This is a genomic window from Bacteroides sp. 1001136B_160425_E2 (assembly GCF_015559655.1).
Classification (GTDB): Bacteria; Bacteroidota; Bacteroidia; order Bacteroidales; family Bacteroidaceae; genus Bacteroides; species Bacteroides luhongzhouii.
Genome location: NZ_JADMQH010000004.1, coordinates 288,358 through 346,028, shown reverse-complemented (window position 1 = coordinate 346,028; position 57,671 = coordinate 288,358). Strand labels below are relative to the sequence as shown.

The 57,671-nt window shown below is 43.1% G+C and carries 42 protein-coding genes and 2 tRNA genes (2 of these 44 only partly in view); 39 read left to right on the top strand and 5 right to left on the bottom strand.

The window, feature by feature from the left end:
- The 7 genes from I2I04_RS05900 to I2I04_RS05870 form a co-directional block, all read left to right on the top strand.
- A protein-coding gene (locus I2I04_RS05900; RefSeq protein ID WP_195654590.1) for a peptidylprolyl isomerase crosses the window boundary here: on the top strand, nucleotides 1–1,133 show its 3' portion. It extends 412 nt beyond the left edge of the window; the window shows 1,133 of its 1,545 coding nt (coding positions 413–1,545); its start codon lies off the left edge, out of view; it ends in the stop codon at nucleotides 1,131–1,133.
- A gap of 54 nt (nucleotides 1,134–1,187) precedes the next feature.
- The gene (locus I2I04_RS05895) at nucleotides 1,188–2,033 is read left to right on the top strand and encodes a peptidyl-prolyl cis-trans isomerase (RefSeq protein WP_143258985.1); all 846 of its coding nucleotides are present in this window, start codon (nucleotides 1,188–1,190) and stop codon (nucleotides 2,031–2,033) included.
- A gap of 9 nt (nucleotides 2,034–2,042) precedes the next feature.
- Nucleotides 2,043–3,425 carry a peptidylprolyl isomerase gene (locus I2I04_RS05890; protein WP_143258986.1) on the top strand — a complete coding sequence of 461 codons (1,383 nt, stop codon included), beginning with the start codon at nucleotides 2,043–2,045 and terminating at the stop codon, nucleotides 3,423–3,425.
- Between the two features lie 22 nt (nucleotides 3,426–3,447).
- The gene (locus I2I04_RS05885) at nucleotides 3,448–5,103 is read left to right on the top strand and encodes an OstA-like protein (RefSeq protein ID WP_143258987.1); all 1,656 of its coding nucleotides are present in this window, start codon (nucleotides 3,448–3,450) and stop codon (nucleotides 5,101–5,103) included.
- Nucleotide 5,104: 1 nt separating this feature from the next.
- Nucleotides 5,105–5,404, top strand: a complete 300-nt coding sequence (locus I2I04_RS05880) for a hypothetical protein (protein ID WP_195654584.1) — start codon at nucleotides 5,105–5,107, stop codon at nucleotides 5,402–5,404.
- A gap of 17 nt (nucleotides 5,405–5,421) precedes the next feature.
- Nucleotides 5,422–7,314 carry a DNA mismatch repair endonuclease MutL gene (gene mutL / locus I2I04_RS05875; protein WP_195470297.1) on the top strand — a complete coding sequence of 631 codons (1,893 nt, stop codon included), beginning with the start codon at nucleotides 5,422–5,424 and terminating at the stop codon, nucleotides 7,312–7,314.
- A gap of 103 nt (nucleotides 7,315–7,417) precedes the next feature.
- Nucleotides 7,418–8,605 carry an OmpA family protein gene (locus tag I2I04_RS05870; protein ID WP_195654583.1) on the top strand — a complete coding sequence of 396 codons (1,188 nt, stop codon included), beginning with the start codon at nucleotides 7,418–7,420 and terminating at the stop codon, nucleotides 8,603–8,605.
- 166 nt (nucleotides 8,606–8,771) lie between these two features.
- On the opposite strand, the gene I2I04_RS05865 is transcribed toward I2I04_RS05870, so the two are convergent.
- Nucleotides 8,772–9,410 carry an HU family DNA-binding protein gene (locus I2I04_RS05865; protein WP_195654582.1) on the bottom strand — a complete coding sequence of 213 codons (639 nt, stop codon included), beginning with the start codon at nucleotides 9,408–9,410 and terminating at the stop codon, nucleotides 8,772–8,774.
- Between the two features lie 330 nt (nucleotides 9,411–9,740).
- On the opposite strand from I2I04_RS05865, the gene I2I04_RS05860 reads away from it, so the two are divergent.
- Together I2I04_RS05860 and I2I04_RS05855 are read left to right on the top strand one after the other, a co-directional pair.
- On the top strand, nucleotides 9,741–11,063 hold the full coding sequence (locus I2I04_RS05860) for a VapE domain-containing protein (protein WP_195654581.1): 1,323 nt from the start codon (nucleotides 9,741–9,743) through the stop codon (nucleotides 11,061–11,063).
- Nucleotides 11,064–11,320: 257 nt separating this feature from the next.
- Nucleotides 11,321–13,675, top strand: a complete 2,355-nt coding sequence (locus I2I04_RS05855) for a DUF2339 domain-containing protein (protein ID WP_195654580.1) — start codon at nucleotides 11,321–11,323, stop codon at nucleotides 13,673–13,675.
- 86 nt (nucleotides 13,676–13,761) lie between these two features.
- Here I2I04_RS05855 and trpS read toward each other — a convergent pair whose 3' ends face one another.
- Nucleotides 13,762–14,856: a tryptophan--tRNA ligase gene (gene trpS, locus I2I04_RS05850; RefSeq protein ID WP_195654579.1), complete on the bottom strand. Its 1,095-nt coding sequence runs from the start codon at nucleotides 14,854–14,856 to the stop codon at nucleotides 13,762–13,764.
- 245 nt (nucleotides 14,857–15,101) lie between these two features.
- On the opposite strand from trpS, the gene I2I04_RS05845 reads away from it, so the two are divergent.
- From I2I04_RS05845 to tsf, 23 genes are all read left to right on the top strand, one after another.
- Entirely contained in the window at nucleotides 15,102–15,935 is an 834-nt protein-coding gene (locus I2I04_RS05845) for an alpha/beta hydrolase (protein ID WP_229126934.1), read from the top strand.
- Nucleotides 15,936–16,189: 254 nt separating this feature from the next.
- Nucleotides 16,190–19,411 (top strand): carbamoyl-phosphate synthase (glutamine-hydrolyzing) large subunit, encoded by a 3,222-nt coding sequence (gene carB, locus I2I04_RS05840; RefSeq protein ID WP_143259006.1) that lies wholly within the window; start codon nucleotides 16,190–16,192, stop codon nucleotides 19,409–19,411.
- Between the two features lie 242 nt (nucleotides 19,412–19,653).
- Nucleotides 19,654–20,427 carry a peroxide stress protein YaaA gene (yaaA, locus tag I2I04_RS05835; RefSeq protein WP_195654578.1) on the top strand — a complete coding sequence of 258 codons (774 nt, stop codon included), beginning with the start codon at nucleotides 19,654–19,656 and terminating at the stop codon, nucleotides 20,425–20,427.
- A gap of 3 nt (nucleotides 20,428–20,430) precedes the next feature.
- Nucleotides 20,431–20,985: a sugar O-acetyltransferase gene (locus I2I04_RS05830; protein WP_143259008.1), complete on the top strand. Its 555-nt coding sequence runs from the start codon at nucleotides 20,431–20,433 to the stop codon at nucleotides 20,983–20,985.
- Nucleotides 20,986–21,296: 311 nt separating this feature from the next.
- Nucleotides 21,297–21,371: transfer RNA gene (locus I2I04_RS05825), tRNA-Val, on the top strand.
- A gap of 34 nt (nucleotides 21,372–21,405) precedes the next feature.
- Nucleotides 21,406–21,480: transfer RNA gene (locus I2I04_RS05820), tRNA-Val, on the top strand.
- Nucleotides 21,481–21,620: 140 nt separating this feature from the next.
- Nucleotides 21,621–22,967, top strand: coding sequence for an adenylosuccinate lyase (gene purB / locus I2I04_RS05815; protein ID WP_195470281.1), 1,347 nt, complete (start codon nucleotides 21,621–21,623; stop codon nucleotides 22,965–22,967).
- 74 nt (nucleotides 22,968–23,041) lie between these two features.
- Complete coding sequence (locus I2I04_RS05810; protein ID WP_195654577.1) at nucleotides 23,042–24,544, top strand: pseudouridine synthase; 1,503 nt, start codon at nucleotides 23,042–23,044, stop codon at nucleotides 24,542–24,544.
- Nucleotides 24,545–24,649: 105 nt separating this feature from the next.
- Nucleotides 24,650–26,053, top strand: coding sequence for an asparagine--tRNA ligase (gene asnS / locus I2I04_RS05805; RefSeq protein WP_195654576.1), 1,404 nt, complete (start codon nucleotides 24,650–24,652; stop codon nucleotides 26,051–26,053).
- A gap of 139 nt (nucleotides 26,054–26,192) precedes the next feature.
- On the top strand, nucleotides 26,193–26,684 hold the full coding sequence (locus tag I2I04_RS05800) for a DUF4488 domain-containing protein (RefSeq protein WP_143259012.1): 492 nt from the start codon (nucleotides 26,193–26,195) through the stop codon (nucleotides 26,682–26,684).
- 256 nt (nucleotides 26,685–26,940) lie between these two features.
- Entirely contained in the window at nucleotides 26,941–28,149 is a 1,209-nt protein-coding gene (locus I2I04_RS05795) for a glycoside hydrolase family 88 protein (RefSeq protein WP_195654575.1), read from the top strand.
- Between the two features lie 198 nt (nucleotides 28,150–28,347).
- Nucleotides 28,348–32,445: a hybrid sensor histidine kinase/response regulator transcription factor gene (locus I2I04_RS05790; protein WP_195654574.1), complete on the top strand. Its 4,098-nt coding sequence runs from the start codon at nucleotides 28,348–28,350 to the stop codon at nucleotides 32,443–32,445.
- 470 nt (nucleotides 32,446–32,915) lie between these two features.
- Nucleotides 32,916–35,519 carry a DUF4962 domain-containing protein gene (locus I2I04_RS05785; RefSeq protein WP_195654573.1) on the top strand — a complete coding sequence of 868 codons (2,604 nt, stop codon included), beginning with the start codon at nucleotides 32,916–32,918 and terminating at the stop codon, nucleotides 35,517–35,519.
- A 26-nt stretch (nucleotides 35,520–35,545) separates the two neighbouring features.
- Nucleotides 35,546–36,283 (top strand): DUF3575 domain-containing protein, encoded by a 738-nt coding sequence (locus tag I2I04_RS05780; protein ID WP_195654572.1) that lies wholly within the window; start codon nucleotides 35,546–35,548, stop codon nucleotides 36,281–36,283.
- 37 nt (nucleotides 36,284–36,320) lie between these two features.
- A complete protein-coding gene (locus I2I04_RS05775) occupies nucleotides 36,321–37,331 on the top strand; it encodes a DUF6562 domain-containing protein (RefSeq protein ID WP_195654571.1) in 1,011 nt (336 codons plus the stop codon).
- Nucleotides 37,332–37,379: 48 nt separating this feature from the next.
- Nucleotides 37,380–38,933, top strand: a complete 1,554-nt coding sequence (locus I2I04_RS05770) for a hypothetical protein (protein WP_195654570.1) — start codon at nucleotides 37,380–37,382, stop codon at nucleotides 38,931–38,933.
- Nucleotides 38,934–39,067: 134 nt separating this feature from the next.
- Nucleotides 39,068–41,614: a DUF4962 domain-containing protein gene (locus tag I2I04_RS05765; protein WP_195654569.1), complete on the top strand. Its 2,547-nt coding sequence runs from the start codon at nucleotides 39,068–39,070 to the stop codon at nucleotides 41,612–41,614.
- A gap of 40 nt (nucleotides 41,615–41,654) precedes the next feature.
- The gene (locus I2I04_RS05760) at nucleotides 41,655–44,870 is read left to right on the top strand and encodes a SusC/RagA family TonB-linked outer membrane protein (protein ID WP_195654568.1); all 3,216 of its coding nucleotides are present in this window, start codon (nucleotides 41,655–41,657) and stop codon (nucleotides 44,868–44,870) included.
- Nucleotides 44,871–44,891: 21 nt separating this feature from the next.
- On the top strand, nucleotides 44,892–46,586 hold the full coding sequence (locus tag I2I04_RS05755; protein ID WP_195654567.1) for a RagB/SusD family nutrient uptake outer membrane protein: 1,695 nt from the start codon (nucleotides 44,892–44,894) through the stop codon (nucleotides 46,584–46,586).
- Between the two features lie 203 nt (nucleotides 46,587–46,789).
- Nucleotides 46,790–47,251 carry a 50S ribosomal protein L13 gene (gene rplM / locus I2I04_RS05750; protein WP_004314716.1) on the top strand — a complete coding sequence of 154 codons (462 nt, stop codon included), beginning with the start codon at nucleotides 46,790–46,792 and terminating at the stop codon, nucleotides 47,249–47,251.
- Nucleotides 47,252–47,257: 6 nt separating this feature from the next.
- Nucleotides 47,258–47,644, top strand: a complete 387-nt coding sequence (gene rpsI / locus I2I04_RS05745; protein WP_004297203.1) for a 30S ribosomal protein S9 — start codon at nucleotides 47,258–47,260, stop codon at nucleotides 47,642–47,644.
- A 120-nt stretch (nucleotides 47,645–47,764) separates the two neighbouring features.
- On the top strand, nucleotides 47,765–48,601 hold the full coding sequence (gene rpsB, locus I2I04_RS05740; protein WP_004297204.1) for a 30S ribosomal protein S2: 837 nt from the start codon (nucleotides 47,765–47,767) through the stop codon (nucleotides 48,599–48,601).
- Nucleotides 48,602–48,723: 122 nt separating this feature from the next.
- On the top strand, nucleotides 48,724–49,716 hold the full coding sequence (tsf, locus tag I2I04_RS05735; protein WP_008020446.1) for a translation elongation factor Ts: 993 nt from the start codon (nucleotides 48,724–48,726) through the stop codon (nucleotides 49,714–49,716).
- Nucleotides 49,717–49,927: 211 nt separating this feature from the next.
- Here tsf and I2I04_RS05730 read toward each other — a convergent pair whose 3' ends face one another.
- Complete coding sequence (locus tag I2I04_RS05730; protein WP_087318600.1) at nucleotides 49,928–50,437, bottom strand: TlpA family protein disulfide reductase; 510 nt, start codon at nucleotides 50,435–50,437, stop codon at nucleotides 49,928–49,930.
- A 36-nt stretch (nucleotides 50,438–50,473) separates the two neighbouring features.
- Complete coding sequence (locus I2I04_RS05725) at nucleotides 50,474–50,824, bottom strand: translation initiation factor (RefSeq protein WP_087318601.1); 351 nt, start codon at nucleotides 50,822–50,824, stop codon at nucleotides 50,474–50,476.
- A 165-nt stretch (nucleotides 50,825–50,989) separates the two neighbouring features.
- On the opposite strand from I2I04_RS05725, the gene I2I04_RS05720 reads away from it, so the two are divergent.
- The 4 genes from I2I04_RS05720 to I2I04_RS05705 are packed head-to-tail and all read left to right on the top strand — an operon-like array spanning nucleotide 50,990 to nucleotide 53,801.
- Nucleotides 50,990–51,640: a redox-sensing transcriptional repressor Rex gene (locus I2I04_RS05720; RefSeq protein ID WP_008650453.1), complete on the top strand. Its 651-nt coding sequence runs from the start codon at nucleotides 50,990–50,992 to the stop codon at nucleotides 51,638–51,640.
- Nucleotides 51,640–52,254, top strand: coding sequence for a fumarylacetoacetate hydrolase family protein (locus I2I04_RS05715; protein WP_195654566.1), 615 nt, complete (start codon nucleotides 51,640–51,642; stop codon nucleotides 52,252–52,254). The genes I2I04_RS05720 and I2I04_RS05715 overlap by 1 nt, the downstream gene beginning before the upstream one ends.
- 38 nt (nucleotides 52,255–52,292) lie before the next feature.
- Nucleotides 52,293–52,775, top strand: coding sequence for a 2-C-methyl-D-erythritol 2,4-cyclodiphosphate synthase (ispF, locus tag I2I04_RS05710; RefSeq protein ID WP_143259016.1), 483 nt, complete (start codon nucleotides 52,293–52,295; stop codon nucleotides 52,773–52,775).
- 18 nt (nucleotides 52,776–52,793) lie between these two features.
- Nucleotides 52,794–53,801 (top strand): metallophosphoesterase family protein, encoded by a 1,008-nt coding sequence (locus tag I2I04_RS05705; protein WP_195654565.1) that lies wholly within the window; start codon nucleotides 52,794–52,796, stop codon nucleotides 53,799–53,801.
- On the opposite strand, the gene I2I04_RS05700 is transcribed toward I2I04_RS05705, so the two are convergent.
- Complete coding sequence (locus I2I04_RS05700; protein WP_143259018.1) at nucleotides 53,791–54,654, bottom strand: hypothetical protein; 864 nt, start codon at nucleotides 54,652–54,654, stop codon at nucleotides 53,791–53,793. The genes I2I04_RS05705 and I2I04_RS05700 overlap by 11 nt on opposite strands.
- A 110-nt stretch (nucleotides 54,655–54,764) precedes the next feature.
- Here I2I04_RS05700 and mnmA point away from each other — a divergent pair, with 110 nt between their 5' ends.
- The 3 genes in view from mnmA to xseA are tightly spaced (at most 24 nt apart) and all read left to right on the top strand, a layout consistent with a single transcriptional unit that may run on beyond the window.
- Entirely contained in the window at nucleotides 54,765–55,850 is a 1,086-nt protein-coding gene (mnmA, locus tag I2I04_RS05695) for a tRNA 2-thiouridine(34) synthase MnmA (protein ID WP_195470266.1), read from the top strand.
- A gap of 24 nt (nucleotides 55,851–55,874) precedes the next feature.
- On the top strand, nucleotides 55,875–57,242 hold the full coding sequence (locus I2I04_RS05690; protein ID WP_143259020.1) for a S8 family peptidase: 1,368 nt from the start codon (nucleotides 55,875–55,877) through the stop codon (nucleotides 57,240–57,242).
- Nucleotides 57,243–57,247: 5 nt separating this feature from the next.
- Nucleotides 57,248–57,671: the 5' end (the start) of an exodeoxyribonuclease VII large subunit gene (gene xseA, locus I2I04_RS05685; protein ID WP_410489762.1), read on the top strand. 866 nt of this gene lie beyond the right edge of the window; only the first 424 of its 1,290 coding nucleotides appear in the window; it begins with the start codon at nucleotides 57,248–57,250; its stop codon lies beyond the right edge, outside the window.

Sequence of the window (57,671 nt, the reverse complement as noted above, 5' to 3'; positions counted from 1 at the left end):
TTACTTCCCGTCATTTGGAAGAAGAAAAAGCCCGGATGGACTCTATATACCGGATGATACAGAATCAGCCGGATTTGAATTTTAACCGTTTGGTGGAAAACTGTTCGGATGATAAGCGGAGTAGATGGATAGAAGGTCTGGAGACAACGAGTGAATTCGAGGATGTTGCTTTCTCTTTGGCGAAAGATGCGGTATCACAGCCTTTCTTCACTCCTGAAGGAATTCATATCTTGAAAGTGATTGACCGGGAGGAAACATCGGCTTATGAAAATGTCAGTGGCAGGTTGATAGAGCGGTTACGGCGTAAGGAGATTTTAGACAAAGGTACGGCAGAGATGCTCGACCGATTGAAAAAGGCATGGCAGTATACCCCGAATCAGGCAGCAATAGAAGAACTGTTGACGAAAGGCCGGACAGAACAAAATCTGTTTACGATTGATGGACAGGCATATACCGGAGCTATGTTTACGCGTTTTGCGTCTTCTCATCCTCAAGCTGTCAAACGGCAGTTGGAAGGGTTTATAGCTAAATCATTATTGGATTATGAAAGCTGGAATATAGATAAAAAGCATCCGGAAATTCGTTATGCCTTGCGGGAATCTGACGAAAACTATCTGGTGGAAGAAATCACACGGCAGAAAATAGAGTTGCCTGCCACTAATGATCGGGCCGGATTGGTTACCTACTTCAAATTTCATTCGTCGGATTATCGGTGGGAGAGTCCCCGATATAGGGGAGTCGTGCTCCATTGTGTTGATAAAAAGACGGCAAAGCAAGCTAAAAAAATGCTGAAGAAAGTGCCGGAAAAAGAGTGGGCGGACAAGCTTCGGCAAACTTTTAATACATCCGGGACGGAAAAGATACAGATTGAACAAGGAATTTTTGCCGACGGAGACAATAAATATATAGATAAACTGGTTTTTAAGAAGGGTGATTTTGAGCCTGTAATGTCTTATCCTTTTACCATTGTGGTAGGCGAAAAAATGAAAGGTCCGGATGATTATCGGGAAGTGATTGATCAGGTGCGGAAGGATTATCGAAGCTATCTTGACACGTGCTGGGCACGGGAATTGAGGGAGTCTGGTAAGGTTGAAATAAACCAAGAGGTTTTAAAAACAGTTAATAATAACTGATGTAACCGATTATTCACTATCTTCGTACCTTAAATAAGTAGATTTTAGTTGCCAATGCGAATATTAGTCCTCTTACTGATTACCCTTCTTGGTTGTGGAGCGTGCAAAGAACAGCGCGACCACAAAGGAAAGACTCCTTTGGTAGAGGTGGACGGTAACTTTTTATATAAAGAAGATTTGATGTCCGTGCTTCCGGTCGGATTGTCAAAAGATGATAGTATTCTCTTCACCGAACACTATATTCGTAGTTGGGCGGAAGAGATTTTATTATATGAGAAAGCTGCGAACAATATTCCCGATAATGTGGATGTAGACAAACTGGTGGAGAATTATCGGAAAGCGCTGATTATGCATACTTATCAGCAGGAGTTGATAAACCAGAAGTTGTCGAATGATATTTCCGAACACGAGATTGCAGAATATTACGGGAAAAACAAAGAACTGTTTAAACTGGAAACCCCGTTGATAAAGGGATTGTTTATCAAAGTGCCGTTGACGGCCCCCCAGCTGAACAATGTGCGCAGGTGGTATAAGTCGGAAAAACAGGATGCTGTCGAGAGCCTGGAAAAATATAGTTTGCAGAATGCGGTGAAATACGAATACTTCTATGACAAATGGGTGTCTGTGACTGATATATTGGATATGATTCCATTGAAAGTAGAGGCACCGGAAGAGTATGTAGACAAACACCGTCAGGTAGAATTGAAAGATACGGCATATTATTATTTCCTGAATGTGAGTGATTATCGCGGAATTGGTGAAGAGAAACCGTATGAATTTGCCCGTTCGGAAGTGAAAGACTTACTGATTAATCAGAAACGGGTGAGCTTTATGGAACAGGTAAAGAACGACTTGTATCAGCAGGCAGTAAGTAAGAAGAAGATTATATATAATTATTAAATACAAAGAATGAAGAAGTTTGTGAACTTTAGATTTGTTGTTACCCTTGTCCTGGCAATATTTGCTAATGTGGCAACCTATGCACAAGATAATGTGGTTGATGAAGTAGTTTGGGTAGTAGGTGACGAAGCTATTTTGAAATCAGATGTAGAAGAGGCCCGTATGGATGCCTTGTATAATGGACGCAGATTTGATGGCGATCCTTATTGTGTAATTCCTGAAGAGATTGCCGTGCAGAAGTTGTTCCTGCATCAGGCAAAGTTAGACAGTATCGAGGTTTCCGAAGCGGAAATCATCCAGCGTGTGGATATGATGACCAACATGTACATCCAGCAGATCGGTTCCAGAGAGAAGATGGAGGAGTATTTCAATAAAACTTCCACCCAGATTCGTGAGACTTTGCGTGATAATGCACGTGACGGATTGACCGTTCAGAAGATGCAGCAGAAACTGGTGGGAGAAATTAAAGTGACTCCGGCAGAAGTACGCCGTTACTTCAAAGATCTTCCACAGGATAGTATTCCCTATATTCCGACACAAGTGGAAGTGCAGATCATTACTTTACAACCGAAAATTCCTATCTCGGAGATTGAGGATGTAAAAAAGACGTTGCGTGATTATACTGAGCGTGTGACCAAAGGTGAGATTGATTTTTCTACATTGGCGCGTTTGTATTCGGAAGACAAGGCATCTGCCATTAAAGGTGGCGAATGTGGATTCATGGGGCGTGGTATGATGGACCCCGCTTATGCGAATGTGGCATTCAGCTTGCAAGATCCGAAGAAAGTTTCCAAGATTGTAGAGTCGGAATTTGGTTACCACATTATCCAGTTGATTGAAAAGCGTGGTGACCGTGTCAATACTCGCCATATCTTATTGCGCCCGAAAGTATCGGAAAAAGAATTGACCGAGGCTTGTGCTCGTCTGGATTCTATTGCCGATGATATTCGTGCCAACAAATTTACATTTGATGATGCGGCTGCCGTTATCTCACAGGATAAGGATACTCGTAACAACCATGGTATTATGGTGAATATCAATGAAAATTCAGGTGTGACTACTTCTAAGTTCCAGATGCAGGATCTTCCTCAAGACGTTGCTAAGGTAATAGATAAGATGAATGTAGGTGAAATTTCCAAAGCCTTTACAATGATTAATGAGAAAGATGGAAAAGAAGTATGTGCTATCGTGAAGTTGAAAGCAAAAATCAATGGTCATAAAGCAACCATTGCGGAAGACTATCAGGACCTGAAAGAAATTGTGATGGAGAAACGCCGTGAAGAGGTGTTGCAGAAATGGATTCTGGACAAGCAGAAGCATACTTATGTGCGTATCAACGAAAACTGGCAGAAGTGTGACTTCAAGTATCCGGGTTGGGTTAAGAAGGACTGATGTAACCTTGCTTTGATTTTATATGCTGAAAACAAATAAGAAAAATAGACAACAAGACAGGCATAGATGGCTCCTTATAGGCTTTCTGTGCCTGTTTGGTGTATGTCTTGTAGCACAAAACAACAAGAAGCAACCGGAGAATAAAAAGACCAAAGTTTATCTGCTTCATGCGGATGAAGGGCAGGCAGATAAGTTGGCGCGTCCGGATGTGCAGGTATTGATTGGTAATGTGAAATTGCGGCATGACAGTATGTATATGTACTGTGACAGTGCACTGATTTTTGAGAAAACCAACTCGGTAGAGGCCTTCAGTAATGTGCGTATGGAACAGGGAGACACTTTGTTCATTTACGGTGATTATCTTTATTATGACGGAATGACGCAAATTGCGCAGCTTCGTGAAAATGTGAAGATGATTAATCGGAACACCACTCTGTTGACAGATAGTTTGAACTACGACCGTCTCTACGACCTCGGATATTATTTCGAGGGAGGAACCTTGATGGATGAAGAGAATGTATTGACTTCCGATTGGGGGGAATACAGTCCTGCAACGAAACAATCGGTATTCAACCATGATGTGAGGTTGGTAAACCCTAAGTTTGTATTGACTTCCGATACGTTAAGGTATAATACGGAAAACAAAATCGCAGTTATTCTCGGCCCCTCCAATATTGTCAGTGATAATAATCATATTTATTCGGAACGGGGATTTTATAACACATTGACCGAACAAGCCGAACTGTTGGACCGCTCAATCCTGACCAATCAGGGAAAGAAACTGGTAGGCGACAGTCTGTTCTATGACCGTATAATCGGTTATGGAGAGGCGTTTGATAATGTGAAGATGACAGATTCTATTAATAAGAATATGCTAACGGGTGATTATTGCTTCTATAACGAATTGACAGACTCCGCGTTTGCGACGAAACGTGCTGTGGCAATCGACTACTCGCAAGGACCTGACAGTCTTTATATGCATGGCGATACATTGCAGTTAGTGTCTTACAACCTGAATACGGATTCCGTTTTCCGGTTGATGAAGGCTTACCATAAGGTGCGTATGTATCGTACGGATGTTCAGGGAGTATGTGACTCACTGGTCTATAATTCGAAGGATTCTTGTATGACCATGTATACCGATCCTATTCTTTGGAATGAAGGGCAGCAACTACTTGGCGAGCAGATCAAGATTTATATGAATGACAGTACGATTGACTGGGCACATATTATCAACCAGGCGTTGACGGTGGAAATGAAAGATTCTATTCATTATAACCAAGTGTCCGGCAAAGAAATGAAAGCCTATTTCGTCAATGGAGATATGCGTCATATTGAAGTGGTTGGTAATGTGTTGACCGCTTTCTATCCGGAAGAAAAAGACAGTACGATGACCGGTTTTAATTGTTTGGAAGGTAGTGTACTTCATCTTTATATGAAGGATAAGAAGATGGAAAAAGGACTGTTTGTCGGTAAATCCAACGGAACGATGTATCCGATGGATCAGATACCGCCTGATAAATTGCGTCTTCCCACTTTTGCCTGGTTCGACTATGTCCGTCCGTTGAATAAGGATGATATATTTAACTGGCGGAGTAAGCGTGCGGGTGATACACTGAAACCGACCACTGACCGGCGACCCAAAACAGAAAAGCGAAACTTAATTAATATGAAGTAGTATGGGAATGTTTAACTCAATGAGAAAGCCCCGCGGCTTTAATCATCAATACATTTATGTAGACGAGCGGAAAGAAAAGCTCGCAAAGATGGAGGAGAACGCCAAACGTGACTTGGGGATGCTTCCGGAAAAGGAATTTAATCCGGAGGATATTCGCGGCAAGTTCATCGAAGGTACTACGCATTTGAAAAGAAGAAAAGCGAGTGGCCACAAACCGGTCTCTTTCGGAATCATACTGATAATCATTGCTTTCCTTGTCTATCTGTGGCATTATCTGGCGACAGGAAGCTGGAATTTTTAATTATTAATTAACGAAGTATGAGCGATATAATTCATTTGTTACCTGATTCGGTAGCTAACCAGATTGCTGCCGGTGAAGTGATACAACGTCCCGCGTCTGTCATCAAGGAGCTAGTGGAGAATGCGATTGATGCAGATGCACAAAATATACATGTATTGGTGACTGATGCAGGTAAAACTAGCATTCAGGTGATTGATGATGGAAAAGGAATGTCCGAAACGGATGCTCGTCTTTCCTTTGAGCGGCATGCCACTTCCAAGATACGTCAAGCTGCAGATCTGTTTGCTTTGCGTACAATGGGATTTCGCGGAGAGGCATTGGCTTCCATTGCGGCAGTGGCACAGGTAGAGTTAAAGACACGTCCGGAATCGGAAGAGTTGGGAACGAAGCTGGTGATCGCAGGCTCTCAGGTGGAAAGCCAGGAGGCCGTGTCCTGTTCTAAAGGAAGTAACTTCTCTGTAAAGAACCTATTCTTTAATGTACCTGCCCGTCGTAAATTTCTAAAGGCTAATTCAACAGAATTGAGTAACATCCTTGCCGAATTTGAACGGATCGCTTTGGTGCATCCGGAGGTTGCCTTTTCGCTTTACAGTAATGATTCGGAGTTATTTAATCTTCCGGTATCACAATTACGTCAACGTATCCTTGCTATTTTCGGTAAGAAACTCAATCAGCAGTTACTGAATATAGAGGTAAATACTACCATGGTGAAAATCTCCGGATACGTAGCCAAGCCGGAGACTGCCCGTAAGAAAGGGGCACATCAGTATTTCTTTGTCAACGGGCGTTATATGCGTCATCCTTATTTTCATAAGGCAGTCATGGAGGCTTATGAACAGTTGATTCCCGTCGGCGAACAGATTTCTTATTTTATCTATTTCGATGTCGATCCGGCCAATATTGACGTGAATATCCACCCGACAAAGACCGAAATCAAGTTTGAGAATGAACAGGCCATCTGGCAGATACTTTCAGCATCCGTGAAAGAGTCGCTGGGTAAATTCAGTGCGATCCCTTCCATTGATTTTGATACAGAAGATATGCCTGACATCCCGGCATTTGAAGAAAAGATATCTTCCGAGCCTCCGAAGATACATTATAATACAGATTATAATCCGTTTAAAGTTTCTGCCGGTGGCGGATCGTACAGCCGTTCGAAAGTGGAATGGGAAGATTTGTACGGAGGGCTGACGAAAGCCAGTAAGATGAATAACCCGCAACCGGAACCCGAAATGGATTGGGAAGACTCTTCTATTGGCGGCCAACCTGCTTTCGTTGAAGAAAAGATGGAGACGGTCACCTCTGCCGCTTCTTCTACTTTGTATGCCAGTGAACCGGTTATGGAGAAAGGAAATCAGCATTTGCAGTTTAAAGGGCGGTTTATCCTGACTTCAGTTAAATCCGGTCTGATGTTAATCGATCAGCACCGGGCACACATACGGGTGCTTTTTGATCGTTATATGGTACAGATCCAACAGAAACAGGGGGTATCACAAGGCGTTTTGTTCCCGGAAATCTTACAATTGCCGGCTTCGGAAGCAGCTGTACTGCAAAGTATTATGGATGATTTGTCTGCAGTCGGTTTCGATTTGAGCAATCTGGGAGGCGGTAGCTATGCCATTAATGGTATTCCTTCGGGGATTGAAGGCCTGAATCCGGTGGAACTGGTGCGTAATATGCTGCATACGGCGATGGAAAAAGGAAGTGATGTCAAGGAAGAAATCCAAAGTATTCTGGCATTAACATTGGCTCGGGCAGCAGCTATTGTCTACGGGCAGGTGTTGAGTAATGAAGAAATGGTAAGCCTTGTAGACAACCTTTTTGCCTGTCCTTCACCGAATTACACACCCGATGGGAAAACTGTTTTGACAACAATCAAGGAGGAAGATATCGAAAGATTATTCAAATAAAACAAATAATTTCATCTTTTTCTAAAACCTTTTAGTTCAGTTCGTGTTATTTAAATAGTTCAACAAAGAAAAAGATTTAAATAACCACTTAACTATTAGGTATATGAAAAAGATTCTGATGTTGCTGGCATTTGCCGGCGTTGCGTCTGTCGCTTCTGCGCAGCAGACAATGACTGTAACTGAATACGAAGTGATTCAGGTACAAGATAAATATCAAGTAATAACTAATCCTTTCTGGAGTAACTGGTTCTTCTCTGTAGGAGGTGGTGCTCAGGTGCTATATGGAAACAATGACCATATCGGCAAATTCAGAGACCGTGTTGCTCCTACATTTAATGTGTCTGTCGGCAAATGGGTAACTCCAGGTTTCGGATTACGTTTGCAATACAGCGGATTGCAGGCAAAAGGATTCACTACCAGTGAAACTGCTAATTATGTAGTAGGTGGTCCGAGAGAAGACGGCTCTTACAAACAAAGATGGGACTACATGAACTTGCATGGTGATTTGATGATTAACCTGAACGCGCTTTTCGGTGGATACAATCCGAACCGCGTATATGAAATTATCCCTTATATAGGTGCCGGTTGGGCTCATGCTTATTCTCGTCCTCACACTAATTCCGCTACTTTCAATGCAGGTATTATCAACCGCTTCCGTTTGTCGAATGCTGTTGACTTGAATCTGGAGTTGAGCGCAACAGGTCTGGAAGGTAAGTTTGACGGAGAACATGGAGGTAAACCCGATTATGATGGTATCTTAGGTGCTACCCTCGGTGTGACTTATTACTTCCCGACTCGCGGATTCCAACGTCCTACTCCACAGATTATCTCTGAACTCGAATTGAACCAGATGCGTAATCAGATGAATGCAATGGCAGCAGCTAATATGCAATTGCAACAGCAGTTGGCAAATGCACAACAACCGGTAGAAGTAGAAGATACTGAAGAAATTGTTATCACAGATACTAACATTGCTCCGCGTACCGTATTCTTTAAGATTGGTTCTGATAAATTATCTCCGCAAGAAGAAATGAACTTGTCATATCTTGCCAGCAAGATAAAAGAATCTCCGAATGCTACATACACAATCAACGGATATGCTGACTCTGCAACTGGTACTCCTGCTTTCAATCAGAAGTTAAGTTTGGAACGTGCACAGGTTGTTAAAGACTTGTTGGTTAAGAAATATGGTATCTCTGGCGATAGACTGAAAGTTGCAGCCGGTGGTGGTGTTGACAAATTCGGTCAACCGATTCTGAACCGTGTAGTATTGGTAGAATCTGCACAGTAATAAAAAGTAAAAAAGCGATTTCAGCATTCAGCGATTCTCTGTAATCGTTTGCTGGAAAGGAAAAGCGGCTGAAAGCGAACCCTGAAAAGAGAGGTTCATGCTTTCAGCCGTCTTTTTTATATCTGTTATTTTGGTTGTCTCTTCTGATATTCTATTTCATTTTAGTTTATTTGACAGGCTGATAATCTCTGGATTTTCCATAAAAACCCGGGGCCGGCACATAAATCGGTTGACTGGGAATACCGATATTCTGCAGCTTGCCTTCCTTACGGAGTCGGCGAATATGAATCATGGCTGTGGAACGTACCATCCCCGTGATGCCTTGAAAGTCGGAACGTTGCATAATCTGATGATCGGTGAAATACTCTTTTAACCGCATGTCTATCTCTATTTCCGATAATTTGGCAGAGTGTTTGACCCGCTTCATCTGCTTTATTTTTATACATCCGACAGATTGTTTCAGCTTCTTGTCCGAACGAAACTGTATGGCTTTCAATTTTACTTTTGAATTTCTGCGGGGAGTATCTGCAGAGATCTCCTCGGTGGCAGTCAGCGTGGGGTAGAAATAGCCGATACCATCCAGGTGTACCTGCCTGCCTTCTCCCAATTCTTCTCCCATAACTTGCGAGAGAGCGTCCAATACAGCAGTCACATCTACTTCGTTCAGTGTGCACCGCGACTGGATTCTGCTTCTAAGTTCATTCGTATCTACCTGTCCGTTGGCAATGATACGCGGATGGAATCTTTTCTTTTGGGGTTTGTCCGGTGATACCGGATTCTCATACCAGTCAAATAATATGGCCATAGTTCCTTTTTTTTATAGATGTACTTTTGTTCCGTTTCTCCTATACTTCCTTTGCATTGTTCTTTCTTTAATTGTACCAGCTAATCAGAATCAGCTGATACGCTAACCTTAGCTAGCTTATAGGATAACCTCAACTAGCCTATTGGCTAACCTTAATTAGCTTATACAATTTCTTATTGCAAAGATACAATACAAAGGCTTGCTAACCTAATATTAAAGGCTTTATTTCATAAACGCAATTAGTTAAGAACAAATTTGCAATCGGCTTGCAAACCGCTATACCGAGACAGTATCTTTGACGTACGAAAACATTAAAAAAACTACAAAAATATGATGGAAAAAGTAACCAAATTGCTCTCTATGCTGGTGAAGGGATGGAGAACTGAAATGAAAAAAGAGACTGCTTTTACAGAAGCAAAACCGCCTGTCTCGGAAGATATACAGCCGGAAAGTTTGAAACTGTCGGAGTCGTCGAATTTGCCACCATTGAAATCGGATAATAAAAAAAACGACTCTACTTGTCTGACGGATCAGGTAAATGCTTTTTTACTTGCCCGGTATGATTTCCGCTATAATCTCCTGACGGAAGAAACGGAATTCCGTTTGTTGGATGATTCAGGTACAGCAATCGGTATTTTCCAACCGGTGAGCAAACGTGATTTGAATACCTTTTGTATGGAAGCCCACACAAAAGGTGTTAATTGTTGGGATAAGGACGTGAGTCGCTATATTTATTCCACCTGTATTGCCGAATACCATCCTTTCCGGCTTTATATGGACGAATTGCCCGTTTGGGATGGAATCGATCGTGTCACTCCGTTAGCATTACGTGTTTCCGACCTTTCTCTGTGGGTGCGTGGTTTTCATACTTGGCTTTTGGGAGTTGCCGCCCAATGGGCGGGAAAAACAGGAATTCATGCCAATAGCGTGGCTCCCATTCTCGTCAGTTCGGAACAGGGACGGCTGAAGTCCACCTTCTGCAAGTCATTGATGCCTGCGGCTTTGCAGCATTACTATATGGATAATCTGAAACTGACTTCGGAAGGGAAGGCAGAGCGTCTTATGTCGGAGATGGGATTGATTAATCTTGATGAATTTGATAAATACGCTATGGGTAAAATGCCATTATTGAAAAATCTGATGCAAATGTCGAGTCTGCATATTTGCAAGGCATATCAGAAAAACTATCGCGACTTGCCACGTATCGCTTCATTTATAGGCACTTCCAATCGATCTGATTTGTTGAATGATCCTACGGGTAGTCGCCGTTTTCTTTGTGTGGAAGTGAAGAAACCGATTGATTGTGAAGGTATCGAACACGATCAACTCTTTGCCCAGCTCAAAGCTGAATTGGAACAGGGAATTCCTTATTGGTTCAATAAAGAACAGGAACGGGAACTACAACGCCACAATACCTCTTTTTATCATGCTTGTCCGGCAGAAGAAGTTTTTAACTGCTGCTTTCGTGCGGCTTTGCCGGAAGAGGAGTGTTTACAGTTGTCCGCGGCGGAAATATATAAGGAACTGAAGAAGGTGAATGGAGCTGCATTGAGAGGTTTTAATCCGAATCAGTTTGCACAAGTGTTGATGAAAATAGGGGTGGGGCGGAAGCATACGGAGTATGGGAATGTGTATCTGGTGATACGCCGCTGATTGATGTGATTCATGAGGCAGCGTTTTCATGATGCTGAAATGGCTGGAAGCAATATTTTTTATTTATAAGGTTTGCTTTCAGCCGGAATACAGATGAATAGGAGGGCGCACTTTTGATGAATAAACTAAAAAAAGTTAACTTGGGATTAATAGTTGTTTCCCATAATAAATAGGAGAAATAAAACTTTTTATTGGAATTGTTCCATGGTGTTATTATATATTTTATATTTGTGATATTGAATCCAATACAAAATACTATGAGCGATTTGAATAGTGTATATTTGCTGCTTGGTATAGTGATACTTATTGTTTTGCTATGTCGGTTTGATGGTCGGTTTACGAAAGTGGAGAGAGAGCTTGACGCGATAAAAAAACAGATGGACGCTCTTTTGAAGGGACAGGCGGAAATGGTTGTTGGTGATACGAAGACAAGTGAAAAGGCGCCCGAAGAAGCAGTGGTGGAAGAAGTTTTACCAAAAGAAAAATTGGTTGAAAAAGAGTTGGTCGTTCAAAGACAAAGTACGGTTTTAGGGGCTGCGATCGCTGATCAGTTGAAAGATATTCAGGAAGAAACTATTGAAAATATTCCGGTTGAGGATGCTACTCAAAAAGAATCTATCATGTCTCCGGTTACTGGGCCTCTGATTGCTCCGAAACCTAAGAAGAAACAAGTGAACTATGAGAAATTCATCGGTGAGAACCTTTTCGGGAAGATTGGTATTCTTATATTTGTAATCGGTGTAGGCTTTTTTGTGAAGTATGCCATTGATAAGAACTGGATTAATGAAACCTTCCGTACCGTACTTGGTTTCTTGACGGGAGCTGTGTTGTTGGCTGTTGCTGAACGGTTGCAAAAGAAATACCGAACTTTCAGTTCGCTGCTTGCGGGTGGTGCTTTCGCTGTGTTCTATCTTACAGTTGCCATTGCTTTCCATTATTATCATATTTTCTCGCAGACTATGGCCTTTATCATTCTGATTGGCGTCACAGTGTTTATGTCTATCCTCTCTGTGGTGTATAACCGGCGTGAGCTGGCTATCATTTCTCTTGTAGGAGGCTTTCTTGCGCCATTCATTGTGAGTAGCGGGGAAGGAAGTTATTTGGTACTGTTCACTTACGTGAGCATATTAAATCTGGGTATGTTCGGACTTTCCATTTATAAAAAGTGGAGTGAACTTCCAATGATTTCATTTGTCTTTACTTGCCTGATAATGGGAATCTTTCTTTTGTTGAACTATACCTCCAGTTCTACGGTTGTTTCGAACCATCTGTTTTGGTTTGCTACTCTGTTCTATTTTATTTTTTTACTTCCGGTATTCTCTATCCTTCGTGGAGAGAATATGCGGACGATGAGTCGGGGATTAGTATTCGTTATTATAACGAATAATTTTATCTATTTGCTTTCAGGAGCCTTATTCTTGCGGAATATGGGCTTATCTTTCAAAGCAAGCGGTTTGTTGAGCCTGTTTATCGCTCTTGTTAATTTAGGACTGGTGCTTTGGCTCTGGAAGAACCGAAAAGATTATAAATTTCTGGTTCATACCACTCTGGGGCTTGTATTGACATTTGTCTCTATCACTGTTCCGATTCAACTGGACGGAAACTATATAACATTGCTTTGGGCATCAGAAATGGTATTGTTGTTATGGCTTTATGTCAAGTCGAAAATCAGAGTATATGAATATGTGGCAAAGATATTGGTGGGACTCACTTTTGTTTCCTATCTGATAGACGTGTATCATGTTGTTTGGGGAGACCATCATTCTATCGGCACAATTTTCTTGAATAGTTCGTTTGCGACTTCTCTGTTTGTGGGATTGGCTACGGGTGCGTTTGCCCTGTTAATGGAATATTACCACCAATTCTTCTCTACGGCACGCCGATTGAAATACAGTTTCTGGAATCCGTTCATGCTTTTTATTTCCGTAGGTATACTCTACTATACATTTATGACGGAATTCTATCTGCATTTTGAAGGAGCGACGAAGAGCGGAGCGATGTTCTTGTTTACTGTCATTTCCATTTCTACAGTTTGTTATGCTTTCAAGAAACGGTTCCCGATAACAAAATATCCAGCTTTCTATATCTTGTCTCTTGGAGCAAACGTACTTACATACATAATAAATATATGGGGAGATCAGTGGGCGAGCATGACTTTGGTCCCGATCATATTACGATGGCTGACTGCATCATTCGTGATAGCGAATTTATACTATGTGGCACGTCAATACTATGCGACCATTGGCATAAAGACCCGTTTCACCGTTTATCTCAACATTTTGATTACCCTCCTTTGGGTGACAATGGTACGTTCTTTCCTCTGGCAGGCGGGCGTAGACGATTTCAGTGCCGGTCTTTCGCTTTCATTAAGCATTGCCGGATTCGTCCAAATGGGTTTGGGGATGCGTTTGCATCAGAAAGTACTGCGCATGATAAGCCTTTCAACGTTCGGAATAGTTCTGCTCAAACTTGTATTGGATGATTTGTGGGCAATGCCTACCATCGGTAAGATTATCGTATTCATCATTTTGGGATTGATATTACTCATACTTTCATTCCTTTATCAGAAGCTGAAAGATGTGTTATTTAAGAATGATGATGAAATGAACTAAAATGACGAAAAGTCTACTATATAATTAAAGGCTGCCGTTCTAAAAAAGAAGGCAGCCTTTAATTATGTAGTATAAGTTTAGATTCTTTATTCCTGTGAGAAACGTTTCACTTGTTCCTCAATCAATTCCTTATCATCGAAATAATTGATCTTCATTGCTTTCTTCACATCAGCCAACGTTTCGGCAGCGGCAGTTCTGGCCACTTCGCATCCTTTCTGAAGCATGTCATATATAGCCGGAATGTCTTTGCTGAACTCTTTACGACGGTTGCGAATCGGTTCGAGAATTTCTTGCATGATAGAGTTCAGGAAACGTTTTACTTTTACGTCGCCCAGTCCGCCGCGTTGATAATGCGCTTTTAGTTCTGCCAGATTCGGATAATCCGGTAGGTAACGTTCAAAATGTTCGGGGAGGCAGAAAGCATCCAGGTAAGTAAATACCGTATTACCTTCAATCTTTCCCGGATCTTGTACGCGGAGATGTCCCGGGTCGGTATACATACTCATGATTTTCTTTTGGATTTCTTCCGGTTCTTCCGAGAGATAGATGCAGTTTCCGAGCGATTTACTCATTTTAGCTTTACCGTCAGTTCCCGGAAGACGCAAACAAGCCGCATTGTCCGGCAACAGGATTTCCGGTTCTACCAATGTTTCACCATATATATAGTTGAAACGGCGAACGATTTCACGAGCCTGTTCGAGCATCGGTTCCTGGTCTTCACCCACAGGGACAGTCGTTGCGCGGAACGCTGTAATGTCCGCTGCCTGGCTGATGGGATAAGTGAAGAAACCTACGGGAATACTTGCTTCAAAGTTACGCATCTGAATTTCCGATTTCACAGTCGGGTTACGTTGCAGGCGGGATACGCTGACAAGGTCCATATAATAGAAACTAAGTTCGCACAGTTCCGGAATTTGCGACTGGATGAAAATCGTAGCTTTAGTCGGATCAATACCACAAGCCAGATAATCAAGAGCAACTTCGATTACATTCTGACGCACCTTTTCCGGATTGTCTATATTGTCTGTCAATGCCTGTGAATCGGCAATGAAGATAAACATCTTACTATAATCACCTGCATTCTGCAAGTCAACTCTGCGTTTCAACGAACCTACATAGTGACCGATATGAAGTCTTCCGGTAGGGCGGTCGCCTGTCAATATGATTTTTTCTTTGCTCATAATGAATGTCTTATTTATAATCAATGGAACGCAAAGATAAGGATAAAAACTGAAAAATGAATAAAAACGGAGATACTTCATTTTCGAAATGCCCACTTCTGTCAATGCTTGTGAAAAGATTAATGAAGGTTGTCTTGATAAATAAAGAGTTGAAATCATGATTCTTATGTTTTTTATATATCTTTGTAGCATACTAACCATCGTTTTATAGCCTCATTAAAGAGTGGCTGGAAAATGAATGAAAAATGAAAAAGATTTTTTTAATATGTTTGTCATCTTTGTTAATAATGAGTGATTTGGCAGCACAACAACAGACTATGGTTGTATGGCCGGGAGAAGTGCCGGGTGCAACTAAGGAAAAACAAGCCATGGTGAAGGACTTAACTACCGAACCGGGTGTGATACGTATAACGGAAGTTACCAATCCGACACTGGAAATATACCAACCTGTAGGTGCGGGGAACGGAGCGGGAGTAATCGTATGTCCGGGAGGAGGATATGCACTTTTAGCTTATGATAAAGAGGGAACTGATATTGCAAAGTGGCTGGCGAAACAAGGCTTTACTGCCTATGTACTTGCCTATCGGGTACCCGGTAAGCAAGATGGGGCATTGCAGGACGTGCAGCGTTCCATCCGGCTGATGCGTCAGAAGAATAAGCAACTCGAAAAAGTGGGAGTAATCGGATTCTCTGCTGGCGGCAGTCTTTCTGCAAGAGCGGCCACACGCTTTAATGAGAATACTTATCCGAAAGTAGATGCAGCGGATGAACTTAGTTGTCGTCCGGATTTTGCATTGCTGATTTATCCGGCCTATTTAGATCAGGGAAATGAACGGACCTTGACCCCGGAACTGACTATCACCGAACAGACACCTCCCATGTTTTTGTTTGCCACCAGTGATGATTTCCATGCTAATAGCGCTTTAGTTATGGCACAAGCATTGCGCGATCATAAAATACCCGTAGAATTACACCTTACGGCAAAGGGAGGACATGGATATGGTATGCGTGGAGCTCCGGCAGGACTTTTATGGCCTTCGTGGGCCGAGCAGTGGTTGAAAGAATTTGTGAAAAAGTAGTAGTTTCTTTTTGCTATTTCCAAAATTAGTAGTTACTTTGCACAAATTTTGAAGAAAACAATGAATCAACAGGAAATTAGAAGTAAGTATTATCTACATTCGGATGTTTTGCACCCGGAAACGGCGGGCTTCTTCTCTTATTTCCAAAAACGATATTTTAGTTCTTTGGTAATGCGTTAGTCCTTTTTTGAGGGCAACGCATTTTTTTTTATAAGCAAACTTAGATATAACAACATATTATAACAACAAAAGAAATGGAAAAGGAAATCAAGAAAGTCCTCGTTTTGGGTTCAGGAGCACTCAAGATCGGACAGGCAGGAGAATTTGACTACTCTGGCTCACAAGCACTGAAAGCGTTGAAAGAAGAAGGTATCAGCTCGGTACTGGTTAATCCGAACATTGCAACCATTCAGACTTCTGAAGGTATTGCTGATAAGGTGTATTTCCTTCCTGTGAATACTTATTTCGTAGAAGAAATTATCAAGAAAGAAAAACCGGATGGTATTCTGCTGGCATTCGGCGGACAGACTGCATTGAACTGCGGTGCTGAACTTTATACACAAGGTGTTCTTGATAAATACGGAGTAAAGGTACTCGGAACTTCGGTAGAAGCTATCATGTATACAGAAGACCGTGACCTGTTCGTGAAGAAACTGAATGAAATTGACATGAAGACTCCGGTTAGCGAGGCAGTAGAAAACATGGAAGATGCCATTGCTGCTGCACGCAGAATTGGTTATCCTGTCATGGTGCGTTCTGCCTATGCATTGGGTGGTCTTGGTAGCGGTATCTGTGCCAATGAGGAAGAATTCCTGAAATTGGCAGAGAGCTCATTTGCTTTCTCAAAACAAATTCTGGTAGAAGAGTCTTTGAAAGGCTGGAAAGAGATCGAATTTGAAGTGATCCGTGACGCTAACGACCATTGCTTCACAGTAGCCAGCATGGAAAACTTCGATCCGTTGGGTATTCATACCGGTGAATCAATAGTAGTAGCTCCTACCTGCTCGCTGGATGATAAAGAATTGGCTCTGTTGAAGGAACTTTCTACCAAATGTATCCGTCACCTCGGTATCGTGGGTGAATGTAATATTCAGTATGCTTTCAACTCTGATACGGATGATTACCGTGTGATTGAAGTAAATGCCCGTTTGAGCCGTTCTTCTGCATTGGCTTCTAAGGCTACCGGTTATCCATTGGCATTCGTTGCTGCTAAAGTAGCGCTTGGTTACACACTCGACCAGATTGGTGAGATGGGAACCCCGAACTCTGCATACGTAGCTCCACAACTTGACTACTATATCTGTAAAATCCCTCGTTGGGACTTGACTAAGTTTGCCGGTGTATCTCGTGAAATCGGTTCAAGCATGAAATCAGTTGGTGAAATCATGTCTATCGGTCGCTCTTTCGAAGAAATCATCCAGAAAGGTCTTCGTATGATCGGTCAGGGAATGCACGGTTTCGTAGGAAACGACGATTCGCATTTCGACGACCTCGACAAAGAACTATCTTGCCCGACAGACTTGCGTGTCTTCGCTATCGCACAAGCAATGGAAGAAGGTTACACCATCGAACGTATCCATGACCTGACAAAGATTGACCCATGGTTCCTTGGCAAACTGAAAAATATCGTAGACTACAAAGCGAAACTGTCCACCTATAATAAGGTAGAAGATATACCTGCTGATGTAATGCGTGAAGCTAAAGTGTTAGGTTTCTCCGACTTCCAGATTGCCCGTTTCGTTCTGAATCCAACCGGAAACATGGAGAAAGAAAACCTGGCAGTGCGTGCTCATCGTAAATCGATGGGTATTCTTCCGGCTGTAAAACGTATTAATACGGTTGCTTCCGAACATCCGGAACTGACTAACTATCTGTATATGACTTATGCAGTGGAAGGTTATGATGTGAACTATTATAAGAATGAAAAATCAGTAGTCGTATTGGGCTCGGGTGCTTACCGTATCGGTAGCTCTGTGGAATTTGACTGGTGCTCGGTGAATGCGGTTCAGACTGCCCGCAAACTGGGTTACAAGTCTATCATGATTAATTACAATCCAGAAACGGTTTCTACTGACTATGATATGTGCGACCGTCTTTACTTCGATGAACTTTCGTTCGAACGTGTACTTGACGTAATCGACCTCGAACAACCTCGTGGTGTGATCGTCTCGGTAGGCGGACAAATCCCGAACAACCTGGCTATGAAACTTTACCGCCAGTCGGTTCCTGTATTGGGTACTTCTCCGATTTCTATCGACCGTGCTGAAAACCGTAACAAGTTCTCGGCTATGCTCGATCAACTGGGCATCGACCAGCCGGCTTGGATGGAGCTGACCAGTCTTGAAGAAGTGAAAGGATTTGTAGAAAAAGTAGGCTACCCGGTATTGGTTCGTCCTTCTTACGTCCTTTCAGGAGCAGCAATGAATGTTTGCTACGACGATGAAGAATTGGAGAACTTCCTGAAGATGGCTGCCGAAGTTTCTAAAGAATATCCGGTTGTTGTTTCTCAATTCCTTGAAAATACGAAAGAAATTGAATTTGATGCCGTTGCTCAGAATGGTGAAGTGGTAGAATATGCAATTTCCGAACACGTAGAGTTTGCCGGTGTTCACTCCGGTGATGCTACTTTGGTATTCCCGGCGCAAAAGATTTACTTTGCAACAGCTCGTCGCATCAAGAAGATCAGCCGTCAGATTGCTAAAGAACTCAATATCTCCGGTCCGTTCAATATCCAGTTCCTGGCTCGTAACAATGAAGTGAAAGTAATCGAATGTAACTTGCGTGCTTCTCGTAGCTTCCCGTTTGTTTCTAAAGTTCTGAAACGTAACTTTATCGAAACAGCTACCCGCATCATGTTGGATGCTCCATACTCACGTCCGGATAAGTCGGCGTTCGATATCGATTGGATCGGTGTAAAGGCTTCTCAATTCTCCTTCTCTCGTCTGCACAAAGCTGACCCGGTATTGGGCGTAGATATGTCTTCTACAGGTGAAGTGGGATGTATCGGTGATGATTTCTCTGAAGCATTGCTGAATGCAATGATTGCTACCGGATTCAAGATTCCTGAAAAAGCAGTGATGTTCTCTTCCGGTGCAATGAAATCGAAAGTAGATTTGCTGGATGCCAGTCGTATGCTGTTCGGTAAGGGTTATCAGATTTACGCAACTGCCGGAACGGCTGCTTTCCTGAATGCTCATGGAGTAGATGCAACACCAGTTTACTGGCCGGATGAAAAACCGGGTGCAGAGAACAATGTCATGAAGATGATTGCTGACCATAAGTTTGATTTGATCGTTAACATTCCGAAGAATCACAGCAAACGTGAATTAACGAATGGTTATCGTATCCGTCGCGGTGCAATCGATCATAACATTCCGTTGATTACAAATGCTCGTTTGGCAAGTGCCTTTATCGAAGCATTCTGCGAATTGAAACTGAATGATATTCAGATTAAGAGCTGGCAGGAATATAAATAAAAACAGCTTTAGCTGTCTGTTAGATAAAAAGAACTCCCTCTTTGGCTTGTCCAAAGAGGGAGTTCTTTTTTATTAGCAAATATAGCACATTAGAGTGTGTTCTATATAGGGAGTGTTTTGTTATTAATAAATGATTAAAGTTAATTATTGGTTGAAACTAAGTAGAATCTGCCTATCCATCAGCAAGAGAAGAGATTTATTTTTTATTTTTGTTTTTTGAAAAGATAAAATCAGATAAAACAATGTTAGTACTTCTATCTTGTGCCAAGACTATGAGTGAGACTTCAAAGGTGAAAATACCTTTGAAGACAGTTCCACGATTTCAAAAAGAAGCTTCCGGGATTGCTTTGCAGATGTCACAGTTTTCAGTGGATGAACTGGAACGCCTGTTGCATATAAATGCCAGGATGGCGGTAGAGAATTATAAGCGTTATCAGGCTTTTCATGCAGAAGATACGCCGGAATTGCCAGCTTTGCTGGCTTATACCGGAATTGTGTTCAAACGATTGAACGCAAAGGATTTCTCGAAAGAAGAATTTGAATATGCGCAGGGACATCTGCGGTTGACTTCTTTTTGTTATGGGTTGTTGAGGCCTTTAGATGTTATTCGTTCCTATCGCTTGGAAGGAGACGTAGTATTGCCGGAACCGGGCAATCAGACCATGTTCTCTTATTGGAAATCTCGTCTGACGGATGTTTTCATTGAAGATATAAAGAAAGCGGGAGGCATACTCTGCAATTTGGCCAGCGATGAAATGAAAAGTTTGTTTGATTGGAAGCGTGTGGAGAGGGAAGTACGTGTCATTACTCCCGAATTTCAGGTATGGAAGAACGGGAAATTAGCTTCGATAGTGATCTATATCAAAATGTCCCGTGGCGAAATGACGCGGTTCATTCTGAAGAATAGAATAGAAGATCCGGAGGATTTGAAAAGCTTCTCCTGGGAAGGATTCGAATTTAACGAATCTCTTTCGGGTGAAAAGAAGTTTGTATTTACTAACGGTAAAGAAATATAAAGTATGACGGAAGTAGAAAAGATGCGTAGCAGCCGGTTGGCTGATATGGCTGCGCCGGAATTGCAGGTGCGTTTTGAACATGCCAAGAAGCTGCTGGCACGTATGCGGGGAATGAGTACGTATGATGAGGGGTATCGGGAATTATTGGAAAAACTGGTACCGGGGATTCCTGAAACTTCAATTATCTGTCCGCCTTTCCATTGCGATCATGGAGACGGAATCAAATTGGGTGAACATGTATTTGTGAATGCCAATTGCACTTTCCTGGATGGAGGATATATCACGATAGGCGCCCATACGCTGGTTGGGCCTTGTGTACAGATTTATACGCCGCATCATCCGATGGATTATCTGGAAAGAAGAGGCTCTAAGGAATATGCTTATCCGGTGACGATTGGTGAAGACTGCTGGATTGGTGGGGGCGCTATTATCTGTCCCGGCGTGACGATTGGCAATCGCTGTGTAATAGGAGCGGGGAGCGTTGTGACGAGAGATATTCCCGACGACAGTGTGGCAGTCGGGAATCCGGCACGTGTTGTTCGCAAACAGGTTGTTTAACGCTTGACCGGAAAGGTTATTTCCCGGAATTTAAGCGTTTCTGCGTTACTATCCTCGTTGTGAATCCGTTTCCCTGCAATTCTTTTTAATTATTAATGATAGAGAAAGAGGCGCGACTATCTTTATTTTGTTCTGTTTATTAGACGAACCGGAAGATGTGAAAGTTGCAAGAAAAAAGTTTTTATTATTATTTGCTGATAATCAGAGTGTTTCTTTATTTGATGAAAAATTTCTTGAAAAATAATACATGAAATGTTTGCAGAATTCAAAAAATGCCGTACCTTTGCATCGCTTTTGAAACGGAAGTGTACGGGCGTTTAGCTCAGCTGGTTCAGAGCATCTGCCTTACAAGCAGAGGGTCGGCGGTTCGAATCCGTCAACGCCCACACAAAAAACGAAACACTTCCGGCTCATTAACAAGGGCGTTTAGCTCAGCTGGTTCAGAGCATCTGCCTTACAAGCAGAGGGTCGGCGGTTCGAATCCGTCAACGCCCACACAAAACAGAGTCTTACGAAGAAATTCGTGAGACTTTTTTTATTTCTTACCTCTTTTATACAAACTTTCTTCCTCCTTTTATCTTATAACTCAGGAAAAAGAGTTAATTTTGCAGTCTGATAATTATCTAAGAAAACGTATGGAACTTGATGTATTAACGGCCATATCTCCGATTGATGGTCGATATAGAGGCAAAACTAAAGCTTTGGCAGCTTATTTCTCTGAATTTGCACTGATTAAATACCGTGTACAGGTAGAGGTGGAGTATTTTATCACCTTGTGCGAACTTCCTTTGCCGCAATTGAAAGGAATCGATAGTAGCGTGTTTGAAACTTTACGGAATATCTACCGTAACTTTTCCGAAGCAGACGCACAACGCATTAAAGATATCGAAAGTGTAACTAACCACGATGTGAAAGCCGTAGAGTACTTCCTGAAAGAAGAATTTGACAAGATGGGCGGAATGGATGACTATAAAGAATTCATCCACTTCGGACTGACTTCTCAGGATATTAACAATACGTCTGTTCCTCTTTCTATCAAAGAGGCATTGGAGCAGGTTTATTACCCGTTGATTGAAGAACTGATTGCACAGTTGAAAACTTATGCGACAGAATGGGCTAACATTCCGATGCTTGCCAAAACTCACGGTCAACCGGCTTCTCCTACCCGTCTGGGTAAAGAAGTGATGGTATTTGTTTACCGTCTCGAACGTCAGCTGGCTATGTTGAAAGCATGCCCGCTTACAGCTAAATTTGGCGGTGCTACCGGAAACTACAATGCGCATCACGTGGCTTATCCTCAATATGACTGGAAACAATTCGGCAATCGGTTTGTTGCAGAAAAACTGGGACTGGAACGCGAAGAATATACAACGCAGATTTCGAACTATGATAACCTCTCTGCTGTTTTTGATGCTATGAAGCGTATCAATACTGTCATGGTGGATATGAATCGTGACTTCTGGCAGTACATCTCTATGGAGTACTTCAAGCAGAAGATCAAAGCCGGAGAAGTAGGTTCGAGCGCTATGCCGCATAAAGTGAATCCGATTGACTTTGAAAATGCGGAAGGTAACCTGGGCATAGCAACGTCTATTCTGGAACATTTGGCTGTGAAGCTTCCTGTTTCCCGCTTGCAGCGTGATTTGACAGACTCAACAGTATTGCGTAATGTCGGTGTACCTTTCGGTCACATCGTGATTGCCATCCAGAGTTCTTTGAAGGGGTTGCGCAAACTGTTGCTGAACGAACCGGCTATTTATCGTGATTTGGATAACTGTTGGAGTGTGGTGGCAGAAGCTATTCAGACTATTTTGCGCCGTGAGGCTTATCCGCATCCGTATGAAGCTTTGAAAGCGTTAACCCGGACCAATCAAGCTATTACAGAAAGTTCTATTAAAGAGTTTATCGAAGAATTGAATGTAAGCGAAGATATTAAAAAAGAGTTAAGAGCAATCACTCCCCATACATATACGGGGCTTTAATTGTTTACTTATATAATAAACGTGTTTTTTAAATAGGCCGTGAGGCCAAAGTCTAATTTTATTCGAATAAAAAAATGAGCACAGAAAACGAAGAATGGCGCGAAAATTCTTTCAATGAGGAGAATACAGGTGCCGGCCGTGATGGTAACAGGTCTTACAACAGAGAAGGTGGAGAACGTCCGTATCGCCCTTCTTACAACCGTGAAGGCGGGGATCGTCCGTATCGCCCGCGATTTAATGCCAACAATGAAGGAGGCGAACGCCCGCAGCGTTCGTATGGTGACCGCTCTTATGGCGACCGTCCCCAACGTCCTTCTTATAATCGTGAAGGTGGAGATCGTCCGTATCGTCCTCGCTTCAATAATAATAATGAAGGAGGCGACCGTCCTCAACGTCCTTACAACCGCGAAGGTGGTGACCGCCCGTCTTATGGCGACCGTCCTCAACGTCCTTCTTACAACCGTGAAGGCGGCGACCGTCCTTACCGTCCTCGCTTCAATAACGGCGAAGGTGGTGACCGCCCGTCTTATGGCGACCGTCCTCAACGTCCTTCCTACAACCGTGAAGGTGGCGACCGTCCTTACCGTCCCCGCTTTAATAACGGCGAAGGTGGCGACCGTCCTCAACGTCCTTCTTACAACCGTGAAGGTGGTGATCGTCCGTATCGTCCCCGTTTCAATAACGGCGAAGGTGGCGGCTATCGCAGCAACAACGGAGGTGGAGGTTACCGTCCGAGATACAACAACGACCGTTCACAAGGAGGATATCGTCCGCGTCCGCGTACCGGCGATTATGATCCGAACGCTAAGTATAGCGTAAAGAAACAGATCGAGTACAAGGAACAGTTCGTTGATCCGAATGAACCGATTCGTCTGAATAAGTTCCTGGCTAACGCAGGTGTTTGCTCCCGTCGTGAGGCTGATGAATTTATCACAGCAGGTGTGGTTTCTGTAAACGGTGAAGTGGTAACGGAATTGGGTACGAAGATCAAACGTTCGGATGTGGTTAAGTTCCACGACGAACCGGTAAGCATCGAACGCAAGGTATACGTATTGCTGAATAAACCGAAAGATACCGTTACTACATCGGATGATCCGCAGGAACGTCGTACAGTAATGGATTTGGTGAAAGGCGCTTGCAACGAACGTATTTATCCGGTAGGACGTCTGGACCGTAACACGACTGGTGTACTGTTACTGACGAATGACGGTGATCTGGCTTCCAAGCTGACACACCCGAAATTCCTGAAGAAGAAAATTTATCATGTTCATCTGGACAAGAATCTGACTAAAGCGGATATGGATCAGATTGCAGCTGGTATCCAGTTGGAAGATGGTGAAATCCATGCAGATGCGATCAGCTATACAGATGATTTCAAGAAAGACCAGGTAGGTATCGAAATTCACTCCGGTAAGAACCGTATCGTTCGCCGTATTTTCGAATCACTGGGTTATAAAGTAGTAAAACTCGACCGTGTGTTCTTCGCCGGACTGACCAAAAAAGGTCTGCGTCGCGGAGACTGGCGTTACCTGTCGGAAGCAGAAGTAAACTACCTCCGCATGGGTTCGTTTGAGTAATAAGTCAATAAATAACAACTTGACAGAGGACGGGGAAAGAAAGCAGGAAAGAATTCATCTTGCATTTGAAACCTCGTCTTCTTGTATCTAAAAAGAAAAAGTTAAATGGAAAAGATTGGTAGAACAAAAATTGTTGATCTGTTGAAGCGCACAGATATTGGCGCTATGGTCAATGTGAAAGGATGGGTTCGCACCCGTAGAGGTAGCAAACAAGTAAACTTTATCGCACTGAATGACGGTTCTACAATAAATAATTTGCAGATCGTAGTAGATTTGGCTAATTTCGATGAAGAGATGCTGAAACTGATTACTACCGGCGCTTGTATCAGCGTGAACGGAGAAATGGTAGAATCAGTGGGTTCCGGACAGAAAGTGGAAGTACAGGCTCGTGAAATCGAAGTGCTGGGTACTTGCGATAATACATACCCATTACAGAAGAAAGGCCACTCTATGGAATTCTTGCGCGAGATTGCTCACTTGCGTCCGCGTACGAATACATTCGGTGCAGTGTTCCGCATCCGTCACAACATGGCGATTGCTATTCACAAGTTCTTCCATGAAAAGGGATTCTTCTATTTCCATACGCCGATCATTACAGCTTCCGATTGTGAAGGTGCCGGACAGATGTTCCAAGTGACTACCATGAACCTGTATGACTTGAAGAAAGACGAGAGAGGTTCCATCTCTTATGAAGATGATTTCTTCGGTAAGCAGGCAAGTCTGACTGTTTCCGGTCAGTTGGAAGGTGAACTGGCAGCTACTGCCTTGGGAGCTATCTACACATTCGGTCCTACATTCCGTGCCGAAAACTCCAACACTCCCCGCCACTTGGCAGAGTTCTGGATGATTGAGCCGGAAGTTGCTTTCAACGACATTACAGACAACATGGACTTGGCAGAAGAGTTCATCAAATATTGTGTGAAATGGGCGTTGGATAACTGCGCGGATGATGTGAAGTTCCTGAACGATATGTTCGATAAAGGCTTGATTGAACGTCTGCAAGGTGTATTGAAAGATGATTTCGTACGTTTGCCTTATACAGATGGTATCAAGATTCTTGAAGAGGCTGTTGCGAAAGGACATAAGTTCGAATTCCCGGTTTACTGGGGCGTGGACCTGGCTTCCGAACACGAACGTTTCTTAGTGGAGGAACACTTCAAACGTCCGGTGATTCTGACTGATTATCCGAAGGAAATCAAAGCCTTCTATATGAAGCAGAACGAAGACGGTAAGACAGTACGTGCAATGGACGTACTTTTCCCGAAAATTGGTGAAATTATCGGTGGTTCCGAACGTGAAGCCGACTATGGCAAGCTGATGACCCGTATTGAAGAAATGCATATCCCGATGAAAGATATGTGGTGGTATCTGGATACCCGTAAGTTCGGTACTTGTCCTCACTCTGGTTTTGGATTAGGATTCGAACGTCTGTTGTTGTTTGTAACAGGTATGGCGAATATCCGTGACGTGATACCGTTCCCGCGTACACCAAGAAATGCTGATTTCTAATATTTCGGTATATTTATGTAAAACTCGCATAATCTTCAGGTTATGCGAGTTTTTTTATGCTCTGAATTGCTGTATTTTCAAAATAAATCTTTATATTTGAAAATACGCATTCGAGAGTGTTAACTAAAATAGTACAACAATGAAAAAGCTCTATTTCTTTACCATGCTTTCAATAATGTTGTTAGCGGTAACAGGTGCGATGGCCCAGAAGAAAACCAAATTCAAAGCGGCCGATTTGAAAGGTATTTGGCAGCTCTGCCATTATGTATCCGAATCTCCCGATGTTCCGGGGGCATTAAAACCCAGTAATACATTTAAAGTATTGAGTGATGACGGACAAATCGTCAACTTTACCATTATTCCCGGTGCGGATGCGATTATTACTGGATATGGTACTTATAAACAACTCACGGACGATTCTTATAAGGAAAGTATCGAGAAGAATATTCATCTCCCGATGCTGGACAATCAGGACAATATTTTGGAATTCGAGATTAAGGACAATGATTATCTCCATCTGAAATATTTTATCAAGAATGATTTGAATGGAAATGAGTTGAACACCTGGTATTATGAAACCTGGAAGAGGGTGGAGATGCCGGCTAAGTTTCCGGAAGATATTGTAAGATAGAAGAGCGCGTACTTTCTGTTGAGGCATGGATTTTGCAAAAAGCTGCATGGTTGTTTGGCTATGTCTGACGACGGCTTATTTTGTGAAATCTGTGCCTGTTTTTCTATAAAAGATAAAAACAAAGAACTTTTGGACAAAATCAAACTCCGTAGAAATAGAAACAAAAATGAAAAAATAGATTTGCAAAGGTTGTGCCCGCGACTTGTTCTAACTTTGTTGCCAGTAATAGAATACAGTAATAAAATAAAGTAGAACAATGAAAAACAAACTTTTACTGGCGGTAGGGAGTATGGCTCTCCTGACTGCTTGCGATACTTCAAAAGGAAATGAGATGGAATGGTTTGACCATGCAGTGAAAACATCGGGACATCAGTTGCTCTATATGGCAGAACAATTGAAGAATGAACCGGACACCGCCTGTTTCCCCCGTTCTATCAAAGAAGGAAAGTACAGGCTGGAGCATCCCACCGACTGGACGAGTGGTTTCTATCCCGGTTCCATGTGGCTGGCATACGAGTTGACCGGTGATGAGGCTCTTGCGAAGGAGGCGCGTAAATATACGGACCGTCTGCAGGATATGCAATATTATACGGGTAATCACGATTTGGGTTTTATGATGTTTTGCAGTTATGGGCAGGGCATTCGTTTGAAACCGGAGCCTGGGGATAGTTTAATTCTGATTCATTCTTCAGAAAGCTTGTGCTCCCGTTTTCGTCCGGAAGTCGGACTGATTCGTTCGTGGGATTTCGGTGGATGGAGCTATCCGGTGATTATTGATAATATGATGAATCTTGAAATGCTGTTCTGGACTTCAGAGCAAACCAATAATCCGAAATATCGTGAAATAGCCATCTCTCATGCCGACAAAACGTTGAAGAATCACTTCCGGGAGGACATGACTTCCTATCATGTGGTGAGTTACCTGGCAGATAGCGGTGAGGTGGAGTCGAAAGGGACCTTTCAGGGATATGCCGATTCTTCCGCCTGGGCGCGCGGACAGGCTTGGGGAGTGTATGGCTATACCATGTGTTATCGCTTCACCAAGCAGCAGAGTTATTTGGATGCCGCTCATAAAATAGCGCGGTTCATTATCGATCACCGTCCGTCTGAAAATGACTATGTACCTTATTGGGATTATGATGCTCCCAAGATTCCGAATGAACCACGGGATGCTTCTGCGGCTGCCGTAACAGCTTCTGCATTGCTGGAGTTGAGCGGCTATGGCGACAAGAAACAAGGGGAAGAATATTTCCGTTATGCGGAGCATATCCTAAAACAGTTGTCATCAGATGATTATTTGGCCAAGGAGGGAGAAAATCATGGTTTCGTCCTGTTACATTCGGTTGGTAGTTTCCCGCACGACAGTGAAATTGATACTCCGCTCAATTATGCCGATTATTATTATCTGGAAGCCTTGAAACGCTATAAAGATCTGAAAGAAAAATCAGAAAATCCGTCTTACTAACTTGAAGAGAAACCGTAAAAAAAAATTAAAGTCCAGGGTAACCGCGTCTAAAATATGAATTCATAACTGTTGGACTTTGGCGCGGTTGCCCTGTTTTAAGTCGATGCCGGTCCTTTATATGAGTTAAAAAAACAGGATTCATTTATCAGATTGAATTGAAAATACTTATCTTTACGATAAATTCTTCAATATTAGCTCATGAAAGACCGACATTTGCTATTTAAGTACCTATTCGGATTAACCGTTTGCATCTTATTTTTTCCTTTCGCTGTATCGGCCGCCGACAGCTTCATCCATTTTAAGCGATTATCCGTGGATGACGGGTTGTCGCAAAATACTGTGCTCGCTCTGACACAAGATCATAATAATAAGATTTGGGTAGGCACCATAGACGGACTGAACTGGTATGAAGGTTCCCGCTTTGTTTCGTATTATAAAGCGCCGGATGATACGACCAGTCTGGCAAACAATCATGTCTATTCACTTCATACCGATTCGAAAGGCACGGTATGGGTAGGCACACAGGTCGGTTTATCCCGTTATAATATTGTAGGAAATAATTTCACCAATTATTCGTCACCGGACAATCAGCCGATGCAGGTATTGGCTATTGGAGAACCGGAGGAAGGTGACCGGCTTTTGCTTGCTACCAATATCGGTCTGATGGTTTTTGATAAAAAGACCGGGCGGATGAAAGTGCAGCCGGAACTTGCCGGAAAAACGATCTATTCTGTTTGCCGGATGAATGACGGTTTCCTGTTGGGAACTTCGGAAGGTGTCTATTTCTATTATGTACGCAACGAAAACGTGACCCGGCTTCTTCTCCAATTGAAAGGAGAAACCATCTCCGATATGCTTTATGACGACAAAACAGGGAATTGTTGGCTGGCTTCATTGACAAACGGGGTGTATTGTGTGGATAACAACTTTCAAATAAAACGGCATTATAACAAGCAAAATACTCCTGCTTATTTTCTTACGAACTCGGTCAGGACATTGTCCGGAGATGATAAAGGAAGGGTTTGGATAGGAACCATGGAAGGTTTGCTTATTCTTGAACCGGAGACGGAAACGTTCCGGATTTGTCGTTTTTCTCCTGAAGATCCGACTACCTTGGGGCATAATTCCATCCGCTCTATCTTGAAAGACAATCAAGGGGGAATGTGGATCGGTACATTTTATGGCGGGCTTAATTATTATCATCCTCTCGCTCCGTCATTCGGACGCTTGCAACATTCCGCCTGGAGGAATTCATTAAGTGATAACACGGTGAGCTGCATTGCCGAAGACCCGGATAATGGAAATCTCTGGATCGGCACGAACGACGGCGGATTAAATTATTATAACCGGAAAACCGGAGTCTTTTCATATTACCGGACGGGTACTTCCGCCAACTCTTTAAAGTCCGACAATATAAAATGTATATGGACAGACAAGGATGGAAGTGTCTATATCGGCACTCATGGAGGGGGAATGAGCCGTCTGCGTCATCAGAGTGGCAGGATAGAAACATATTCCTTTCCCCATTCTACTTCCCTGACTAACAGTTGTTACTCCTTATTGGACGGAACGGATGGGACGCTTTGGGTGGGCGGCATGAGCGGGCTTTACCTTTTCGACAAACAGACCGGCAAACTTTCACAGCATCCATTAGCTAAAAAGCATAAAAAATTGGAGAATGTATTGATATATACATTGTTCCGCGATTCAAAAGGAAGAATATGGATTGGTACGGAAGAGAGCCTGTTTTTGTATGCCGGCGGAAAACTGGAAGAACTGCATCTGTCCTCTTCGGCTTATCTGCATGGGTTGATACAAGCTTTCTGTGTACAGGAGGATAGCCGTCATGAAATCTGGATTGGTTCTTCCACAGGATTATATTGCTATAAGGAAGGAGCACCGACTGCCTGGAAACACTATACGATGAAAGACGGTTTGCCCAACGACTTCATTTATAATATACTGGAAGATGAACGGGGGCGTTTGTGGTTAACAACTAACAAGGGACTGGCTTGTTTCAATACGGAAGAGGGTACTTCCCTCAACTATACGAAGCAGGACGGACTGCCTCACGATCAGTTTAACTACTTCGGAGCTTGCAAAGCGCACGATGGTACATTCTTCCTGGGGTCTCTTGGAGGCGTCGCTTATTTCAAGCCATACGAATTGGGTGATAATCCATATTCTCCGGATGCGGTGGTAACAGGAGCCGTTGTCTTAAATCAGGTGATTACGGATATGAAAAGTGAACGGGTACGCTATTATCAAGACGAGCAAGGGCGGATGCTGGGTATGTCGTTCCCTTCCGATCAGAAACTTTTTAATATCCGGTTTGCCGTTATCAACTATTTGGCTGGCAAGCGGAATCAGTTCGTTTACAAATTGGAAGGTTTTGAAACCGAGTGGAACTACTCCCGTCATGTTTCCTTTGCACGAGCGAGTTATTCCAATCTCCCGCCCGGTGAGTACGTATTCAAGGTGAAGGCATGTAACAACGATGGAAAGTGGAGCGAGGCGACCACTGAATTTTTTGTGCATATCATTCCGATGTGGTATCAGACTTGGTGGGCAAAGATGCTTTTCATCTTCTTTTCTGTAGGGCTTCTCGTTTTTGTGATCTATTTCTTTATTGCCCGTGCCAAAATGAAGATGCAAGTTCGGATCGAACAGATAGAACGAAACAAGATAGAAGAAATCAGTCAGGAGAAAGTACGTTTTTACATGAATATGTCTCATGAGTTGCGTACTCCGTTGAGTCTGATATTGGCTCCGTTGGAGGAACTTCTGGGACAGAGCAATCTGAAAGGTACTCCGGTACAGCAGAAGCTGGATTATGTTTATAAGAACGGACGGAAGTTGTTGCACATCGTCAACCAGTTGCTGGATTTCCGTAAAGCTGAAGCAGGTGCAATGCCTATTCATGTTGCGCAGGTAAATGTGGAAGAACTGTTGCAAGATGTTTTTGCCCTGTTTAAAGAAAATGCGCAGAAGCGTGCTATCAGCTTTCATATAAAATCCGATCTGGGAGGACGATTGTTTCCGGCGGATCGGACGTATGTAGAGACTATCTTGATGAATCTGCTGTCTAACGCCTTTAAGTTTACACCGGACGGTGGAAGTATTTCGCTTTCCTTATGGACAGAGGGAGATATCTATGGCTTCACGGTAAGAGATAGCGGAATCGGTATGTCTCCGGAACAGCTAACCCGTATTTTCGAACGTTTCTATCAGGTAGACGGTCAGCGAAAGGGGACGGGTATCGGGCTGTCATTGGTGAAGATGTTGGTAGAAAAGCATCACGGCACTATTACCGTAGCAAGCGAACTTGCTCAATATACCGAATTTAAAGTCACGCTACCTGCTGATATGACTGTCTTTATGGAGAAAGAACGTGAATTGCCGGCACATGAAGTCGAAACATCTGCTTCTCTCCGGGAGCTTCCGGTGTCCGATGAATATTTCTCTGGTGATGCGTCGGCTGTGGTTTCAGAAGATAAATCGGACGACGATCAGATAGAAGCCGGCAGTGAGGAAGAACGTCCTACTATCTTGTTGGTAGATGACAATAAAGAGATGGTGGATTATCTGAAAGGTAATTTCCGGCAGAATTATGTGACGCTTACTGCCGGAAATGGCGAAGAAGCATTGGCTATCATGAAAGAACATCGTGTGGACCTTGTTCTTTCCGACGTGATGATGCCGGATATTGACGGTATCAAACTTTGCCAGCTTATTAAACGAAATCTGCAAACCTGCCATATTCCCGTCCTTCTGTTGTCTGCCAAAGGAAGTGTTGATGCGCAGACGGAAGGTATTCAGGCTGGGGCGGATGATTACATTGCCAAACCGTTCTCGATTCATTTATTGAAAGGAAAAATTGCTAATCAACTGAAAGCACGCCAGCGGTTGAAACACTATTATTCGAATACGATTGATATAGATACTGCTAAAATGACTTCGAATAATTTGGATGAGGAATTCATGAGTAAAGCTATTCAGGTGGTAGAAGAAAATATCAGTAATGAAGACTTCACCTCTGATGAGTTGGCCAGCCAGCTTTGCATGAGTCGTTCGTCACTGTATCTCAAGATGAATTCCATATCCGGTGAACCGCCAGCCAACTTTATCCGGCGTATCCGTTTTAATAAAGCGTGTAAATTGTTGCTTGAAGGGCGCTACTCCATTTCGGAGATTAGCGGAATGGTAGGGTTCGGATCTTCTTCTTATTTCTCTACCAGTTTCAAGAAGTATGTCGGTTGTCTGCCATCGGAGTATGTGAAGCAGCATACTAAGTAACTTATTCGCTTCACCACAGAGAACGCAGAGGGGAATCTTATTCATTTCCGGTGCGGAAATGAGGTAAACTCATACAATTATAATTCAAAAAAACTTCCGTAAACATTCTCAACTATATTTATCGCAATGAGAAAAAATACTCATTACTATGAGAAAAAATACTCATAGTAATGAGAACTTTTTCTCATTGCAGTGAGAATATACCCTTGTCAGAATAGGCTGAAACAGTTCATTGCTTATCGAACATGAAGAAGATTCACCTCTGCGTTCTCCTGTCCTCTGTGGTGAATAGATAACCCTTTCACCCTCTTTGTAGCCACCTGTAACGCTTGTATTGGACGAATTTTAAGTTGAAATGAACGAAAACAAAGTCCTGTTAGACAGTATCAGAGAAGGAAGAAATGAATTGAAAGTTCCGTTTCGGACGGTTTATCTACATTTGCCTACAGAAAAACCAATCATTTGATATCATGAAAAAAGTATTATTGATTTCATCCGTAATCTTGTCTGTGGCTGCACAGATGACACATGCGCAAAAACAAGCAGTCATCAAGTTGACGGAGACAACGTTGATGCATGAAATGCGTGCCACTCCTTATCCTCTTGATAAAGCGGTGGTAAATGACCGTGCGGTTTCTTTCCAATGGCCGCTTCGTTCGGACATGAACTCGCAGGACAGTCCGTTGGATGGATTTGAACACAAAGTAAAGAAGGTAGATAAAACGAAGGTTACCTATCGGTTACGTTATTCGCAGGATGCCGGATTGAAGTCCGGAGTTGTTCAGGTGGAAACTCGCTGGCCGTTCTATAATCCGGAACAACCGCTTGCGCCGGGTGTATGGTACTGGCAGTTCGGTTATGTAGAAGACGGGCAAGTGGCATGGGGAAGCACACAACAACTCACCGTGGAAGATCGCCCGGGCAAATTCTGTCCGCCTTCATTGAAAACAGTGTTGGCAAAACTACCTGCCGACCATCCGCGTGTGTGGATCATGAAGAATGAATGGAAGGACTTTATGAACCGCAGTAAGGACAAGGCAGAAAGACAATGGTATCTTGAACGTGCAGATCAGGTACTTCAGACTCCAATGAAATCAGTGAAAGATATTAATGTCTCGCAGGTAAAGAATCTGAAGAACGAGATGCAGATAAATTCATACCTCACTCGTGAGAGCCGTCGCATTATCGATGCGGAAGAAGGTAATGCCGAAGCACTGATACGGGCGTGGTTGTTGACGCAAGACGCGAAGTATGCTGACGAAGCCATCAAGCGTGTGTTTGTCATGGCGGACTGGGATAAAGATGAAAATGTAAAAGGCGATTTTAATGCTTCCAGCTTGTTGTCACTCTGCTCTATGGCTTATGATTCTTTCTACGATAGATTAAGCGCATCACAAAAGAAAATCTTACTTGGAGCCATCCAAAAGAAAGGTGGTGAAATGTACGAAAACTTTAATAACCGGATGGAGAATCACATCGCCGACAACCATGTGTGGCAAATGACACTTCGCATCCTTACAATGGCATCATTCAGTGTATATGGCGATCTGCCCGAAGCCAACACATGGATGGATTACTGTTATAACGTATGGTTGGCACGTTTCCCCGGATTGAACAAAGACGGTGGCTGGCACAATGGTGACTCTTACTTTACAGTCAACACCCGTACATTAGTCGAAGTGCCATATTACTATAGCAAACTGACTGGCTACAATTTCTTTTCCGATCCTTGGTATCAGGGAAATATCATGTATACCATCTTCCAGCAACCTCCTTTCTCCAAATCCGGAGGAAACGGAAGTTCACATCAGAATGTGGCACGTCCCAATAGCATCCGTATAGGCTATTTGGATGCCTTGGCACGCCTCACCGGAAACACTTATGCTGCCGACTTTGTACGCCGCACATTGAAAGTGGAACCGGAATATCTGAAGAAAGCCCTATTGAGTAAGCCCGGTGATCTTGCCTGGTTCCGCCTGCAATGTAATAAACCTCTGCCGGAGGGTGAAGGGTTGACAGCACTTCCCGCAGGATATGTGTTTCCCGCAACAGGACTTGCCTCTTTCCAGACCAACTGGGACAGAGTGGGTGGAAATGCCATGTGGAGTTTTCGTTCAAGCCCTTATGGTTCTACCTCCCATGCACTTGCCAATCAGAATGCTTTCAATACTTTCTATGGTGGAAAACCTTTATTTTACAGTAGCGGACACCACATCGAGTTTACCGATGTACATAGTATGTTGTGTCATCGTGCCACACGTGCTCACAATACAATTTTGGTGAACGGTATGGGACAGCGCATCGGTACGGAAGGATATGGATGGATTCCCCGTTATTACGTCAGTGAGAAAATCGGTTATGTACTGGGTGATGCCTCCAATGCTTACGGAAAAGTGGTTTCACCGCTTTGGCTGACACGTGGGGAACAATCCGAAGTGCACTATACACCCGAAAATGGCTGGGATGAGAATCATGTGAAAACTTTCCGCCGTCACATGGTCAATTTAGGAAAGACAGGACTAATCTTTATTTATGATGAACTCGTTGCAGACGAACCTGTAACCTGGAGTTATTTGCTGCATACCATAGAAAATCCCATGACAGTGGATCAGTCGGATAATCGTTTTGTACATGTTCAGGCCACCAGTCGGGGAGGAGCCTCGGATGCTTATCTTTTTTCGACTGGAACATTGCAGACTGATACGACGAGTCGTTTCTTCTATCCGGCGGTCAACTGGCTCCGTGCCGATGACAAAGGAGTGTTCAAAAAATATCCTAATCACTGGCATTTCACAGCTACATCGGAAAAAGCACAAGTATATCGTTTTGCTACCATCATCAATACACATGCACTGAAATATCCTGCCAAAGACCCCGAAATTCTGTCCGACGGACGTATCAAAGTAGCCGGATGGCTTATCAGCGTTAACCTGAAATCCACCGGTGCTCCTTCATTCTTTATCCGCAGCACCAAAGAGAAGGTGGATATCACTTACAAAGGAGAAGCCACTATCATCAATGAGGACGGATATGAAACGGTAATGAGGGATGCAGTGCCCGAATTGGAAATCTGATCAATGAACATGAAAGATACGAATATATGAGACATTCGAAATTTAATATGAGAATTATATGCCTGTTGGCTGCATTATCGGGCATAACCGTCTTGTCAGCACAGACTCCTGACAGACCTCGCGTGCAGACCTCTGCAGCTCCGGAAGAAACTACGGTCTACAAACCCGACGGGAAGAAGCTGGAAACGGTAGTTGCGACTTCTCCCAAAAAGGAGGGCGATAAACGGCAATCCGACAAAGAAAATACCCGTAAGAATGTGACTGCCTTTGATGGCAAACGCTATTTGGCACTGAAAACCAACGTGGCGTATGATGCTTGTGCGTTGTTGAACCTTGCCGTGGAAATGCAGGTACATAAAAAAATCACGGTAGAGTTACCACTGACTTGCAGTTTATGGGATTTGGGAGATAAACATGGTGTGCGCACTGTGGCACTGCAACCCGAAGCCCGTTGGTGGGTAGGAAATGAGACAGGGCGGGGACATTTTGTCGGATTGCACGCTCATGTGACATGGTTTAACGTGAAGTGGAACGATGACCGTTATCAAGATACTGATCGTCCGATGTTGGGAGCCGGAATCAGTTACGGTTACAAACTCCCTCTTTCCAAGCACTGGGGAGCGGAATTTAATTTGGGAGTAGGATATGCCAACATGAAGTATAACACCTATTATAATGTAGACAACGGCGCACAGCTGGATACGCGTGTCCGTCATTACTGGGGGATAACCCGTGTGGGAGCATCGTTGGTCTACCGCTTTTAACCTTAGATAGGAACATGCATATAAATAAGATAACAATATGAGAAGAAATTTATATATATTGGCACAGTGCACTTTCCTGTTGTTCATCACCCTGCTGGTGAATGGATGCAGCCTGCACGAAGAACCGGAAATGACTCCCGAAGGAGAACTGGGAGTGGACCCGACAGCTGTAACACTCAACCTTAATCTGACAATGAATCTAAGTTTGGCGGAAAGAGCACCGGTAACCATCACCCGTGCGTCGGAAACCAAATATCTGCGTCGTTTCATTGTAGAAGCTTATTTAGATAGACAAGTAGCGGCGCGGCAAACGGTATATGAAGAGGACTTTAATCGTGCCAGCCTGCCTGTCAGTATGAAGTTGCATGCCCGCAACTACCGCATTTTGGTGTGGGCCGACTATGTGACTGTGGAGACACCGGAACAGGGAGTTGCTTATGATGCGGAGAATCTGGCTTTTATCCTTCCTGCCGGAAAATATATAGGGAATAGCCGTTATAAAGATGTTTTTGCAGCTTCTACTACAGCGGACCTGACTTCTTTCCGCAATCATTGGGGAGCCGAAACAAGCCTTGACGTTGAACTGTATCGCCCTGTAGCGCGCTATGAATTGGTGGCTAAAGATGTGCCAACGTTTCTCAATAAACTGTCCACAGGCGGACTGAAAGGTGAAAGTTTTACTGCTCGTGTGAAATACAGTGATTATTTGCCTACTGGCTACAATTTGTGGGACGATGTACCCAAGAACTCGCTCATGTACATGGAATATAAAGTGGCTTTTGAACGCCCTGTTGATGGTACGAAAGAACTGAAACTGGGATTCGACTATGTATTGACTGATGCCGGAGAAACCGTTTCCATCCCTGTAGAGCTGGAGGTCTTGAATGAGAAAAATGAAGTGTTGGCACGTACAGCTTTCCGTATTCCTTGTGAACGAGGTAAAAACACAACGGTACGCGGTAACTTCCTGACTTCCGATGCCAATGGCGGAATAGGTATCGATCCTGATTATGACGGTGATCTGGAAGTAGACCTCGGAGAATTATAGAATAGATAAATCAATTAAAAATTGCTTAACCATAAAACAATTAAGATCATGAAAAAGAACTTATTTTACTCGCTAATGGCTTTGTTCGTAGTGCTTTTTGCATCCTGTGGACAAGAAGAAATCGTTTCGGACAATGGAACAGAAATCAATGCTCCTGTTACTATCTCTGTACAGGCTCCTGTAAATAACGTCTTTAGCCGTGCGGGTGTTACCATCCCTACCGGTTATACGATGCAATGTATCATGCAATTACTGAATGCTGATGGCGATAAGATAGGCGATCAGATAACTAAACCGGTTACAGATGGTAAGGTATCTTTCACCATTTCCGTAGATGAACAAAAAGAAGTGTCGAAAGCATTGTTTTGGGCTGAATACGTACCGGAAAGTGGTGCCGCTAATAAAGTATATAACACTGCTGATTTAAGAGCTGTAGGATATAATACTACATCATTCGATCTGACAAATGACGCGTTGATGGCAGCCAGCGACGCTTTCTGCGGAAAATTAGAAACGATTGGTAATGCCAATGTGATATTGAAGCGCCCGTTCGCTAATGTGAGCGTAAAACCAAAGAATCCGGAAGTAGCTGCACAAGCTGATAAGCTGGAAATAACATACAACGCTTTGAGTGGATATGATATTTTGGAGGGTAAATGTACAGCTACGGCTCCTGTGACTTATACAAATGCAAGTTTTGCTTCTGCGGATGGCAATTGGTTCGCTAATTTCTTTTTTGCTCCTTCAAATGTAGGTAAATTTACAGAAGAAATAACCATGGCATTGAGTGGTGGATATAGTAAAGAGATTAAAATACCGGCAAATACATTACCTTTGGATGCTAATATGCAGATTATGGCTAAATTTGAAATCGGAGATGGAAACTTTGACATTGAAGTAGGAGTGGATCCGGATTATGAAGCACTGGAAATGAAAGTTGGTAGCTATATCAATGCTGAAGGTAAAGTGGTGCGTGACGCAACAGATGCTGTCGGTATTGTTTTCAAGATGGAAGCTATTGGTAATGACGTGCCGGCTAATTATCCTGTAGCACTTCAGAGCAAAACAATTGCCGGATATGCAGTAGCGATTGAAAATGTGGCGGCTGGTCGTCAGACTCTTAATACTGAAGAGTTGACAACTTTGGTTGAAACGGCTGCAGGTATGACAAACGGTACACAAACTACGGACATCTTATTAACAGGTCTTGGAGATGTTACATTTAAAACAACTTATGAGAAATGGGTGGGAGAACATGCTCCTGATAGTGAGAATTTGAGTGCATGGTATATTCCTACATTGTCGCAATTGAGTGCGTTCATGGGTACATTGTTTACAATGAAAGAAGTGCCGGCTACTGGTAGTGAGGATTTCAGAAACCTTCCGGAATTTGGATTTGTCAATGGTAAGATGTTTGATAGAGAGACGATTGCTACGGTGAATTATGCTTCCAGTACTATCAATAACCAAGGTAATGTTTCTGGAGTACGTATTAATGTAGCTGATGGTGTTGTAACTAATGCACAGGAAGCGGGTATCAGTGTTAAGACAGCTCTTAATCAACAAGCTCTTTGCCGACCAATGATTACAATCTTTAAATAGTCAGTCACTGAATATTCGACCTTACTCAATAGAAGTTCAAGGAAAGTGGGATCCCCCCATCCCGCTTTACCTTCTTCTTGCATTGAAACTTTTGAAAATAGCCCTCTAATCTTATACCTAGAAAAGAAGATAATATGCACACCACATTTCGCTTATCGGTTTTTCTTTTGTTCATTGTACAGTTGTTCTGTAGCTGTACATCTGACTCGCTGCCCGAATCGGACAGTACGCAGCCAGAGACGCCTGCAGGAATTCCCGATGCCTATCAGGATAAGATACGGACGCAACCTTATCCCAAAGCAGATAATGAATTGTATCTGAATCCTGCTCCTCTTATTGTTCCTCAAGCCATGAAGACGGGCGAAAGACTGCAATTTTCCCTTTCACGTACTGAAGATTTCAGCAGTTCCGAAACGCTACTTTCCGGACCGCAGGAATGGTGTATGTATAATCTTCATCGCCGCTTGGAGGTTGGCACATGGTATTGGCGCTTTCGTTCCACCAACCTTAATGGAACTACGCCCGGTGAATGGAGTGCTATCTATCGTTTTGAAGTAAAGAATGATACGCCGGAATTTGTGACACCTTCTTTTCAGGCATTCTTAGCAAATGCTCCCCGTCTGCATCCTCGTATTTACTGTTTTTTAGACGACCGTATCGTGGAGGCCCGTAACCGTGTCACTTCACACCCTGAATATACAGAACTACAAAGTCGTGCTTCTCTGGCATTGAACGCCGAATACACCGGAATGACTGATTTATATAGCCGTGCAGAAGAGCTCCGGCAACATGCCACTTATCTTTATCAGGCCTATCATCTAACCCAAAAAGAAATTTATGCCGAAAAGTTACGTCAGCTTCTTGAAGCATTGATTGTCGCTCCCTCTGCCGATGGACAACTTTTCGCATCCAACTTTACTGCCAGCAACGTCGCATGGTGTCTTGTTGCAGCCTACGATCTGCTTTATAATAACTTGTCTGTTTCCGATCGTACTGCTGCTGAAGAACTGATGATGCGTGTGGCACGTTACTATTACAAGGTAAATTGCGGTTTTCAGGAAAACCATCTCTTTGATAATCATTTTTGGCAGCAGAATATGCGCGTCCTTTTTCAAGTGGCTTTGTCGCTTTACGACAAACCAGCCTATTCTTCCGAAGTGCTGCCCATGATGGAGTATTATTATGAATTGTGGACAGCCCGCGCTCCTGCCTCCGGGTTCAATCGTGACGGCATATGGCACAATGGTACCGGTTATTTCAGTGCTAATATCTTGACTCTGGCGTATATGCCGTCTCTTCTTTCATTTATCGGCCGGTACGATTTTCTATCACATCCGTGGTATCAGAATGCCGGGCGTTCGTTGGTTTATACTTGTCCGCCGGGATCGAAAAGTAACGGCTTTGGTGACAGTAGTGAAAAGGGGAGTGAACCCAACCGTTTAATTGCTGCCTTTGCTGATTATCTGGCGTGTGAAACGGGTAATTCTTACGCCGGATGGTATGCCGGAGAATGTCGGGACTTATTGCGCCGGGATTATGAATTGCGTCTTTACCGGATGTGCACCGATCAGGATTACAATACAGTTTTTCCTGCCGGGGCTGATAAAATGGTATGGTATAAAGACGCTGGTGAAGTAGCCATGCACAGTGCCCCGGAAGATACGGAAAGGGATCTTGCACTCTCGTTCCGTTCCAGTACATTCGGGTCCGGCAGTCATACTACTGCCAGTCAGAATGCTTTTAACCTGTTATATAAAGGTGTTGATGTGTATCGCAGTACGGGCTATTATCAGAATTTCAGCGATGCTCATAATCTGATGTCCTATCGCCATACGCGGGCACATAATTCACTGTTGGTAAACGGCATCGGACAACCTTATTCTACCGAAGGTTATGGCAGTGTGATGCGTGCTATGGGCGGACAGCATATCAGTTACTGTTTGGGGGATGCTTCACATGCTTACAGAGGTATCAGCAATGACCCGATGTGGGTGGGTTACTTCAAGCAGGCAGGTCTTGAGCAGACACCGGAAAATGGATTCGGTGCCACCCCGTTGACTAAATACCGCCGACATGTGTTGATGCTTCATCCTTATACGGTGATTGTATATGATGAACTGGAAGCATCGGAGGCTGTCCGCTGGGAGTGGCTGTTGCATAGTCCTACGGAATTTAAGATTGATGCGACAAAGAAAACGTTGTCAACAAATAATAAAACCAAAGGACTGGTGGCTGTGACGCAGCTTTTTGGAGGACATGTTTTTACGCTGTCCCAAACGGACCGTTTTGTTGTGCCGCCTGCCATAACCGGAGCGGAGTATCCCAACCAGTGGCACTTGACTGCGCGGGTTGACGGTTGTTCTGCCACCCGTTTCCTGGCTATTATTCAGGTAGGAGATGAGGCTGTCCCAGCTATCTACCGTGACGGTGATACCTTTAACGTAGGCGACTGGACGATCAAAGCGGTTTTGGATGCTTCTAAAGCACCGGAACTGACAGTGAGTCATCACACCGAACAGGCAGTATTTAGTTATGGGACAGACAATCCTGCGTTGAATGGCAATTTTTACTCTCGACAATATATGGGTTCTTCATTGCTTTACGATGAGATAGACGGGGCTTATCAGGTGGTAGAAATGACCGACCGGAGTCCCATCTCTACTCGGGTAGTGAATCAATGATAAATCATGAAATATAGTGAATATAAATAACAAACAGAATATGATGAAAAGTAGAATTATTTGCATTTTGTTGCTTCTTGTCGGGGTATCCGGCATTTATGCCCAAAGTTTGACCGTTACCGGTAAGGTGGTGGACAACGAAGGCTTGGAAGTGATTGGAGGAAATGTGACCGTGAAAGGAAAACAGAACACGGGTACCATTACCGATATCAATGGTAAATACACCATTACTGTTAGTGATCCGCAGAAGGATGTCTTGGTTTTCTCTTTTATCGGATTGGAAAATATGGAAGTAGCCGTGAAAGGAAGGAAACAGATTGATGTGACCATGAAGGCTGCTTCGGTATTGTTGGATGAGGTAGTAGCTATCGGTTATGCAACAGTAAAGCGTAAAGACTTGACCGGTTCCGTGGCATCTGTGAGAAGCGACGATTTGCTCAAAGTTCCTTCGTCTGATGTAACCCAAGCTTTAGCGGGACGTATGGCAGGTGTGCAGATTATACAGACAGACGGTCAGCCCGGTGCTACGATGTCAGTGCGTGTTCGTGGCGGTATATCAATTACGCAAAGCAATGAACCGCTTTATATTATCGATGGATTTCCGACGGAAGATGGCATGTCCAGCCTTGATCCTGCCGATATTGAAAGTATCGATGTGTTGAAAGACGCTTCGGCAACAGCCATCTACGGTGCCCGGGGAGCGAATGGCGTAGTGGTAATCACCACCAAAAGCGGTGCGAAAAGTGAAGGGAAAGCAACTCTTACTTTCGATTCTTATGTCGGTGTGCGTACGCTTGCCAAGCGGTTGGATGTATTAAGTGTAGAGGAATTTGTGTTGGCGGATTATGAAAGAACATTAGGAGATGCTACTGATCCCGAGGAAAGTATGCGGTCATGGCAAAACCGTTACGGTGGTTTTGTCGATCTTTATGAGAACTATGGCAATCGTAAAGGTATCGATTGGTTGGATCGTACGATGGGACGCACTACCGTTACGCAAAATTATCGGGTAGGCGTCAATGGTGGCAATGATAAGTTGAATTACAATATGTCTTATGGTTATTTCAAGGATGAAGGTGCGATGGTATATAGCGGCAGTGACAAACATAACATCGCGCTTAGCGTGAAAAGCGAAGTGAATAAGCGGCTCTCCGTTACAGGACGTATCAACTTCGATTATCTGAAAGTATATGGAGCGGGTGTTGCCGGAAATGGTACGAATGAAGGCGGAAGCAATGTCGATGCAAAGTTTAATAAAATGGTTCAGATTTTGCAATACCGTCCTACTATTGGCATACGTGGCAGTGATTCGGATTTGTTGGCAGGAGAAGACCCTGTATTAAGCGATGCGGATGGAAACGTGATGCAGAATCCGTTGATTGCCGCCGCTGAAGAAAAGGATAATAAGGAAACACGTACCTTGCAAGCCAATGGCGGACTGACTTTCAAAATCATCAAAGGATTGACTTTCCGCAACAATACGGGTATGCGTTATCAACTTTACCGCCGGGAGCTTTTCTATGGCGACCAATCTATAATGGGAAGACGCAACGGTATTTACGGCTCTATCAGAAATACGGAGACCGGAAGTTTTCAAACCTCTAACGTTCTGACTTATGACAAACGCTTTCAGAAGAAGCATAAAGTAGTTGTACAATTGGGACAGGAATTTGTAAAACGCTGGACTCGTGTGCTCGAATCTGGTGTCAGTGGGTTGCCTACTGATGAGTTCATTTTGGGAGATATGAGTCTGGGTACTCCGTCCGTTGCTTCGTCCGATGAAAACTATGATGATAATCTGCTCTCTTTCTTCGCTCGTCTCAACTATGACTTTACGGATAAGTACTTGTTTTCCGCAACTTTCCGTGCGGATGGTTCTTCTAAATTCGGAAAGAATAATAAATGGGGATATTTTCCTGCTGTATCGGCAGCATGGCGTGTAGGTGAAGAGAATTTTATAAAGAAACTGAATGTTTTCTCCGACTTGAAATTCCGTATCGGATACGGTTTGGCGGGTAACAACAGAATCGGTAGCTATAACAGCCTTGCTTTGATGTCTTCCATCATCACAGCTATGGGAGATCAGCTTACTCCCGGTTATGCCTCCAAGCAGATACCGAATCCCGATCTGAAGTGGGAGGCGAACAAGACGTTTAATATGGGTGTCGATTTAGGCTTCCTGAATCAACGCATCACCGTTTCGCCCGAATTCTATATAAATAGGAGTAGTAATTTGTTGCTTAATGCCCAGTTGCCTTATTCTTCCGGTTATCAGAGTATGTTGATTAATGCCGGAGAAACGAAGAATGTAGGTGTGGAACTGACTGTGAATACTGTGAATTTTTCTACAAAGAAGTTTAGTTGGAATACTACACTGACGCTGTCGCACAACAAAAATTCCGTGAAAGCATTGACCGGTGAGGCGGTACAACTCTATGAAGCCAGGTTTGGCTTTAACCAAAACACTCATCGTATTGCTGTCGGAGAACCATTAGGACAGTTCTATGGTTACATCACCGAGGGACTGTATCAGGTAGATGATTTCAATTATGATGCTTCTACGCGGACCTATACCCTGAAAGATGGTATACCTTATCATGGTGATAAAGGCCAGATTCGTCCGGGGATGTGGAAGTTTAAGAACTTGACCGGAGACGATAATGTGATTGATGAAAATGATAAAACGGTCATTGGTAACGCTCAACCGAAATTCTACGGAGGATTGAACAACTCTTTTACTTACAAAGGATTTGATTTAAGTGTATTTCTGACTTTCAGCTATGGTAACGAAGTGCTGAATGCGACCAAACTGGTTGCCAGTAAGGTGGGCAGCTTGAACTACAACGCATTGGATGTGATGAATAGCTCTAATCGTTGGATGACCATCAATTCGGAAGGACAGAAAGTGACAGATCCCGGAGAACTGATTGCTTTGAATGCTGGTAAAACCGTAGCCGCTTATCATGATGCTCAACAAGGAGATAATTATATTCATTCATGGGCAGTGGAGGATGCTTCCTATTTGAAACTAAGTAATGTGACTTTGGGATATACATTCCCTAAAAATCTGATTGCAAGGGTGGGATTGAAGAACTTGCGTTTGTATGCCACCGGTAATAATCTGCTGACCTGGACCAAGTATTCAGGTTTCGATCCGGAAGTCTCTACGATGAAAAGCGGTTTGACACCGGGTGTTGACTTTGGAGCGTATCCGCTTAGCCGTTCTTTTATTTTTGGTCTCAACGTAGCATTTTAATTCTTTAAATATATAGTAATCATGAAAAAGATACATCTATTATATGCCGTATTTGCCCTATTGGCAACAGGATTTTCCTCGTGTGAGGATTTGCTGACGGAAGAACCCAATTCAAAATATGACCGGGACCGTTATTTCGATTCGGAAGATAAAGCGGAAATGGCAGTGATGGGAATATATAGTTCATTGTCGGATTTTAATCATTACGGTTGGTACGAAATGGCTTCTCCTGCATCGGACGATACCTATTATACGGCTCGCACACAGTCTGACAATCAGGTTCACGATATAGCGCATTATCAGCTAAACTCCACGAATACATGGATCGAAAGCATCTGGAAACTGAAATATGAGGGAATCGACCGGGCTAACCTGACCATTGACGGAATTTGTGGCATGACAGGATACGCAGAAAATACTCGTCTGAAAGCATTGGAAGCAGAAGCTCGCTTTCTGCGTGCTTTCCTCGCATTTGATTTGGTGAGATATTGGGGAGATGTGCCTTTCAAAACATTTTATTCTTCATCCTACGAATCAGCTTTTGGTGAACGTGTGGACAGAGAGGTGATTTATGACGAGATTATATCTGACCTTACTTTCGCTAAGAACAATCTGGATTGGGCAACTGCTTCTTCCAGTCCCGAACGGGTGACGCAAGGGGCTGCCCGTGCATTGCTGATGCGTGTATATTTGCAGCGTGCAGGATATGGCCTTCAGTCGAATGGACAGTTGAAACGTCCGGAGGACAGCAAACGGATGGAATATTTCGATGCAGTGATAAAAGAGTGGGAGGCTTTTGAAAAGAAAGGATACCATGATTTTTATGATGGTGGTTATGAGGCACTCTTTAAAAGCTACTCGCAGGGGGTACTGAACAATAAGGAGAGTCTTTGGGAGATTGCTTTCTATCATTCGCAAGGACGTCGTAACGGTGGAGCATGGGGAATTTATAACGGTCCGCAGGTGGCGGAACCTACCGGAGTTTCTGCATCTGAAGCAAATCAGTATATGGGACGTGCCAACGGTTTCTTTATAGTTGTTCCCGAATGGCGTAACTTCTTCGAAGAGAGCGATAAACGTCGTGATGTTGCTATTTGCACCTATCGTTATACCTGGAATGGTACTAAAAAAGAGCATGTAAAAGAAGAAAGAAGCGCAGGAAGCTGGTATGTGGGAAAATGGCGCCGTGAATGGATGCCGAAAGAGTCATGGAACAAGAATATCAATTATGCGGATGTGAACTATTGCCCTTTGCGTTATGCTGATGTGGTATTGATGGCTGCCGAAGCGTATAATGAAACAGGAACGGACAGACAGAAAGCATGGGATTTGCTGAATAGCGTACGTACACGTGCTGAAGCGACTTCTATTACGGAAGCGAATTATGATGAAATGATGAGCGCACGGAAAAAGACACATAACCTGACTTTCATCGACGACTCTACACCGGAAGGAAAGTTTCGTACGGCTCTCTACTGGGAACGTGGTTTCGAACTGGCTTTTGAAGGACAACGCAAATATGATCTGATACGCTGGGGAGTGCTGGGAAAGGCTCTGAAGCTATTTGGTGAGATCAGTTCCGTCAATCAGAAAGAGAACAAACCATACCCGGCTTACCGGAATTTTACGGAGGGTAAACATGAGCTTTTCCCTATCCCTCTGAAAGAAATACAAAGTAATCCGAAACTCAATGGAATGAATAATAACGGGTATTAGTAAGACCCTCAATAGAATAGGCGACTGGAAAAATATACAAAAATAGTTTGCCAATTCAAAGAAAAGCCGTACTTTTGCAAGCCGATTATTATCACAAAATGATAAGAGATTAATTCATAGCAAGTTAGTATTCCTTTGTCCGGGGAAGACTAATGAGTGGTGAAGAAAATTTTTAGTAGTAACATTTAAAAAACAAAATTAGAGTGGATACTTTAAGTTACAAGACCATTTCTGCAAACAAAGCGACTGTAACCAAAGAATGGGTTATCGTTGACGCTACAGACCAAACATTAGGCCGTCTGGGAGCAAAGGTTGCAAAATTGCTGAGAGGAAAGTACAAACCAAACTTTACTCCTCACGTAGACTGCGGTGATAACGTTATCATCATCAATGCAGACAAAGTAAAACTGACTGGTAACAAATGGAATGACAGAGTTTATTTGTCATATACAGGTTATCCTGGTGGTCAGAGAGAAATGACTCCTGCCCGTTTGATTGCAAAACCGAACGGTGAAGAGAGATTACTGAAAAAAGTAGTGAAGGGCATGCTTCCTAAGAATATCCTGGGAGCTAAATTGCTGAATAACTTGTATGTTTACGCTGGTAGCGAACACAAACAAGCTGCTCAGAACCCGAAAATGATTGATATTAATTCATATAAATAAGATATAATGGAAGTAGTAAATGCATTAGGCAGACGTAAACGTGCTATTGCACGCATATTCGTAAGCGAAGGTACAGGAAAGATTACTATTAACAAGAGAGACCTTGCAGAGTACTTTCCATCAACTATTCTTCAGTATGTTGTAAAACAACCATTGAACAAGCTGGGTGCTGCTGAGAAGTATGACATCAAGGTGAACTTGTGTGGTGGTGGTTTCACTGGTCAGTCTCAGGCATTGCGTTTGGCAATCGCTCGTGCACTGGTTAAGATGAACGCTGAAGATAAAGCTGCTCTTCGTGCAGAAGGCTTCATGACTCGTGACCCTCGTTCTGTTGAACGTAAGAAACCGGGACAGCCGAAAGCTCGTAGAAGATTCCAGTTCAGCAAGCGTTAATGTGCTGCCTGATAGAGGAATATGTTTAGTATCTAAACTACTGGGACTCTGCTCATAGACTACCCAGCGGTTGGTTTAGAAAAAACAAAAAAGAAAGTAAACGATTTAAAGAAAAACAAGATGTCAAGAACAAATTTTGATACATTATTGGAGGCTGGTTGCCACTTCGGACACCTTAAGAGAAAGTGGAACCCTGCAATGGCTCCTTATATTTTCATGGAACGCAATGGTATTCATATCATTGACCTCCACAAAACAGTTGCAAAAGTAGACGAAGCTGCTGAAGCTTTGAAACAGATTGCCAAATCTGGCAAGAAAGTTCTTTTTGTTGCTACTAAAAAACAAGCTAAACAAGTTGTAGCTGAGAAAGCTCAATCTGTTAATATGCCTTATGTAATCGAACGCTGGCCGGGTGGTATGTTGACTAACTTCCCGACTATCCGTAAGGCTGTGAAGAAAATGGCTACTATCGATAAATTGACTAACGATGGTACTTACTCTAACCTTTCTAAGAGAGAAGTTCTTCAGATTTCTCGTCAACGTGCAAAATTGGACAAGACTTTGGGATCTATCGCTGACCTGACTCGTCTGCCGTCTGCATTGTTCGTTATCGACGTAATGAAAGAAAACATCGCAGTTCGCGAAGCTAACCGTCTGGGTATCCCTGTATTTGGTATCGTTGATACTAACTCTGATCCTTCAAACGTAGATTTCGTAATTCCTGCTAACGATGACGCTACTAAATCAGTAGAAGTTATCTTGGATGCTTGCTGCGCTGCAATGATCGAAGGTTTGGAAGAAAGAAAAGCTGAAAAGATCGATATGGAAGCTGCTGGTGAAGCTCCTGCTAACAAAGGCAAGAAGAAATCAGTGAAAGCTAGACTCGACAAGTCTGACGAAGAAGCTATTAACGCAGCTAAAGCTGCAGCTTTCATCAAGGAAGACGAAGAGGCTTAATATATAAAATGTGCCAATTTGCTAATGTGCAAGAGTATGCTTATGCGCTTGTATCTTGATTGGCAGATTGGCACATTTTTTTGTTTCGAAAATTATTATTCATTTAAATAAAGGAAATTATTATGGCTGTAAGTATGGCTGATATTACCAAGCTGCGCAAAATGACCGGAGCTGGTATGATGGATTGCAAAAACGCGTTGACTGAAGCTGAAGGCGATTTCGACAAGGCAATGGAAATTATCCGTAAGAAAGGACAAGCTGTTGCTGCTAAGCGTTCAGAACGTGAAGCTTCTGAAGGTTGCGTTTTGGCTAAAACTACCGGTGACCGTGCTGTTATCGTTGCTTTGAAGTGTGAAACTGACTTTGTGGCTCAGAATGCTGATTTTGTGAAACTGACTCAGGATATTCTTGATCTTGCTGTGGCTAATAAATGCAATACTTTGGACGAAGTAAAAGCATTGCCGATGGGTAATGGTACTGTACAGGATGCAGTGACTGATCGTAGCGGTATCACAGGTGAGAAAATGGAACTGGATGGTTACATGACTGTAGAAGGTGTATGCACTGCTGTTTACAATCACATGAACAGAAATGGTCTTTGCACGATTGTTGCTTTCAACAAGGAAGTTAACGAGCAGTTGGCTAAGCAAATAGCTATGCAGATTGCTGCCATGAACCCGATTGCTATTGATGAAGATGGCGTTTCTGAAGAAGTAAAACAGAAAGAAATTGAAGTTGCCATTGAGAAGACAAAAGCAGAACAGGTACAGAAAGCTGTAGAAGCTGCTCTGAAGAAAGCTAATATCAACCCGGCTCATGTGGACAGTGAAGAACACATGGATAGCAATATGGCTAAAGGATGGATTACAGCTGAAGATGTAGCTAAAGCAAAAGAAATTATTGCTACTGTTTCTGCTGAGAAGGCTGCACATCTGCCTGAACAAATGATTCAGAACATTGCTAAAGGTCGTCTGGGCAAGTTCTTGAAAGAAGTTTGCTTGCTGAACCAGGAAGATATCATGGACGGTAAGAAAACTGTAAGAGAAGTGTTGGCTGCTGCTGACCCTGAACTGAAGATTGTTGACTTCAAGCGTTTCACTTTGAAAGCTGAATAATCAGATTCAATTCAATGTGATGTGTCCTTGAAAAGTAGAACACGTTAAACTTAAATGGGATATTCATTAAAACTTCCTATTTGAAGATATAAAAGAAAGGCAACTGATTCATAACGAGTTAGTTGCCTTTCTTCTTGTATTTAAAGAATATTCCTGAAGATATTGGGAAGAACTCGGCCATGCATAACATGAGGCCCATTATCTGGAGAGATTATTTCAATGCTTTGTCTATTTCCTTCATCAGCTTGTCCATTTCCTCCTTTTTATAACCGACAGTAGCGGATATCACTTTTCCTTCTTTGTTAATTAAGTAACTTCTGGGAATGTATTGACTGGCAAACTTACCTGTGACTTCCCGTTTCGGGTCCGGGTAGAGAGGAAATGTAAACCCTTTGCGCTTGTTGTATTCTGTTAATTGATTGTCGGTATGTTCGCGCCCGATTACTAACATACAGAAATCCTTGTTGTCCTTATACTTAGGCCAAAGTGTTTTCTGAACTTCAGCCAGTTCGCTTTGGCAAGGACCACACCAGGTAGCGAAAATATTGATTAATACAACTTTCCCTTTCAGATTCTCTGAGTTTACAGTACCGTTTACGGTTGAATGAAGGGTGAAGGCAGGCATATTATCGCCTACTTTGACGATATCAGCATTGTTGTCTTGTGCGAATGACAATAGTGAGAATAATGCTGCTGCACAGAATAATATTACTTTTCTCATATCTTTAAAATTTCTAGTTACAAAAAGCTATTTAGTTTAACCTCCTATACCTTTTGTTTTGGAGTATCCTTCTTTGATGAGCAGCTCTATGATTTTGGTTTTGAAGTCTCCTTGCACCATAATCTCTCCGTCTTTAGCCGCTCCGCCCACTCCGCATTTGCTTTTCAGTAGCTTACCCAACTCTTTCAAGTCGTTGTCCGTACCTACAAATCCGGTAATTAATGTTACCACTTTACCGCCGCGGTTCTTTTTGTCAATGGAAACTCGCAGGTTTTGTTTGTTTTTGTCGAGGGTGACCTGCTCTTCATCATTATCCGTTTCATAGCCGAAGTCCGGATTCGTGGAATACACTACGTTTAATCTATCTTTCCAATCATTATTTTTCATACTCGTCATTTTTAATCCTTTTCAAAAGTATTAAACTTATGGAAAAGAGCAAAATTTGAACCTCTTTTCATCGTTTTGTTTAATCTCTATTAAGGTTTTCTGTTATAGGGTTGTCAGTCTCAAAAAATAATGTACTTTTGCAAAATACCAAATTTTGTAAGAAGTATGAGCACTTATATACGAAAAGAGGCGGATAAAGTGCCGGAGCCTACCTTGCGCAGACTTCCCTGGTATCTGTCCAACATAAAACTAATGAAAGAAAAAGGGGAGCAGTATGTCTCTTCTACACAAATATCTAAGGAAATAAATATTGACGCTTCTCAAATCGCCAAGGATTTGTCTTACGTCAATATCTCAGGGCGTACGAGAGTTGGGTATAACATTGACGCGCTGATTGAGGTGTTAGAGAGCTTTCTTGGATTTACCAATATGCACAAAGCCTTCTTGTTTGGTGTAGGTAGCCTGGGGGCTGCTTTGCTTCGGGATTCAGGTTTGCATCATTTCGGACTGGAGATTGTGGCAGCTTTTGATGTGAATCCGGAATTGGTGGGAAAAGATCTGAATGGTATTCCTATTTTTCACTCCGATGACTTTGAGGCAAAGATGAAAGAATACGATGTAAACATCGGTGTGTTGACCGTGCCTATTAATATTGCTCAGGAAATTACAGATAAGATGGTAGACGGAGGTATAAAAGCCGTATGGAACTTTACTCCTTTCCGAATCCGTGTACCCGAGAATATAGTGGTGCAGAATACGTCTTTATATGCTCATTTGGCTGTTATGTTTAACCGATTGAATTTTAACGAGAAATAATGAAGATTATTGCAGTAGGCATGAACTACGCCCAGCATAACAAAGAACTGGGACATACACAAGTAAATACGGAGCCGGTGATTTTTATGAAGCCTGATTCAGCTATTCTGAAGGATGGCAAACCGTTTTTCATCCCCGACTTTTCCAACGAGATACATTATGAAACGGAACTGGTAGTCCGTATCAACCGATTGGGGAAAAATATCGCTCCCCGTTTTGCTAACCGCTATTATGATGCTGTGACAGTCGGTATCGACTTTACAGCCCGTGACCTTCAACGAAAGTTCCGTGAGCTGGGGAATCCTTGGGAGCTTTGTAAAGGTTTTGATTCATCGGCTGCTATTGGGACTTTTGTTCCGGTGGAGCGTTATAAAGATATTCAAAATCTGAACTTCAGTTTGTTGATCGACGGTAAAGAAGTACAGCGTGGCTGTACGGCGGATATGCTTTTCAATATAGATGATATTATCGCTTATGTCAGTCAGTTTGTAACGTTGAAAATCGGTGATTTACTCTTTACGGGGACTCCTGTCGGTGTAGGTCCTGTTAGCATCGGACAGCGTTTGCAAGGTTATCTGGAAGGAGAAAAACTGCTGGATTTCTATATTCGTTGATCTTTTTTATTCATTAGTACTCATTTGTTATACAAAATATGAAGATAAGAGTAGGCTTTGGCTTCGACGTACACCAGCTGGTCGAAGGACGTGAGTTATGGCTGGGTGGCATTCTTTTGGAACATACAAAAGGGTTGTTGGGGCATTCGGATGCTGATGTATTGTTGCACGCGGTTTGCGATGCTTTGTTAGGGGCAGCGAATATGCGTGATATCGGCTATCATTTTCCTGATACGGCAGGAGAATTTAAAAATATAGATAGCAAAATACTGCTGAAAAAAACAGTGGAATTGATTGCTGCCAAAGGATATAAAGTGGGCAATATCGATGCAACCATTTGCGCCGAACGTCCGAAGTTAAAGGCACACATTCCTTTGATGCAAGAGACGATGGCAACTGTCATGGGAATTGATGCGGATGATATTTCCATTAAGGCGACTACTACCGAGAAACTCGGTTTTACGGGTCGTGAAGAAGGTATATCGGCTTATGCTACCGTGCTGATAGAAAAGTATTCTTAACCCCTAAAACAAATAAATATGATTCGGCTCTTAAAAATTCATTTAACACTTACCTTTTTATTGGTAACGGCTTTTTGTATGGCTCAGAAGAGTGAACTGAAATTTAATAAAGATGGTAAATTCAAAATTGTGCAATTTACTGATGTGCATTTTAAATACGGTAACCGGGCTTCTGATATCGCTTTGGAACGCATAAATCAGGTGCTTGATGATGAATGTCCGGATTTGGTGATTTTTACCGGAGATGTTGTTTATTCTGCTCCGGCAGATTCCGGGATGTTGCAGGTACTGGAACCGGTAGTTAAACGCAAACTGCCTTTCGTGGTTACTTTTGGTAATCATGACAATGAACAGGGAATGACACGGGAACAGTTATATGATATTATCCGCAAAGTTCCCGGCAATTTATTGCCTGACCGGGGAGCGGTCTTATCGCCGGACTATGTATTAACCGTGAAATCGTCTTCTAATGTAAAGAAGGATGCAGCTTTGCTTTATTGCATGGATTCTCATTCCTATTCACCTTTGAAAGATGTGAAGGGATATGCATGGCTTACATTCGATCAGATAAATTGGTATCGCCAGCAGAGTGCAGCTTATAAAGCGCAAAATGGTGGACAGCCTTTGCCGGCTCTTGCCTTTTTCCATATTCCTCTTCCTGAATACAATGAAGCTGCCCGTACCGAAAACGCGATTCTTCGCGGAACTCGTATGGAGGAAGCTTGTGCACCTAAATTGAATACGGGAATGTTTGCGGCAATGAAAGAAGCGGGTGATGTGATGGGTATGTTTGTAGGACACGATCATGATAATGATTATGCAGTGATGTGGAAAGGTATTCTTCTGGCTTATGGACGCTTCACCGGTGGAAATACGGAATATAATCATTTGCCTAATGGGGCCCGTATCATCGTATTAGATGAGGGTGCTCGTACATTTACGTCCTGGATTCGTCAGAAAGACGGAGTGGTGGATAAAATTTCCTATCCGGCAAGTTTTGTCAAGGACGATTGGACTAAACGTTGAGGCTTGCGAACTTCACATGGCTAAGGCGCGTGTATTTTGAACCATAGCTTTCGTAGCGGCGTGACACTTTCGCCGATGCAATGTAGATAATATCTCCCAGTCGGTATTCATGTTCTATCCCGGATAGAGTGCATGAAACCGCACTGGGATTTTTTGATGGAATACTTATAATAACGAGGTTTCCACTGGCATCGGTTAAAGTCAGTATCTGCTTGACAAAAAACTGTGGGGTAGTGCCGTTCACTCTTGTTTTGTACGGATCATCTTCCAGTCGTACGCGGGTAACTTTTAATTTTAAGTCAGTCAGTTTTTCCCCTAATTCTCCCAGATACCGGTTTGATGAACGTTTCTCTCTCGACTTTCTGATTATGATATCCAAATGTATGGAATGATAAGCCTGTGCTATTTTAACGAAGCGTTCCTGTTTCGGTATTTGGGGGGTGAACTTGTAAGCTATCCAACTTAAATAGGCAGGATCTATCTTCAAAATCTCATGAAGAAAATGTCCCCGGTATTTTCCGAAGAAGACAAGATCGTCACCGTTACTCTGCATTCTTTTCTCATTGTAATCTACCAGGATGATGCAACGCCTTGAATAATAAAACATCGTACTAGCCATCCGGAGGGATTCGTTGATGTCCGGTGACAGGTCATGTATATAAAGAATTGATTGCTTTTCAGGCAGGGGAGAGTACAACCAAAGGGAATAGTTTGGTTTCCCCGGCCGGGGCAACACCACCAAGTAGACTCCTACCTCTTTAAAAGAGGCTCTGCCTCGGTTGTACTCATTCAATTTGGCATACAATAAGGCTTGCTCGTTTTCGGAAATGCCCGGTAGTCTAGGGTTAGCCATAATTGTTTTCGCTTTTGATATATTTCAAATATAAGGATTTTCTTTCAGAAAAGCAACTTTTCTCTTTGAAATCTCGTACATTTGTAACCATGTAAATTTTCAAAATTCGAATGGAAGAGCGAAACAAGAGAGTATTGGTCGGTATGAGTGGTGGCATAGACAGCACCGCTACTTGCTTGATGCTGCAAGAACAAGGATATGAGATTGTAGGAGTTACCATGCGCGTGTGGGGAGATGAACCGCAGGATGCCAGGGAATTGGCTGAACGAATGGGGATTGAACATTATGTGGCAGATGAGCGTATTCCTTTTAAAGAGACCATTGTAAAGAATTTCATAGACGAATATAAGCAGGGGCGTACACCGAATCCGTGCGTGATGTGCAATCCGTTATTTAAGTTCCGTGTTTTGACGGAGTGGGCGGATCAGTTGAATTGTGCATGGGTGGCTACCGGACATTATTCGCGATTGGAAGAGAAAAACGGAAATATTTATATAGTAGCCGGAGACGATGATAAGAAAGACCAGTCATATTTTCTCTGGAGATTGGGGCAGGATGTGCTGAAACGTTGCATTTTCCCGTTGGGAGATTATACGAAAGTAAAGGTTCGTGAGTATCTTGCGGAGAAAGGATATGAAGCAAAGTCGAAAGAAGGAGAAAGTATGGAAGTCTGCTTTATTAAGGGGGATTACCGTGATTTTCTTCGTGAGCAGTGTCCCGAACTGGATAGTGAAATCGGACCGGGATGGTTTGTCAACTCTGAAGGAGTAAAGCTGGGGAAACATAAAGGATCCCCTTATTATACGATTGGTCAACGAAAAGGCTTGGAAATCGCTTTAGGAAAGCCTGCCTACGTATTGAAAATCAATCCGCAGAAAAATACGGTGATGCTTGGAGATGCCGGCCAACTGGAAACTGAATACATGTTGGCGGAGCAGGATAAGATTGTGGATGAACGGGAACTGTTCGGATGTGAGAATCTGACAGTGCGGATTCGTTATCGCAGTCGTCCGATTCCCTGCCGTGTGAAAAGATTGGAAGACGGACGTTTGTTGGTACGTTTCCTCGAAACGGCTTCAGCCATTGCTCCCGGACAATCAGCTGTGTTTTATGATGGAAGACGGGTGCTGGGAGGAGCTTTCATTGCTTCCCAAAGAGGAATTGGGCTGATGATTATAGAAAATGAAGAATTATGATTGATTAAAATAGAAAGATAACTTATGAAGAAGTTTATAGTATTGATTCTCGCTTTAAATATATATGTGGGGGTATCTGCCCAATTTGCTCCGGGGGATACCTTAAAATACCGGATTAGTCTGAAAGACAAAGCGGCTACGGACTATTCCTTGCAAAAACCGGAAAAGTATTTGTCTAAGAAATCTATAGAACGGAGAAAGAAACAGGGATTGCCTATTGATTCTACCGATTTACCAGTTTGCAGGACGTATGTAGATGCTATACGAAAAACAGGTGTTCATGTACTTGTGACTGGAAAATGGGATAATTTCGTTACTGTTTCTTGTAATGACAGTACTTTAATCAGCGAAATAGCTCAACTGCCTTTTGTACGTTCTACAGAAAGAGTGTGGAAAGGTATCGCGCAAAGAGCATTTCAAAGAGACTCGTTGATAAATAAACCGTTGCGCACCGATAGCCTTTACGGTCCTGCAATCACGCAAGCGGCTATGAGTCGCGTCGATCTCCTGCATGATGCAGGTTTTAAGGGACAAGGAATGACCATTGCCGTGATTGATGCCGGTTTCCATAATGTGGATAAGATTGATGCCATGAAAAATATCCGTATCCTCGGTGTGCGTGACTTTGTGAATCCGGAGGCAGATATCTATGCAGAAAGCAGTCATGGAATGTCTGTATTGTCCTGTATGGCCATGAACCAGCCGCATGTAATGATTGGCACTGCTCCTGAAGCTTCCTATTGGTTGCTGCGCAGTGAAGATGAATATTCGGAAAACCTGGTAGAACAGGACTACTGGGCAGCAGCTATTGAGTTTGCCGATAGTGTAGGAGTGGATCTGGTGAATACATCTCTTGGTTACTACTCATTTGATGATCCTACGAAGAATTATAGATATCGTGACTTGAATGGCCATTATGCGTTGATGTCCCGGGAGGCAGCGAAGGCTGCCGATAAAGGAATGGTAGTTGTGTGCAGTGCCGGAAATTCGGGTGCGGGTTCGTGGAAGAAGATTACTCCTCCGGGAGATGCGGAGAATATTATAACCGTAGGAGCGGTAAATAAAAGGGGAGAACTGGCACCGTTTTCTTCTGTAGGAAATACGGCTGACGGACGTGTGAAACCGGATGTCGTGGCTGTTGGTTTGAATTCGGATGTGATGGGGACGGATGGCAATCTTCACCGCGCTAATGGAACCTCTTTCTCTTCCCCGATTATGTGTGGAATGGTAGCTTGTTTATGGCAGGCTTGTCCGAAGCTCACCGCAAAGCAGATTATTGATTTGGTACGTCAATCAGGTGACAGAGCCGACTTCCCGGATAATATATATGGATACGGTATTCCCGATTTGTGGAAGGCTTATCTTCAGTACTCTTCCAAGGAAAGGAAATAATATGTATGATAAACGCTATGAATAAGTTGAAGCAATCTGACTCTTTTTCTTGGGGAGAGGGGGAGGAGAGGCTTTCTCTTTTAGAACTGAATGCACTTGTCCGTCGTAGTTTGGAGCAATGCTTGCCCGATGAATATTGGATACAGGCAGAGTTGAGCGATGTCCGTTCCAATACAACGGGGCATTGCTATCTGGAATTTGTGCAGAAAGATCCTCGTAGTAATAATCTCGTAGCCAAAGCACGGGGGATGATTTGGAATAATATCTACCGCCTGCTAAAACCCTATTTTGAGGAAAGCACCGGACAGCTATTTACCTCCGGTATTAAAGTGCTGGTGAAAGTAACTGTCCAGTTTCACGAATTATACGGGTACAGTCTGACGGTGCTTGATATTGATCCTGCTTACACGTTGGGAGATATGGCTCGTC

Excerpts from the sequence above, each read along its gene's own strand:
- I2I04_RS05690 (WP_143259020.1), top strand. The coding sequence starts at position 55,875 with ATGAAGAAGTTTATAGTATTGATTCTCGCTTTAAATATATATGTGGGG.
- mnmA (WP_195470266.1), top strand. The coding sequence starts at position 54,765 with ATGGAAGAGCGAAACAAGAGAGTATTGGTCGGTATGAGTGGTGGCATA.
- trpS (WP_195654579.1), bottom strand. The coding sequence starts at position 14,856 with ATGAGCAAAGAAAAAATCATATTGACAGGCGACCGCCCTACCGGAAGA.
- I2I04_RS05775 (WP_195654571.1), top strand. The coding sequence starts at position 36,321 with ATGAGAAGAAATTTATATATATTGGCACAGTGCACTTTCCTGTTGTTC.
- I2I04_RS05785 (WP_195654573.1), top strand. The coding sequence starts at position 32,916 with ATGAAAAAAGTATTATTGATTTCATCCGTAATCTTGTCTGTGGCTGCA.
- tsf (WP_008020446.1), top strand. The coding sequence starts at position 48,724 with ATGGCTGTAAGTATGGCTGATATTACCAAGCTGCGCAAAATGACCGGA.
- I2I04_RS05885 (WP_143258987.1), top strand. The coding sequence starts at position 3,448 with ATGCTGAAAACAAATAAGAAAAATAGACAACAAGACAGGCATAGATGG.
- yaaA (WP_195654578.1), top strand. The coding sequence starts at position 19,654 with ATGTTAGTACTTCTATCTTGTGCCAAGACTATGAGTGAGACTTCAAAG.
- I2I04_RS05810 (WP_195654577.1), top strand. The coding sequence starts at position 23,042 with ATGAGCACAGAAAACGAAGAATGGCGCGAAAATTCTTTCAATGAGGAG.
- I2I04_RS05855 (WP_195654580.1), top strand. The coding sequence starts at position 11,321 with ATGAGCGATTTGAATAGTGTATATTTGCTGCTTGGTATAGTGATACTT.
- I2I04_RS05830 (WP_143259008.1), top strand. The coding sequence starts at position 20,431 with ATGACGGAAGTAGAAAAGATGCGTAGCAGCCGGTTGGCTGATATGGCT.
- I2I04_RS05795 (WP_195654575.1), top strand. The coding sequence starts at position 26,941 with ATGAAAAACAAACTTTTACTGGCGGTAGGGAGTATGGCTCTCCTGACT.
- I2I04_RS05700 (WP_143259018.1), bottom strand. The coding sequence starts at position 54,654 with ATGGCTAACCCTAGACTACCGGGCATTTCCGAAAACGAGCAAGCCTTA.
- asnS (WP_195654576.1), top strand. The coding sequence starts at position 24,650 with ATGGAAAAGATTGGTAGAACAAAAATTGTTGATCTGTTGAAGCGCACA.
- I2I04_RS05865 (WP_195654582.1), bottom strand. The coding sequence starts at position 9,410 with ATGGCCATATTATTTGACTGGTATGAGAATCCGGTATCACCGGACAAA.
- I2I04_RS05860 (WP_195654581.1), top strand. The coding sequence starts at position 9,741 with ATGATGGAAAAAGTAACCAAATTGCTCTCTATGCTGGTGAAGGGATGG.
- I2I04_RS05870 (WP_195654583.1), top strand. The coding sequence starts at position 7,418 with ATGAAAAAGATTCTGATGTTGCTGGCATTTGCCGGCGTTGCGTCTGTC.
- I2I04_RS05780 (WP_195654572.1), top strand. The coding sequence starts at position 35,546 with ATGAGACATTCGAAATTTAATATGAGAATTATATGCCTGTTGGCTGCA.
- I2I04_RS05770 (WP_195654570.1), top strand. The coding sequence starts at position 37,380 with ATGAAAAAGAACTTATTTTACTCGCTAATGGCTTTGTTCGTAGTGCTT.
- I2I04_RS05705 (WP_195654565.1), top strand. The coding sequence starts at position 52,794 with ATGATTCGGCTCTTAAAAATTCATTTAACACTTACCTTTTTATTGGTA.
- I2I04_RS05790 (WP_195654574.1), top strand. The coding sequence starts at position 28,348 with ATGAAAGACCGACATTTGCTATTTAAGTACCTATTCGGATTAACCGTT.
- I2I04_RS05765 (WP_195654569.1), top strand. The coding sequence starts at position 39,068 with ATGCACACCACATTTCGCTTATCGGTTTTTCTTTTGTTCATTGTACAG.
- I2I04_RS05760 (WP_195654568.1), top strand. The coding sequence starts at position 41,655 with ATGATGAAAAGTAGAATTATTTGCATTTTGTTGCTTCTTGTCGGGGTA.
- I2I04_RS05725 (WP_087318601.1), bottom strand. The coding sequence starts at position 50,824 with ATGAAAAATAATGATTGGAAAGATAGATTAAACGTAGTGTATTCCACG.
- I2I04_RS05845 (WP_229126934.1), top strand. The coding sequence starts at position 15,102 with ATGAAAAAGATTTTTTTAATATGTTTGTCATCTTTGTTAATAATGAGT.
- rpsB (WP_004297204.1), top strand. The coding sequence starts at position 47,765 with ATGTCAAGAACAAATTTTGATACATTATTGGAGGCTGGTTGCCACTTC.
- I2I04_RS05715 (WP_195654566.1), top strand. The coding sequence starts at position 51,640 with ATGAAGATTATTGCAGTAGGCATGAACTACGCCCAGCATAACAAAGAA.
- I2I04_RS05890 (WP_143258986.1), top strand. The coding sequence starts at position 2,043 with ATGAAGAAGTTTGTGAACTTTAGATTTGTTGTTACCCTTGTCCTGGCA.
- purB (WP_195470281.1), top strand. The coding sequence starts at position 21,621 with ATGGAACTTGATGTATTAACGGCCATATCTCCGATTGATGGTCGATAT.
- mutL (WP_195470297.1), top strand. The coding sequence starts at position 5,422 with ATGAGCGATATAATTCATTTGTTACCTGATTCGGTAGCTAACCAGATT.
- rpsI (WP_004297203.1), top strand. The coding sequence starts at position 47,258 with ATGGAAGTAGTAAATGCATTAGGCAGACGTAAACGTGCTATTGCACGC.
- I2I04_RS05800 (WP_143259012.1), top strand. The coding sequence starts at position 26,193 with ATGAAAAAGCTCTATTTCTTTACCATGCTTTCAATAATGTTGTTAGCG.
- I2I04_RS05895 (WP_143258985.1), top strand. The coding sequence starts at position 1,188 with ATGCGAATATTAGTCCTCTTACTGATTACCCTTCTTGGTTGTGGAGCG.
- carB (WP_143259006.1), top strand. The coding sequence starts at position 16,190 with ATGGAAAAGGAAATCAAGAAAGTCCTCGTTTTGGGTTCAGGAGCACTC.
- I2I04_RS05730 (WP_087318600.1), bottom strand. The coding sequence starts at position 50,437 with ATGAGAAAAGTAATATTATTCTGTGCAGCAGCATTATTCTCACTATTG.
- I2I04_RS05880 (WP_195654584.1), top strand. The coding sequence starts at position 5,105 with ATGGGAATGTTTAACTCAATGAGAAAGCCCCGCGGCTTTAATCATCAA.
- I2I04_RS05755 (WP_195654567.1), top strand. The coding sequence starts at position 44,892 with ATGAAAAAGATACATCTATTATATGCCGTATTTGCCCTATTGGCAACA.
- ispF (WP_143259016.1), top strand. The coding sequence starts at position 52,293 with ATGAAGATAAGAGTAGGCTTTGGCTTCGACGTACACCAGCTGGTCGAA.
- I2I04_RS05720 (WP_008650453.1), top strand. The coding sequence starts at position 50,990 with ATGAGCACTTATATACGAAAAGAGGCGGATAAAGTGCCGGAGCCTACC.